Raw genomic sequence first — 56353 nt, 5'->3', positions numbered from 1 at the left:
CGGGATGCCCCGGTCACCCATCAGCCAGGTGACCTGGTGGGCCGACTCGGGGGAGAGGGTCCAGAAGTCCCACTGCATGTCGTGGTCGCGCAGGTTGTTGTCAGCCCTGCGTTTCTGGGACCGGATGAAGTGCTGGAACTTCATCGGGTCCTTCACGAAGAAGACCGGGGTGTTGTTCCCCACCATGTCGTAGTTGCCCTCGGTGGTGTAGAACTTCACCGCGAATCCGCGCGGGTCACGCCAGGTGTCCGGGCTCCCGCGCTCGCCGGCGACGGTGGAGAAGCGGATCACCAGGTCCGTACGGGTGCCCGGCTGGAAGAGGGCGGCCTTCGTGTAGGCGCTGACGTCTCCGGTGGTCTCGAAGAAGCCGAAGGCGCCGCTGCCCTTGGCGTGCGGCTGCCGCTCAGGAATCCGCTCCCGGTTGAACTGCGCCATCTGTTCGATCAGATAGGAGTCCTGCAGGAGGATCGGCCCACCGGCGCCGACGGTGAGCGAGTGCTCATCGCTTTCGACCGGCGCGCCGGCGTCGTTGGTTGTCGCCTTACCTGTGACGTCGCTCATGAGGTACGCATGCCTTTCGGTGGGTGGCGGATTCGGCGGCGTGCTCGCGTCGAGTCCATCTTGCGGCTTTTCATCCGATGTAGCCATATTTTCGTTTGTGCTCGTGCGCGTGGATCTTTCACCGGACAGGGACCGAGTGCCCGACTTGGCGCCGCCGATACGTGGCGAATGCTTCCGTTTTCCCGCTGCGTCTCAGTGGCCGCCGGGGCTGGTGAGGTTCTCGCGGATCTTGGCGATGGCGAATCCCCAGCCCTGCTGGATCGTCGGCTTGCCCGGCACGGCGATCTCCTCGGGGTTGGTGAGGACGTCCAGGAGGACGGGGCCCGGCGTCGCGAAGGCCTTGCCGACCCCCTCGGCGAGGTCCTCGGGCCGGGTCACCCGGATGCCGGTGATGCCGAGGGCCTCTGCGACCGCGGCGAAGTCCGGGTTGTCGAGTTCGGTGCCGAACTCCGCGAGACCGGCCTGTTCCTGCTCCAGCTTGACCATCCCGAGCCGCTGGTTGTCGAAGACGACGAGCTTCACCGGCAGCTGCCGGCTGCGGATGGTCATGAGGTCGCCCAGGAGCATCCCGAGACCGCCGTCGCCGCAGAAGGCGACGACCTGCCGCCCGGGGTCGAGGAGCTGCGCGCCGATCGCCTGCGGCATCGCGTTGGCCATCGACCCGAGGTTGTACGAGCCGAGCAGGCGGCGGGAGCCGCGCATCTCGACGAAGCGCGAGAGCCACACGGTGGCCATCCCCGTGTCCGAGGTGAACACGGCGTCGTCGGCCGCCAGCGCGTCCACCGCCGAGGCCAGCGCTTCCGGGCGTACCAGGTGATCCCGGTTGTCGAGGGCCGAGCGCATCTTGCCGACGAGACCGTGGTCGTGGCCGGGGGTGGCAAGGCGCTGCTGACCCTCCTGCCACTTGGTGAACTTCTCCCGCGCCTCGTCCAGGTGCTTGCGCTCGGGGCGCCGTTCGAGGCGCTCCAGCAGCCCGCGCACGGTGGGGCCGACGTCGGCGGCCAGGGCCACGTCGACCGGAACGCGCCGGCCGATGTGCTCGGCGATCCGGTCGACCTGCACGACCTTCTTGCCCTGGGGATACCAGTCCCGGTACGGGAAGTCGGTGCCGAGCAGCAGCAGGGTGTCGGCGTGGTCCATGGCGTGCGCGGCGGCCGGGTTGCCGATCAGCCCGGTCTGGCCGACCTGGTAGGGGTTGTCGCCCTCGAAGCCCTCCTTGGCCTTGAGCGTGAGCACCATGGGCGCCGCAAGCCGCTCCGCGAGGGCCAGGACGTCCTCGCGGGCACCGCGCGCCCCGCGGCCGACCAGCATGGTCACCTTGCCGCCGTCGGAGAGCGCGGCGGCCGCGTCGTCGAGGACCGGGTCGTCGGGCCGGTTGGCGGACTCCGCGACGGAGAGCCGGACCGGCCGGTCCGCCGGCAGCTCCAGGTCACCGATGTCGCCGGGCACCGTAAGGACGGCGACACCGCGGCGCCCGATCGCGTTGCGTACGGCTATCTCCAGGAGGCCCGGCATCTGCTCGGGGGAGGTGACGGTGGCGCGGAAGACGGCGACGTCACGGAAGAGAAGGTCGTTGTCGACCTCCTGGAAGTAGTCGGTGCCGACCTCCGAGAGGGGCACCTGACCTGCGATGGCCAGCACCGGGGTGCCGCTCTTGGCGGCGTCGTAGAGCCCGTTGAGCAGATGTACGGAGCCCGGGCCCACGGTGCCCATGCAGACCCCGAGGGTGTCGGTGAGCTGGGACTGGGCGCCGGCGGCGAAAGCGGCGGCCTCCTCGTGTCGGCAGCCCACCCATTCGACGGACTCGCTGGCGCGGATGGCGTCGGTGAAGGGGTTCAGGGCATCGCCCACCACACCGAAGACATGGCGCACCCCGAGTTCTTCCAGGGCGTCGATCGTCACGCGGGCAACTGTGCGGGACATCAGGTCTTCCTCTCGATACGGCAATCAGGGGGGGAGCAGGGGTGGGGTGCGGCGGTCAGTCCGGCTGTCGGACGGCGAAGCTGTCCGGATCCGCCGCCCGCCAGTCGGCGGCCCAGCTCGCGGGCGGTGCGGTGAGCAGTTCGCCGGGGTACAGCCACTCGTACAGCTCGGCGTAGGACCGGAAATCGCCGTGATCCTCGCGGCGGCGCAGGAGGTGCGGGCCGAGGCCCGACGCGTCACGGACGCCCATCGCGGCCATGATCTGCAGCGCGCTCTGCACGGTGGCCCGCTGATAGCGCGTGACGCGCGCGGCCTTGTCCACCACGTCGAGGGCGCGGGCTCGGCGCGGGTCCTGGGTGGTGACGCCGGTCGGACAGCGGTTGGTGTGGCAGCGCTGGGCCTGTATGCAGCCGACGGCGAACATCATCGCGCGGGCCGCGTTGGTGTAGTCGGCGCCCAGGAGGAGGCACTTGACGATGTCGGAGCCCGTCGCCACCTTGCCGCTGGCGCCGAGGCGGATCTTGTCCCGCAGGCCCGCGCCCGTCAGGGCGCTGTGCACGGTGAACAGCCCCTCCCGCAGCGGCATGCCGAGATGGTCGGCGAACTCCAGCGGCGCCGCTCCCGTGCCACCTTCCGCGCCGTCCACGACGATGAAGTCCGGGGTGACGCCTTCCTCGACCATGGCCTTGCACACGGCGAGGAACTGGTTCCGCGAACCGGGACACAGCTTGAAGCCCACCGGCTTGCCGCGCGTCAGCTCCCGCATCCGGGCGAGGAAGTGGACGAGTTCACGAGGGGTGGAGAAGACGCGGTGGTACGGCGGCGAGACCACGGTCCTGCCTTCGGGAACGCCCCGGACCGAGGCGATCTCGGCGTTGACCTTGCTGCCGGGCAGGACGCCGCCGATCCCCGGCTTCGCACCCTGCGACAGCTTCAGCGACACGCAGCGCACGGAGGGGTGGGCGGCCTTCTCGGCGAACTGCCGCGGGTCGAAGTTCCCGTCACGGGTGCGGCAGCCGAAGTAGCCGGTGCCTATCTCCCAGACGAGGTCACCGCCGGGCCGCAGGTGGTGGGAGGAGAGGCCGCCCTCGCCGGTGTCGTGGGCGAAACCACCGCGCGCGGCACCCGTGTTCAGTGCCACGACGGCGTTGGAGGAGAGCGAGCCGAAGCTCATCGCCGAGACGTTGAGGAGCGCCATGTCGTACGGCTGGGTGCAGTCGGGGCCGCCGATCCGGACGCGGGGCGGCTCGACGGGCACGGCCACCGGTGCCATGGACGGCACGAGGAACTCATAGCCGCGGGCGTCCATGTCGCGCTCGCTGCCGAACGGTTCCTCGGCGGCGACGCCCTTGGCCCGCTCGTAGACGATGCTGCGGGTGTCGCGGTCGTAGGGCCTGCCGTCGTAGTTGCGTTCCACGAAGTACTGCTGCAGCTCCGGGCGCAGTGTCTCCATGAGGAACCGCAGATGGCCGAGCACGGGGTAGTTGCGCAGCACGGAGTGCCGCCGCTGCACCAGGTCGTACACACCGGTCAGTGCCACGCCCAGGAGTGGCACCGCGGCGATCCACCACCAGGGGGACTCCAGGAGGGCGAGCAGCACACCGCCCACTGCGCAGACCATCAGCAGGCCCACTGTCACGAAACGCGTCATGCACGTCGTGTGACCTGATTTCAGCTGGTCACACGTTCCTCGTGATCCAAGAACGCTGCCGTGGCCGCCACGAATCGCTCGGCGTCGTCGAGCCAGGGATAGTGTCCGGCCGCCGGCTGCACCACGAAACTCGCGTCGCGGAACAGTGCCGCGAACTCGGCCACCGCCCGTGGTGGGCTGTTCATGTCGAACTCTCCGGTGAGCAGCAACACCGGCATCTCACGGCCCGCGAGCCCCGCACGCGTGGCCTCCGCGTCGAAGGCGCCCTCCGCCGCGAACCCGGCGGCGGCCTCCTTGTTGTCCGGCTGACTTGTGGCGTAGTGGTGCCGGGCGGCGGCGTCCCATCTGCCGTAGAAGAAGGGGCTGATGGCCTCCCAGTCGGTGCCGGTGCCCGCGGTGATCGCCTCCAGTGCGGCGAGCGCCGGGGCGAACCACGGCTCGTCCTTCCGTGACAGCGCGAGCTCACGTCGCATCGCGCCGGGGACGTCGATGCCGACGGCTCGGGTGCCGGGGCCGATCAGGGCGAGCCTGCGGACGTGGTGGGGGTGGCGGGCCACGTACTGCGTGGCGACGTTCGCGCCGCCGGAGTGGCCGAGCAGGTCCATCGTGTGAAGCCCGAGGTGACGGCGGAGGGCCTCGACGTCATCGACCAGACGGTCACAGCGGTAGGAGGAGGGGTCCTCGGGGATGGCGGACCGGCCGGTGCCGCGACTGTCCATGACGATGAGGCGCCGGTGCGCGGACAGGCCGCCGAGATCGCCGAGATAGCGGGAGTCCGCGGGGCCGCCGGGGACGCACACGAGGGGGACGCCATCGTGTACGCCTTCGCGGATGTCTCCGTGTACGCGGTAGGCGAGCTGGGTTCCGTCAGGTGCGGTGTAGGTGGGCATGGGTGGGATCCTGGCATGACATAACCAGGTTATACAACCCAGTTATGCTGATGTGCGTGCCGAGCTGTATAACCGAGGCATGGCAGGTGGAGAGGACGCGCATGAGGGCACCCATGGGGGCACGCACGAGGGCATTCGCGAGGGCTTTCGCGAGAGCGCCGGTGCGCTGACCGAGGAGCAGGCCGAGCGAATGCTCGCCGGGATGAACGAGGTCATCCGCGCGGGCGAGGAGATGCGAAAGCTCCGCGCCGAGATGATCAAACTGTTCGTCGATCTCGGCTGGACGCAGGACAAGATCGCGGAGCTGGCGGACATGAGTCAGCCCGCCGTGTCCAAACAGGTGGCGAAACACAAGGCGGGCGACCGGCCGCCGCCGATGGAGCTCCACCTCGACCAGCGGGATCCGCCATGGCTCGAAGGGCGCCTGTGGGGCCTTGCCGAGATGGTCTCGGAGGCCCTGGGTGAGGCCGCCCACTGCACACGTCACGTGAATGCCCTCGGCCGCGGGAGGAAGCGCTTCACGCCCCAGAGCGTCGACGAGCTGCGGCGGCTCCTCGAAGAGGACTTGAGGCGGCATCAGGCCCAACTGCCGCGCACCCACCGGGAAACGTACGACGCGATCGCTCGCCGGCTCGACATCCCCGAGGGCGTCACCGCGGGCGTCACCGTCACGGGATCAGCCTCTGTGCGCCGAGCTCTCGCCCACGCGATCCAACGCGACCAGCTCGGAAATTGACCCCTCTTCTCGGCTCTGAATTGCACTCCTCCGAAGGTCTTTCGGCTCCATAGAGTGGTGATCACAACGACGCGGAAGAGCGCCGCAGAACCGAGGGGAACACCACCATGAACAGCAAGAACGCCGACTTCGCCGCCGTCCTCACCCGCGCATCGGAGGCCGAGACCAGCGCCGACCCGAGCAGCGTCATGACCCTGCTGGCCGACACGGACGGACCGGGCGGCGGCTTCACCACCTACCGCTCCACCTTCACCGAAGGAGCCGTCGGCGCCCCCGCGCACTTCCACACCAAGGCCACGGAGCTCTTTTTCGTGATCAGCGGCTCCCTCCAGGTCCTGGTGGGGGAGGAGATCACCGTCCTGCAGGCGGGCGACTTCCTCGCCGTTCCCCCGCACACCCCGCACGCATTCGCCGCGGCCCCGGGCTGCGAGGCGGACGTCCTCTTCGTCTTCACCCCGGGCATGGCCCGCTTCGACTACCTGCGCCTGCTCGGCAGCGTGATGCGCGGCGAGACCGACCCGAAGAAGATCGCGGAGTCCTCGGAGCGCTACGACAACCACTACGTGGACAGCCCCGTCTGGCGCGAGGCGCTCGCCGCCGCTCGGGCATGATTCCAACGTGCATGAGGACGAGGAATCCCGCGGGTACGGGCGATACACGCTGACGGAGACGGAGCACGACCGCGCCTGGGGCGTGTGCGCCGCTGTGGACGGTCTCTTCGGGGAGCCCTTGCGCGGGACGTACGAACTGTTCGGCTGGATCCCCGAGGGCGTCGAGGTGCGGGGCTGGCTCGGCGCCAGGGTGTGGTTGGTGCCCGAGGACCGGACACTCGATCCCTGGCTGCTGGAGGACGCGGAGAGCCTGGGGACACCGCAGGGCACGGACAGCCTCGTACTGACGGGCCTGGACGACTACGAGGGCCCACCCGAGGGATACCGGGGCTCCGTCCGCGTGCACGACGGGTCCCGGTGGCTGGGTTCCTGCCGTGAGTTCGCCCTGGTCCTGCCCCCCGAGCAACCGGCGCCCCCACTCGTCCTGCGGGGACTCGCGCAGAGTGCGCAGCTGCGGGCGGCACTGGCGAAGGGCACCCGGCGGGCGCTCGATCTCGAAGAAGCTGCCCTGGAAATACGTGACGACCAGGGGGAGTTGCTTGCCGAGCGACTGCTGTGGACCGAGGTCAGAGCCTGGCGTCCCTCCTCCCTCGGCCCGGACCTGATCGACCTGGAACTCGACGCGGAGCACTTCACGGCCGAGCCCGAGTACGTCCGGCGCATCTGGGAGCAGTGGTACGCGGGGCCCCCGGAGACTCCGGGCACCTGGACCGCGCTGGACACCCGCCACCGAGGTGCCTGGCTCGACCTCGTCCGGGAGCGAGGCTGCCGACGCACCCACCCCGCCGGACCTACCGGTCACGCCTACGAACTGGACGGCGGACACATCACCGACGAACCGGGCCTCTACCTGGCGCTCGGCGAGGCGGTGAACGGTCCCGGCGGCTACTTCGGCGGCTGCCTCGCGGCCCTCGACGACTGCCTGCGCGGCGCCTTCGGGTACACGGCCCCCGCGACGCTGCTCTGGCGGAACGCCGAGACGGCCCGCGCACACCTGTCACGTTCCCTGACACCGGACGGCCGCCGCTACGACCTGTTCGCTGAGGTGCTCGATGTCTTGGCGAAGGGCGGCATGCGGGTCACGCTGGCGTAAGTGGCAGACGCGCGGGCCTGTACGCACACCTCAGGGCGTCCCCAAGGCATCCCGCAGTTTTCTCAGGACGGGCGCCAGCCTCCCGGGACTGACCGGCACCGCCCGCTGAAGATCCGCCAGGTCGTCCAGCGCCTCCACGATCTGGTGCGGCGAGGGGTCGTACGACAAGAAGACCCGCAGTTGCTCCTCGGCACGGTCCCAGTCGGGCAGCGCGCACCACAGCACCAGGAGATTGCTGCGCGGCAGGTCGGCGAAGTCGGGGGCACTGCGCACGTCGGCCTGGTAAATGTCCGTCGCGCGTTGCCACATGACTGCTTCGCCAGGCGCTCCGGAGAGCCGCATGGCCAGGGCCTTCTGGTAGGGGAACCAGCCGCAGCCGGGGCGGAGCTCCATGGCGCGGTCGAAGTCCGCGAGAGCTTCCGCGTACCGGCCCAGGGCTCGGTAGGTCTCGCCGCGCCAAGAGAGTGGCCAAGGATCCTCTGGCTCCAAGGCGAGGGCGTGGTCGAGGTCCGCGAGGGCGGATTCGAGGTGGCCGAGGGTGAGATGGACGTCCCCGCGGGCGCCATAGGCCCGCGCCGCCTGCGGGTCGATGGTGATCGCGTCGGTGAGGTCTGTCAGCGCCTTGTCGTGGTGACCCATGCGATGGTGGAGCAAGCCGCGGAACTCCAGGGCCCAGGTGTTGTGGCGATCGAGGCCCAAGGAGTGGTCAAGATCCGCGATGGCTTCTTCGTAGCGGCGCATGCGGAAGTAGACGGCGGCGCGGTTGATCCGGTGGGCCGGGGAGCGCGGAGCGAGCCGGACGGCATGGCTGTGGTCCGCCAGCGCAGCTTCGTACTGACACATTTCCCGGTGCGTGTATCCCCGGCCGGCATAGGCCCGGGGGAGATCCGGGTCCAGGGTCAGTGCTGCCGTGTAGTCGGCGAGCGCCTGGCTGTACAGGCCGTCGCGGCGGTACAACCAGCCACGCAGCATGTGGGCGAGGGTCCGTCCCGCCGTGTCTAGACCCGGCGTGGTCAGCAGGAAGGTCAGCGCCTCCGCGTCGCCGGAATCCTGTCCGGCGAAGTCCAGCAGGTGCTGCCCGGTGCGGACGAGGTCGCCGGTTTCGCCGGAGCCGTTGCTGTCCGTTCCCGCCTGGACGAGTAACTGGCCCCAGCGGCGCAGGGATTCGGTGGTGTGTCCGCACGCGAGGACAGCGTCGCGCAGCGCTTCGGACAGTGCGCCGCGTTCTTGCGCGCAGAGCCGGTGGTACGTCTCGTCGAGCCGGTGATCCCGCCAGGCGCTGTCGTTCCAGTAGCCGTCGGACGACAGCCTCTCCTCCTGTTCGCGGCGCCATGTGCGGAAGACCGAGGCGAGGTGCGCATGGCTGCGGCGCCATTGCACGGGGGAGCGGGAGCGCTGAAATCGCAGCATGGGGGTGCGGATCACGTCGTGGTAGCGGTGGCGTCCCGCCTGGCCGGTGAGGAAGGGGAGCCCGCGCAGCCATCCGAAACCGTCGGCGTCAGAGGCGGGCGCGAGCGCCCGGTAGATGTCCTCGTCGACGCGCAGGGGAAGCGCGCAGGCAAGGATCGTGTCCCGGCGGGCCTGATTCGTCTCCCACTTGAGGAAGCGCTCGACGGCCGTGTCGGACGGGTCGCCGACCGCGTCCACCTGCTGCGGGCGACTCCTGGCGAGAGCGTCGAGAAGCACCGGGAGCCGGCCGGACAGGCGCAGGACCACGTCCACCACGTGTGCGTCGGTCACACCGCGGGCGGTGAGCAGTGCACGCGCCTCGTCCTCGGAGAACGGCTTGAGCGCGACCTCGGTGACCAGGTCGAGGCTGTCGCCCCAGCACGCGGAGTTCAGGGGCCCCTGTCCCGCAAGCGCCGCCTGCACATTGACCGGCACCGCCCCGTACGCCTCGCTGACCAGCATGTCCCGCAGCCAGACATCCAGCAGTGGCGCCGTACGTTCATAGGTGTCGAAGAACAGCGCCACCCATGGTCGGCGTTTTGCTGCATCGCCCAGATCGGCGAGGAACTGCGGTGTCAGCGTCTTGAGCGGTGACAGCACCAGCTGTACGTCCTCGTGGCTGCGCAGTCGTGAACTGAGCGCCGTACGCGCCCGGTCGAGGCCGGAGGCGACGTGTTCCGGGCGGACCGCACCGCTGAACGCGCCGATCCCCGGCACGAGGCTGAGTCCGGCCACGCCGATCTGCGCCGCGAACGTGCTGGAGGGGGAAGGGTCTGCCTGGTGCGAGGGCTCCGGCCCGCCGGCTCCTTCGCAGATCAGTTGTTCCGTGAACGCGGCGTCGGCCTCGTGACACTTCTGCCGATAGGCGGACAGGAGCTTGTCGAACTGCTTCAACGGGCAGCCCTGTCGCCCCAGTTGCTCGCTGACCGCCGCCATGGTCTCGACCGCGCTGTGTACGTCGTCCCCGACAACGGCGGTCACGGCTCCCTCTTCGCGCGCCGTCGCCTCCCACTGTCTGATGAGCGTCGACTTGCCCACCCCGGCGAGACCGTGCACGTGGAAGAGGAACTGATAGGTGTCGGCACCGGTTCCTTGCGCCAGGTTCTCCCGGAACACCGCCAGCTCACGCAGCCGCCCGACGAAACCACCGCCGCGCCGTCGCCGGATCAGTTCCTGCCTCGACACAGGCCCCTCGGTCATCGCGGTCTCCTCCCCACCTGCCCTACAGCATGTCGGATCGTGTGCCGTCGCGGGCATCAACGGCCGGGCCGGGCAGAAGGAAAAGGGCAGGCGTACGCGGACGCCGGTGCGGGAGACTGGGGCCGTGCTGATCATGGATGCCGTGCTGGAGACCTACGAGGCCAGAGGCTTCACGCTGTGGCCCATCTCCGATCCCGCCGACGACCGGCTCCTGCGCCTGTCCGGTGATCTGTCGCCACGTCAGGTCGGCACGGCCATGGCGGTGCTGACGGGATACAACAACAGGCCGCGCAGGCGCAGCGAACGTCACACCACGGACAGCCTCGCGCAGGTGAACCGGCTGTTGACCGCCGAGTGCGTGGTCGCGCCCGGTGGACTGCGGGTCAGGGACACCGACAGCGGCGTCACGGTGCTGCCCGGTTGCTGCTTCGGGCTGGAGAACTGGCGTGACTGGCAGGTTCTGTTGGAGGGGGAAGACGAGCCGTGGCTGGGCCATGATCCCGGGCCGCGTGCCGAGCACGTGGGCGCGACCGTCCGGCTGTGGCCTGACGCGGCCCGTCAGGAGGGGCGGCCCATCGAGATCCCCCGGGACCAGTTGCGGGATCTCCTGAGATCTGTCCAGGACGACCTCACCGGTTTCCTGAAGTGCGTTGAACGGTGGGCTTCTTGCGGCTTCGCGCCTGTGGCGGGCGCCTTGGTCGCGACCCTCGACGAGGGCTTCGCCGTATCCGCTCAGCTGGATGATTCGCCGTAGACTTCGAAAACAGGTGCGAGTACCGCAGGTAACGCCGAGGTTCCTCTCTCTTCCCGAATGGAAGTCCCTCGAACTTCTTGTTTCCCGCGAGTCGGCTGTGCCAAGGTGAGCTTCCTCGCGCGCTGAGGCAAAGATCAGGATCGCCTTTCTCGTCCGGGTTTCTCGTTCGGGATTCGTGCCGCCGACCCAAAAGGTCTTCAGCCGGCCGTATTCAGGCGGTCCCGCGGTTTGTCGATCTGTTTTCCCGCCCCGGTGAGCCTTAGGTATGCACCAATCAGACGCACCATTGCGGTGGGTGTGTTTTCCGTGTGCCGTCTCTCGGCTCGGAAGGAAAAGGTTCTGTGCAATCCCCTCACCCCCCACGTCCGACCCACGCCCCTCATCCCGGTGTGACCCCCGAAGAATCAGACATGAATCTCGCCGCCCGACTGCGCGGCCGGTCGGAGGGTGAGTCCGACCAACCCGTCGCGCTGCTGCTCGCACGGCACTGGCAGGCCACGTACGACTACGCGGCCATCTGCCTGGCCGCCTGGTCGAGTTCGGCCTCCATGGTGGCCACCGCGTCCTTCCACCAGATGCTCGAACACCTGGCGAGCACCGAGCCGGGCGGCGCCCTGCGGCCGTACCTCCTGGTGACCGTCAGGGAGACGGTCAGGGGGTGGACCGTCGACGAGCGCATATCCACCCTCATGCCGGAACTCCGCAAACCGACCGGTGGGCGCGGCATGCGGGCGGCGACCGCCATGACACCCGAAAAGCGGCGACTCGCCGCGCGCTCCTTCTGGGACCTTCCCGCGGACGCCCAATGTCTGCTGTGGCACACGGCGGTAGAGGCCGAGCACATATCCATACCCGCAGGTATGTCGGGCTTGGGTCCCGATCCCGCGGCCGACGCACTCGCGCAGGCGCGTGAACAATTCCGGGCAGGCATCGTCCGCGGTCACCGCGAACTCGCACCGACCAAGGAATGCCCCCTTTACAACCGAATCCTCGATGTCACGATTCGGCGCGGCGGCACGTTGCTGCCCGATGCGCAGCACCACTTGTCGGAGTGCCGCCACTGTCGCGACGTGACCGACCAACTCGTCCATGTGGACAACGAGTTGGGGACTTTGCTTGCCGAAGCGGTACTTGGCTGGGGCGCACGTCGCTACTTGGAATCGCGCCCGGGGCGCGGAGGCGTGGTGAAGCGCGGCGCGGGAGCCCCCGCGCAGGGCGGCAGGCGCGCGGGCGGCGGCGGACGCCACCGTCCGTCGTCACCCAACCCCTCGGCGGGCGGCCCGCTCGCGCAGGCGCGGGCACACTCCAGGGCGCTGCGCACCGGAGCGGCCCTGGGATCAGCTGCCCTGCTCGCGACCGTGCTCGTCATCGCCCTCACGTCGGGCGACGGCGACGGCGACGGCGACGGCGGCGAGGCGATGCCCCCGACCGGCATGACCGGAAGTCATGACACCCAACCGAGCGCGGGGCCCGAGACGCCGCCCACCGGGGCTCCCACACCCACGTCAGCGGGATACCCCGACAGGTCAGACCAGGGCAGGCTCCGCAATGCCGCGGCGGATCTGTGCGTCGACATCCGGGGGAAGACGAAGCCCGGCGCCGAGACGAAGCTGGCGAAGTGCTCTTCCGCGGCGGACCAGCAGTGGTCGTACGACAAGAACGGGCTGCTGAGCACCCTCGCCCGCCCCGACCTCTGCCTCGACTCCCACCGGGACGACGGCGTGCTCGTCCTCGGCGCATGTGTCGCACCCTCGGCCGCGCACGCCGACGAGGTGCGCTACGACCTCACCGTGCTGGGGGAGTTGCTGCCCCGGTGGCACGAACGGCTGGCGGTCACGCCCGCCTCCGCGCGCAAGGGCGCGGAAGTCGTGGTCAAGGTGCGCGACGGCTCTCCGGAACAGCGATGGATGCTCGACTCGTCGTCGGCGGACCCGAAATCCCGCTCGATCAAGGGCGGGGGCGAGCCGTCCGCGAAGGGCGGGGAGGGTGAGGAGGGCGAGGACGGCGAGGACGGCGAGGACGGCGAGGACGGCAGGGACGGCGAAGAGGGTGCGGAAGGCTCGGAGGGCGAGAAGAAGGTCAAGGGTGTCCGGGGTTCCAAGGGTGGCGGTGACGCGTCTCGTAAGAGTCGGAGCGGGCGTGGGGGCGGGGGCCAAGCCTGCACCGAGCCGACCTGCGAGCCGTCCTCGCCCCGTGAGCAGAAGCCGGGGCCGCCGATGGACGCCAGGGAGAGGGGGCACGGGGCGAAGGGCAAGCACCGCGGGCACTCAACTGACGCGCCCCGGCGCGGAGATGACGCGGATCAGTACGCGGAAGCTGGTTGCTGCGCCGCCGCCGCGAGGCCGCCGGTCGGACCGGGGCTTCCTCGGGGAAGCCTTGGTGAGGGCTTTGATGAGCGACCCGAATCCCCGGTAGGGCGAGATGAATTGACGGGTGGCGCACCGGCTTGGCCTCGCTAGCCAGTTGGTGTCAGTGGGGGGTGGTCTCCTCAGCCATGGGCGGGGGTGCCGGTTCAGCGAGGCCGCCGGATGCTTAGGGTCGTGCCCATGACGAGGACCACTCCGCCACGGCCGCTTGATGTCGAGGCGCTGTTCCCTGAGCTCGCCGCATACCGGGGAACCACGACCCGACTGCACCCGAGGCCGGGAAACCCCGACGTGTCGGCCAGCTCCGTGGGCGGCCCCCTGCTGTGGCCGGCGGAAGAGCCGTGGCCGGTGTGCACCGAGGCCCACCGTCGAAGGAGTGGCCGACGGCCCGCGGACATCCGCCGACGGCGCAAGATCCTGGCAGACGCGTGGGCCCGCGCACCCCATTCGGGCCCCACGGCAGCGGAACGGGAGCTCCTGGACGAGCTGAACCGGCGGCACCGGATCCCTGACATCGCCGACACCGACCCCCTGCCGTTGGTCGCGCTCGCGCAGCTGTACCGGCGCGACATCCCCGACCTGCCGGCCGGACCGGACGGCAGCGACCTGCTCCAAGTCTTCTGCTGCCCCTTCGACGCGCACGGCCCGACCCGCTACGGCATGCTGCTCCACCTCCGCTGGCGCAGGTCGGATGAGGTCGGCGAGGTGCTGGCCGAGCCGCCCCAGCCGCAAGTCGTCGGGGCCGACGGATATGTGCCCGAGCCCTGCGTGCTGCATCCGGAACAGGTGGTCACGTACCCCTTCGCGGGCCTCCTGCCCGAGGACCTGGGCGACAGGATCTACGCCCGCGAGGAGGCACTCGACGAAGAGGCCGACGAGGAGACCGACGAGGAGACCGACGAGGAGTGGGACTCGCCGTGGGAAGCGGACGAGCGTGAACGTACCGGGGAGAAGGGCGAGGACGAGCGCGCCGCGGAGAACGGCGGCGACAAGAAGGTCTACTACCAGTACGACCTGTCCATCCCACCCGGCTGGCGCGGCGGCGGCTTCGCCTCCTGGCACACCACCGACGCTTCCCCCATGGACTGCCTGACCTGCACCACACCCATGCGCCTGCTCCTCACTGTCGCCAGCTCCGAGTGGGACGGCGGCAGCGGCAGCTGGAAACCAACGGAGGAAGCAGACCTGCCCCCGCACCCGTTCGGCACCCCCACCAAGGTCATCGTGGGCCGCGCCGGCCAGCTCAACGTCTTCGCATGCCCCGCCGACCCCGGCCACCCGCATCGCTGGAGCATTCAGTAGGACACGTTCCACGCCTCGGGCAGATCGCTGTCGCAGAAGACGCAGACGAAGTCGTCCTCGCGCACGATGTTGTGCTCCTGGCAGCCGGGGCAGCGCCGGAACACCACCTCGTGCGTGAAGCGGGAGGGGCGGTCGAGCCCCGTGTGGTCGAGGGCCCGGGCGACCGCCTGCCAAGAGCTGCCGTCGGGGCAGTACCCGGTCGACTGGTTACTGACGTCGCCGACGGCCCACCGCCCCGCCTCGCGGATGAAGCCGATCTCACCCGCGCTCAGGACCATCTCGCCGCCCGCGCAGGCCACATGTTCGCTCCGTCGTGGCGCGAGCCGAAGCACGCCGTCCAGACCGACCACGAAGGTGAACGGCTCGGCCAGCTCCTTCGCAGGCTGCGCGGCCACCCACCTCTCGAAGTCAGCCGCCGAGCCGATCCGGCAACCGCCCCCGCCGGGCCGGACCGCGGCCTTCAGTTCGGCCGGACCCACGTATCGGTACACGGGTCCCTGCGAGCTCACCCCAGTCACCCTCCCCTCCCAATCACTCAGTGGCCAGTCTCGTACAGGGTGTTGCCCCCCCCTCGCGGGCGAGTCAAGCGGTCGTGGCCGTAGCGGTGCGCTTGGCGCCGGTGACAGACTGCACTGATGATCGACGATCTTCCTGATGGCCTGACGGCTCGACACCTTGCCGAGGACGACCACTCACAGGTGCTCGCGGTGCTGGACGTGTGGTGGGGCGGCATGAAGGGACCGGCGGGTGCGTTGGAGCGTTCGTTGCTCCTGCCCAGGCTGTACTTCCAGCACTTCACCACCACCAGCTTCGTGGTCGAACGTGGCGGTGCGCAGGCGGAGTCAGCCGACGGGGGACAGGTCGCGGCTTTCTTGGTCGGCTTCTTGTCTCAGACTCAACCCGACGCCGCCTACGTGCACTTCGTCGGCGTCGACCCGCGACTGCACGGGCAAGGCGTGGGGCGAGCCCTGTACCGGGCCTTCTTCGCTCTCGCCCGGTCACACGGCCGCCGGTACGTGCACTGCATCACCAGCCCGCAGAACTCCGCGTCGCAGGCTTTCCATGGCAGGCTCGGTTTCTCGGTCTCGGCCTTGAAGCCGGATTACGACGGCCCCGGCCTCGACCGGGTGGCGTTCACGCTTGACCTTGCCGAGCAGCGGGACCACCCCGAGGTCGAGGTCACCGAGTGATCCTCGCCTGGCCTCGTGCGCACGCCTACTCGTACCAGTTGTCTTCCCCGTCCGTGAGCGACCGCTTCAGGTAGTCCGTCAGATCCCGGGCGACCCAGCGGCGGCTGTCGTCCTCGTGCTGCCAGACGAAGATGTCGGCGCGCGCCGGCTTCCGCACGAACGCGAACTGATCGCCTCCGCCGTTGTCACCGAAGAAGAGGAGCGCGTCGAAGGGCATGTAGAGGTCGGCGAAAGAACTGTCCGACCAGAAGCGCAGATTGTCCTCGACGATCCGTTCCAGAGGCCAGACGGTGTCCGTGCCGTAGTGCCCCACGATGCCGTCGGTCTCCTGCAGCAGGCTCACGAGGTCCGCGGGCAGTGAGCTCCCCAGCCGCCGTTCCGCGGCGGCCACACCCACCGCGTCGACTGGCACGCTGAACCTGGCCTCCGCGAACGCTCGCTCCGCGACTTCTTTCCACGGGAATCCGTGACTCACCGAACACCGAACTCCGAACGCCCGCAGCACATAGCCGTCAAGGAGCTGACCGAACACCTGCGGCGAAAGGACTTCAGGGCCCTCGCACACCGGCTCCTCGTTCGTGTCGAGGGCCGCGATGAAGTCCACGTCAGCCCAGCCGCCCCGGTACAGGACCACGAGGAGTTCGGCGTCCTGGGGGCCGGTGACGTGGATGCCGACGGAGTCCGGGTCCCGTACCTCTGAGCGGCTCGTCTCCAGCCGTTGCGGCCAGGCCGCTGCCTCGTCCCGCCACGTGACCGGCCCGACGACGAGGCCTGCGGCAGTCCACTGTCGGCGGCGGGCACTGATCTGCGCGGCTGCCTGGTCGAGATCGATGAGTCGCTTCACCCAGTGATCGTCCAGCACGGGGCACGGCCTCGTCCACCGCCTTTCGTTCCGCGGTTGGGCCCGCGTAAGGCGGGGCCAGGGAGGGGTTAGGGAGAGGGTGTTGGCGGGGAGGTGCCTGATGTTGTTGTGACGTGTCTGCCGTGCGAGGGGCGGGAGTTGAGTTGCCTGTGGGCGCTGAGTCGTTGGGTGCGCGGGAGCCGGAGCCGGAGCCGGAGCCGGAGCCGGAGCCGGAACCGGAGCCGGAGCCGGAGCCGGAGTCGGAGCCGGAGTCGGAGCCGGAGCCAGGGGAGCCCTCGCAGTGGTCGGGCTCGGGCGGGGCGCCGCCCGAGCCCGGGGTACCCGTCCCCGTCCCCGCCTCGGACAGCGCGACCGGCGCGGCGGCGAGTCCCGGTCGGCGCTTCGTCGACCGTTGCGTCGTCGTCAGCGGAGGAGCTCACGGGATCGGCGCGGCGACCGCCCGGCGTCTCGCGGCCGAGGGGGCCGGGGTGGTCATCGCCGACGTGGACGTCGAGGAGGGGGAACGCACCGCACGGGCCATCCGCGAGAGCGGTGGACGTGCGGTCTTCGAGGCGTGTGATGTGGCGGACGAGGAGTCCTGGGCGCGCGCCGTGACGGTCGCCCGCACCCGCTTCGGCCCGGTTTCCGGCCTGCTCAGCAACGCCTACGCGGTGCGCGGAGGCGCTGCCGACGCGATCGAACCGGCGGACTGGAACCTGCAGTTGTCGGTCATGCTGACCGGCGCGTTCCTCGGCGTACGGGCCTGTCTGGACGACCTGCGTGCCACGCACGGCGCGATCGTCTTCGTCTCGTCCGTGCACGCCGTCATGGGCCTGCCCGGCCGGCCCGCCTACGCGGCGGCGAAGGCGGGCCTGACCGGACTCGCGCGCCAGCTGGCGGTGGAGTACGCGCCCGTCGTACGGGTCAACGCTCTTCTGCCGGGCCCCATCCTGACCCGGGCCTGGGACTCGATCGGCGCGGACGACCGGGCGCGCAGCATCGAGCAGACGCCCGCGGGCCGCCTCGGCCGCCCGGACGAGGTCGCGGCGAGCGCCGCGTTCCTGCTGAGCGATGAGGCGTCCTTCGTCACCGGGGCCAGCCTCGTGGTGGACGGCGGCTGGAGCGTGTACAAGACGTCCGCCTGACCCAACGCCCGCGCCACCCCACCCCCTCTGACCGTCATCTGCCGTGCCGTACAGGCGCACAAGCGCACTAGCGCACAAGGAGGTTCATCCGATGAAGATCACCCGGGTCGAGACGTTCGCGGTGCCGCCGCGCTGGCTGCTCTGCCGCGTGGAGACCGACGAGGGAGTGGTCGGGTGGGGTGAACCGGTGGTCGAGGGACGCGCGGCAACCGTCCGTACGGCTGTCGGCGAGTTGGCCGAACTGCTCATCGGCAAGGACCCCTCGGGCATCGAGGACCACTGGCAGGTGATGACGAAGGGGTCGTTCTACCGGGGCGGCCCGGTCCTCTCCAGTGCGGTTGCCGGGCTCGACCAGGCGCTGTGGGACATCGCGGGCAAGCGGCTCGGCGTACCCGCGCACGTCCTTCTTGGCGGTCCGGTCCGCGAGCGCGTACGGGCCTACAGCTGGGTGGGCGGGGACAGCCCCGCCCACATCACCGAGCAGGTGACGGCACAGGTCGAGGCGGGCTTCACCGCGGTGAAGATGAACGCGAGCGGGCGCATGAACCGTCTTGCCACCGTCGCCGACATCGACGAGATCGTCACCCGTGCCGCCGCGGCCCGCGAAGTCCTCGGCCCTCGCAGGGACTTCGCGTTGGACTTCCACGGCCGTTTCCACGCCGCGAACGCCCGTCAGTTGCTGCCGCACCTGGCCCCGCTCGCGCCGATGTTCGTCGAGGAACCACTCCTGCCCGAGTACGGGCACCTGCTGCCCGCCCTGGTCAACTCCTCACCCGTGCCGATCGCCACCGGCGAGCGCCTGTACTCGCGGCAGGACGTGCTGCCCGCCCTCCAGGCGGGCGTCGCGGTCCTGCAGCCCGACCTGTCCCACGCGGGCGGCATCTCCGAGGTCCGCCGCATCGCCTCCCTCGCCGAGACCTTCGACACTCTCATCGCCCCGCACTGTCCGCTGGGCCCCGTGGCGCTGGCCGCCAGCCTCCAGATCGCGGTCAGCGTCCCCAACTTCCTCATCCAGGAACAGTCGATCGGCATTCACTACAACAAGGGTGCCGATGTCCTCTCCTATCTCGCCGACACCGAGGTGTTCCGCTTCCATCAGGGGCACATCCTGCGCCCGACCGGGCCTGGGCTCGGCATCGAGATCGACGAGGCGGCGGTGCGGGCGGCCGACGACAGCGAGGCCGACTGGCACAACCCTATGTGGCGGCACGAGGACGGCTCGTTCGCCGAGTGGTGAGCGCGGCAGGAGAGGGAGGGGTCAAGGCGGCCGGGCCCTGCGGGAGTTGAGCCGGTACCTTGGACGGCGTGGACGTGGTTCTGCACGAGGGCGACCGCATGCGCGGGTGGGAAGTCGCTTTCCCGCGTCACGCGGCGCCGCTCGACGGCGTGCTGCTCGCCGGCTTTCGTGACCGGTCGGCGGGCGGCCTGGACATGCGGGTCATCCCGCAGCCCATCGTGACGGTGGTCGTCGAACTCGGGGACAACGCCCTGGCCGTCGAGAACAGGGGCGGCAGCCGGGCGTTGAGGAGTCTCGCCGCCGGTCTCGCGCCGGGGGAGACCCGCATCCGCGCCGAGCGCGTGGACTGCGTGGAGGTACACATGTCTCCGGTGAGCGCCTACTCGCTGCTCGGCGTCCCGCCCGCCGAGCTGGACGGTCGGGTCTTCGGCCTGGAGGAGCTGTGGGGGCGCCATGAGCCGCGCCTGCGCGAGCAGTTGACGTGCGCCGCCGAGTGGGACGACCGCTTCGCCCTGATGCACGCGTTCCTGGCACGCCGCCACGCGTCGGCGCCGTCGATGGACGGGGAGGTCATCGCCAGCTGGGAGCGCATCGTGTCCAGCCGGGGCCAGGTGCGGGTCGCTGACCTGGCGGCCTCGTGCGGGTGGAGCCGCAAGCGCCTGTGGTCGAGGTTCACCGCCCAGGTCGGCCTGACGCCCAAGCGCGCCGCGATGCTCGTACGCTTCGACCGCGCCGTCCGCGGCCTCGCGGCGGGCCGTGACGCGGTCGAGGTCGCCGTGGCGTGTGGCTACGCCGACCAGTCCCACCTGCATCGCGACATCCTGGCGTTCGCCGGCTGCACACCGGGGGCGCTGGGACCGCCCGCGGACACCCGGCGGACGGGGGAACCTTCGTCAGGACGTGAGCCATGACCCCCACCGCGGAACCGTTGCCGGTGCTCACAGGGGCAGCGCGCGCTCGTTCACCACGTGCTTCATGACGAGCGTGGAGCTCAGGCGCTGCACGCCCGGCAAGGTGGCCAGCTTGTCGTCGTAGAGCCGCTGGAAGGCGGGCAGATCCCTGCTGACGATGCGTACGAGGTAGTCGGGATCCCCGAAGAGGCGCTCGGCCTGCAGGATCTCGGGGATCTCGGTGAGGGCGTGCTCGAAGGCGGAGACGGTGTCGCGGTCCTCCTGGCGCATGGTGACGAAGACCAGCGCCTCGAAGCTCAGACCGACGACGCCCGCGTCCAGGATCGCGCGGTATCCGCGGATGGCTCCGCTGCGTTCGAGTTCGCGCAGTCGGCGGTGGCAGGGGGAGAGGCTCAGCCGCACGCGGGCCGCCAGTTCCGTGACCGTCAGACGGCCGTCGTCCTGGAGCTCCGCAAGAATCTTCCTGTCCACATCATCCATGGGGAAGATTCTGCCACGGCACGCGTCTGACCTGGCAATACTTAGAAACACCTTTGGGCTCTTCGGAACTAATCTCCTACTCGGAACCTGTTTGAGAGGGAGAAGTACGTCGTGGCCGTCAGCTCCATCACCGCCTTCTGGGCGGTCTCAGTCCTGCTCATCCTCGTGCCGGGAGCGGACTGGGCCTATGCGATCAACGCCGGGCTACGCGATCGGTCCGTGGTCCCGGCCGTCGGCGGCCTGCTGCTCGGCTACCTCGCACTGACCGCCGTGGTCGCCGCCGGGGTGGCGGCGGTGGTGGCGAGTACGCCGTCCGTCCTCACCGCCCTGACCCTGCTGGGCGCCCTCTACTTGGTGTGGCTCGGTGCCACCACGTTGGCCCGGCCCGCCGTCGCCGGGACCGCGTCGGAGGAGGGGGACGGTGCGGCGGTCGGGGCCCGGGTGCTCAGGGGGGTGGGGATCAGCGGCCTCAACCCCAAGGCGCTGTTGCTCTTCCTGGCCCTGCTGCCGCAGTTCACCGCCCCGCACGGCAGCTGGCCGCTGGCGGCCCAGATCGGCACGCTCGGCCTGGTCCACACGGTCAGCTGCGCCGCGATCTATCTGAGCGTGGGCGTACTGGCCCGCACCATCCTGCGGGCGCGCCCCGCGGCCGCGCGTGCCGTCACCCGCGTCTCGGGCGCCGCCATGATCGTGATCGGCGTGCTCCTGATCGCGGAACGCCTGGCGGCCTGAGGCGCGCGTCAGGCCGCGCCCTGCTGAGTGGCCACGCCCTCGCCGACCCCACCGTCTTCTTCGCCCTCTTTGCCTCGCCACTCGTGCGCCAGCAGGGACCAGATCTCCATGTCGTGGCGGACGCCCTTGTAAAGCGACTGCTCGCGCAGCGTGCCGTCCAGGTGCATGCCCATGCGCTGGGCGACCGCCCGGCTGCGGGCGTTTCCGGCGCTGTTCCACCACTCGACGCGGCGCAAGCCGCGCTCGCCGAACGCGTACGAGATCAAGTGCCGGACCGCAGCGCTGATGAGGCCGTGACCTTCGCCCGCGGGCTCCGCCCACACGCCGATCTCGCAGGTGCCTGCCTTGGCGTCGAACTGCACGAACATCACGCCGCCGATCAGGACGCCGTCCCGCCAGATCCCATAGATCCGACCGGCGTCGGCGGCCTGCTTGTCCGCGTACTTCTGGAGGGTGGCGCGGGCGGATTCCAGGTCGGTGGAGCGCGAGGCCCAGGGGATCCACGGGTCGGTGTTGGCGCGGGCCCGGTCGATGTGGGCCAGGAACTCGGCGTCCTGCCAGGGCTCCAGCATGCGGAGCTCGGCATTCTCGGTCAGCGATATGGCGTACATGGCTGGTCCTATGCGGTTGTCCGGGCGGCCGCGCGCAGGCGTCGGGCCGACGCGACCAGGTACGTAACGAACGTTGGGTATGTACTCTAGCGGCTATGACGCCGCCGGCCCGTACCGACCATGACGCCCGCAGGACCGAGGTTTCCCAGGCGGTCTGGCGAGTGCTGGCCGCCCATGGCTTCGGCGGCCTCACCTTGCGTGCCGTCGCCGCGGAGATGGGGGCCACCACCGGCCTGCTCACGCACTATTTCCCCAGCAAGCGCGCGCTGCTGAGGCACGCCCTCGAGGTGCTCGACCGGCACTCGGCCGACCGCCCGCGCCCCGCGGCGGAGCGGGCCGGGGAGGCGTCCGGCATGGTGATGCTGCGGGCGACGCTGCTCGACATCCTCCCGCTGGACGCCGAAAGTGCCGCGAGCAACCGCATCTGGGTGGCCTCCTGGGACGTCGCGCTCGCCGACCCGGAGCTGGCCCAGGAGCACGCCGAGCGCTACCGCCGGGCGCGCGAACGGATGGCCGGGCACATCGCGCAAGCCCAGGAGTCGGGGGAACTGCCGCCAGGCGCAAGGCCCGAGGACACCGCCGCCGCGGCCCAGAGCTTCGTGCTGGGCCTGGTGGTCCAGGCACTGTTCGCTCCCCGGGAGTTTCCCGCGGAGCGGCAGATCGCCATGGTGGACGCATACTTGACGGGGATGTCCGGGTGACCTTTGGGCCCCGGCCCAAAGAGGCGCTGCGGGATGCGAGCGTGGTCGTCGCGGAGTTCCCGGGGCTCGCGGACCTGAGAGGCGAGCCGGTCCGCTTCGCCGTGCGGCACCACCTCCCACAGGTCACTCAACAGGGCACTCAACAGGGCACACCGCAGGGCACCTGGCTCATCGAGCTGGGCCTCCATCTACTGGGCGTCGCGCGTCCCGCCGACGTGCGCGCGCTTGCCGAAGGAATCCTTGACACCCTCGAACGAGGGTCGGGCGAACCGGACTTCACCCTCTACGACGACGGTTACGCGGAAGCGCAGATGACCGTCGGGTACGACGGCGACGAGCTGTACTTCACCGCCGGAGTCGCCTTCGACCCCGCGCGGGACTTCGTGGGCGGCTCCCCGAGCGATGAACCCCCTCTACCGCAACCCCTTCGGCACGGCGTATCTGGAGTTCCAGGAGGTGGCCCCGGCCGACCCAACCCTTCTGACGCGATGCGCCTACGCGCTGCTCGCGGCGCTGGACGCGGGTCCCGGCGGGGACAGGAACACGACGACGTCGGTGTCGGGACCCGGCAGAGGCTTCGGCTCGCGCCAGCCGAGGCGGCGGTAGAACGCGAGCGTCTCGTGGGCCTGATCCCACGTCAGCAACCAGGCCCGCCCGCCGGGAACGGCGGCGGGGGTGGTCAGCGCGGACAACAACTGCCGCCCCAGCCCCGTGCCACGAACAGCCGCTCGTACCCCCAGTTCGTCGATCTCGAAAGCTCCCACCAACAGCTCGTCCACACGATCGGCACCGAGCAGCCGCGTCACCTTGCCGTAGGCGCGGTCGGCGGGGAATGGGGCCTGCGTGATCCATCCGGTGACGAAGCCGTCGACCTCGCCGTCAGGTGACAGGGCGAGGGCGGCACGGAAACCCGGGCGTCGCGTGTCGGTCTCCAGACGCTCGCGGAACGCCTTCCCGGTGGCGGCGGGGTCCCTGTGCTCCCAAGGCGGGGCGGTGAAGACCTCGACGTAGGCGTCGGTGAGGCGGTCGGTGAGGGCGAGGACATCGGGGCCGAAGAGCTGCATGGTCGTCGAACGTAGTGGGTGCGGCAGGATGACGTCCCATGACGTGTGGGGGAGACGAACTCGGGGAGTGGTTGCGCCGCGTCGGGTGGGATGTCGTGGGGGACGGGCGCGGCGGCAATGTGCTGCCACCTCAGTCCGCGTGGCGGTGGGTCCATGCGGGCGAGACCCGGGGCATTGTTCCCGTCAAGGGAGAGGGCCCTGACGCGGGTATCGAGGTGGACGCGCAGTGGCATCGGCTCGCCGTCGACCTCGGCATCGTCGACGAGGACGGTGTCTTCCTGCTCGCTGTCGCGTCGGAGCGGATGTGCTGCGCGTCCCGGCGCTGGACGCGGGTACGGCTCAGCGCGAACTGGAGCCTTGCCGCGGTTGCGGGGCACGCGGTGGGGAGGAGCCCGGGGTTCGTTGCGCTCTCCTTGGACGGCAACGCCCTGCTCGGGGTGATCTCCGGGGAGTCCGGCCTCCAGTTCATTGCGATGAGCGGCGTACGAGAGCGGCAGGAGGCGGCTGCCGAGGCGCAGGCGCGGGAGACGCCGCACGAGCGGGCGGCGGCCTGGGCCTCGCTGTTCCGGGCGCCGGGGCCTTCGGCGGAAGTGCGGCAGGAGTGGGCGCATGGGCTGGCCCGCAACGCGGCCACCCCCGACGATCTGCTGGGCGACCTGCTCGGACTCTCACGTCATCTGCCGTGGCGTCGGCTGCCGACCTCGGTCGTCGAGGCGGCCCTCGTCCATCCGGACCTCAAAGTGCGGGAGTGGCTGGCCGAGGTGCATCCGGGCCTCACGGCCGACCAGCGCTCCCGGCTGATCCTGGGCGAGGAGGACTCCCGGCGTCGGTGGATCCTCACCATGATCGCGGCGGACCGGAACGACGAACTCGACGACACCGCGTACCAGGCACTCGCCGCCGACCCCTCCGCCCAGGTCCGCGAGGAGGCCGCGCGTCTCGCCGGACTTCCCGTACGCCTCCTGACCGCCTTGGCCGCCGATCCTGAGCCGGCCGTACGCGCCGCCGCCTGCCGTCAGGCATGGCCCCACCTCGACGAGTCGGCCCGGCGCAAGCTCCTGGGCGACCCCGACGGCACGGTCCGCGTCACGGCGTTGCTGTGTCACCACCAGGATCACCCTCTGTCCAGGGCGGTCTTCGAAGGCGAGGGGCTCCCGGCCCGCGCGTTGGAGAGCTGCTTGCTGGAGCGTAAGCTGGCCGAACGTCTGGTCCACCACGGCGATGTGGACCAGCGGGGCTCCCTCGCATGCAATCCGCGCCTGGACTCTGACCTGGTCGCTCTGCTCGCCCAGGACTCCGACGAGGGTGTGCGCGGTGTGGTGGCCACGCGCGCCGACCTCACCGAGGAGCAAAGGGCGGCCATCCCCATCACCTTCGATCCGGGCGGCCACCACCACGCGCTCGGCTGGGTCAGGGCGCTTCATCACGACCCCGCCGCCATGCGCCGCCTCGCCGCCTCCACCCACCCCCTCGTGCGCAGAAGCGTCGCCCGCGCCCGCCACCTCCCACCGGACGTCGTCGAGACCCTGGCCGAGGACGAGGATCGTGTCGTACGCCTCTTCCTCGCCGAATCCTGTGACGACGCGCCCGCCGACATGCTCCTGGGGGTATGGCAGTGGTGGACCGGCAGCCTCAGCGCTCCCGACCGCCCGCGTGGGCACCCCAACTTCCCTCGCGGGGACCTGCTGCGGCACGCCGACGACACGAACCCCCGCATGCGTCAACTGGCCCTGGACGACCCGGAGTCGACGCTTGAGCTGGTGGAGCGGTTCAGCCGCGATCCCAGCGAGGAAGTGCGCCGCCGAGCGGCCACCGACCCCCGCCTCACGGCGGTGTCGGCGATACGGCTGCTCGACGACCCGGAGGGTTCCGTACGGCACGCTGCCGCCCGGCACCCGGGGCTGCCCGCACAGGTGCTGGTGCGACTCCTCGGCGACAAGGACACCGCACAGGACGCGGCCCAGCATCCGGCCCTACCCGTTGACGTCATGCGGCAGATGATCGAACGCATCCGAGGGTGAGAGGCAGCGTCAGGGAGGGCGGTGTCGGCGCCCTCAGGTGCGTGTGCGGTGGGCCGCGATGCCGGTGAGGCCGGGTTCGATTCCGGGGTGCAGGACGAGTGCGTCGTCGTAGTCGCCGCGGTGCTCGTGGCGGTACGGGAGCGGCTCGGTGACCGGCAGCGCGCGGAGGCGCTCGCGCAGTTCGGCCGCGCGGTCGCCGTAGCCGGCTTCGTCCAGGCGGTCGGCTCCGTAGACGACGTACGGCGGGAGTGCGTCCATCCCCGTGTACCAGAAGGTGCCGTGCAGCACGGGGAACAGCACCTCGTCCAGTTGTCCGTGGATCCCGCGCGGCCCGAAGCCCGACTCCCGTGCGCCGACCGTGGTGATGACCATGGCGCGCTTGCCGGCGAGTCCGCCGTCGCCGTAGCGCAGGGTCCGCCCCGCGTGATCCTGGAGCCCGAAGGCGAAGCCCTGCACGAGCACCCGGTCGAACCAGCCCTTGAGGATGGCGGGCGGCCCGAACCACCACAGCGGGAACTGGAACACCAGCGCGTCGGCCCAGGCGATCTTCTCCTGCTCGGCGGCGATGTCGTCCGTCAGCTTGGCGGCGCCGTAGGCATGCTCCTGTGCGGCACCGACCAGCAGCCGGCCGACCGTCTCGCGGTGGAAATCAGCGGAGTCCACCACGGGTTTCCAGTCCATCGCGTAGAGATCGGACTCGCGGACCTCGTGCCCGAGGTCGCGCAGTTCCTGGATCCCGTCGGCGCGCAGGGAGCCGTTGAGGGACTGCGGTTCGGGGTGTGCGAATACCCAAAGAATCTTCATGCCATCGATCCTGCGCCGCGATCAGGTGGGAAACGAGTGGCCAGATGGCCAGGGAGTGCAAGGATCTGGCCACCGAGGATCTGGCCATGCGATCGGCCTGCGGTAGTCCCGGCGGGCTGCTTCAGCCGCTCGGGCGCGTGCTTTCCCGCACCACCAGTTCATATCCCGCGGTGAGCCGCGTGTGGGGTGCCATCGCGCCCGCGTCGATCCTGCGGAGCAGGGCGTCCACGGCCAGTTCCGCGATGCCTCGTTTGTCGGGGGCGACGGTGGTCAGGCTGGGCACGCCGTAGCGGGATTCCTCCACGTCGTCGAAGCCGACGACGGCCAGGTCGTGCGGGACCCGCAGCCCGTGCTCGTGGGCCACCCGCAGTGCGCCGGAGGCCAGCAGGTCGTTGAAGCAGAAGACGGCGTCCGGCGGGTCGTCCAGGGTGAGCAGCGCGCGCATCGCGTCGGCTCCCGAGGCGCGGGTGAACGACCGTGTGTCCGGGGCGAGTTGCGGGTCGTGCGGAACGCCCGCCGCGTGCAGTGCGGTCAGGTAGCCGTGCATGCGCTGGACCGTCGTCGCGTGGGAGGGACCAGAGGGCTGTCCGATGACGGCGACGCGGCGCCGGCCTAGGGACAGGAGGTGGTCGGTGGCCTCGCGTGCCGCAGCCGAGTTGTCGATCAGGACGTGGTCGGCGGGGATCTCGTACGACTGTTCGCCCAGGAGGACGAGGGGTACGCGGTGTTCGCGGGCGGCCAGGACCTGTTCGTCGAGGCGGAGCGGGCTGAGCAGGACGCCGTCGATGAGCGGGTCGCTGAGCCCGGAGGCGATCCGCAGCTCCTCGTCCGCGCTGCCGCCGGTGTCCTCGATGAGTACCGTGCAGCCGCGTTTCTTCGCGGCGGCGATGACCTGCGCGGCCAGTTCGGCGAAGTACGGCGCGACGAGTTCGGGCACGGCGAGGGCGATGATGCCGCTGCGGCCGGTGCGCAAGTGGCGTGCAGAGGCGTTGGGTTGGTAGTCGAGGTCGGCGATGGCGCGCAGGACGCGCTCGCGTGTCCGGTCGGCGACTCTGGTCTCGCCCCGGACGACGTTGGACACCGTCTTGATCGATACCCCGGCGCGCTCCGCGACGTCCTTCAGGCGAGTGCCTGCCACGGTGTTTCTCCCTCCCCCTGACCTCCCCCGACAGCAGCAGCGTACGTCATGGTCCAACGTTGTAACCCGGAGGAGTCGATGTACGTCGACGATGTACGAGACGTATGAGAACCACTACGTGAACAGGTAATGCGTGCCTAGGTGTTGACGCCGTATTGCCAGCTGAGTACAACGTTGTAAACGCAGCGGGCAGCCACGAAGTGCGGTTGCTGTCGGTGTGTATTCCAACGTTGTACTCGTAGCAGCCTTGTTCGCCTTGCCTGCCCACCTTGTTCGCCGTGGAAGGACGCATGCCCATGCGGGACCGCATACCGCCCCCGTCGCCGCCCGCCCCGTCCCGCCGCCGTCTGCTGCGCGGAGGGCTCGCGCTCGGTGCGACCGGCGCCGCCGCACTCACCGTCGGCGGTTGCGGCAGCACCCTCGCGCAGGGGTTCACCGGCGGCGCGCCCTCGCCGTCGCGGCTGAACTTCTGGAACCCGTTCACCGGCGGCGACGGCGAGCGGATGCTGGCGATGCAGGACGTCTACCGGGCCTCGCACCGCTCGGTGGACCTGAGGTCCGCGACGTTCCTGTGGGGCAACCCGTATTACACGAAGCTCACCCTGGCCACGCTGGGCGACCGGCCCCCGCAGGCCGCGGTCATCCATCTGTCGAAGCTGCCCACACTCGCCGAGGCCGGCCTGCTCAGCGAGCTGCACCCCGAGGATCTGGCCCGGCACGGTCTTACCGAGGACAAGTTCGACGCACGGCCGTGGCGCAAGTCCCAGTTCAACGGGAAGCCGCACGCCGTGCCGCTGGACACCCACCCCTTCGTGCTCTACTTCCGCACGGACATCGCCGAGAAGGCCGGACTGCTCGACGAACAGGGCCAGTTGGTGGATGTCGACGGGCCCGACGCGTTCATCGACGCACTGCGTGCGGCGAAGGAGGTCACCGGCGCCTGGGGCGGTTCGATCGCCTCGGTCAAGGAGGCCTCGATGCAGTTCCGTATCTTCTGGTCGCTCTACCGGCAGGTCGGCGGCGGGGATCTCGTCGCCGACCAGGGCAAGCGGGTGGTCATCGACACCGCCGCCGCGGCCGAGGCGCTCGCCTACATCCGCCGCCTCAGTCAGGAAAAGGTGATCCCCGCCAACGCCGACGGCAAGGGGGCCATCACCCTGCTGACCACCGGCAAGGCCGGATTCCTGATGGACGGAGTCTGGCAGGCCCTCGCGGTCCGGTCGGCGAAGGTGAAGTTCGACATGCGGCCCCTGCCGCGCATCTTCAAGGACGCGCCCTACGCCTGCGCCGCCGACTCGCACGCCCTGGTGCTGCCGAAGGCACCCTCCGCCAAGGCCCAACGCCTCGACCTCTCCCTGGGGTTCGCCGCGTCGATGCTGCACTCCAGCAAGTTGTGGGCGGAGGGCGGCCATGTGCCGGCCTGGCTGCCGACCCAGCGTTCACGCGCGTACAAGGAACTTGAGCCGCAGTCGCACTACGCCACCGCCGCCGACGGCGCGGTCTACGACCCGGTCGCCTGGTACGGCGGCGCGGGCGGCACCATGCAGACCGTCGTGGGCGACGTCGTGAACACCGTGTTCACCGGTGACGCAAGCCCCACGGCAGGCGCCGCGCGGCTGCGCCGCGAGCTGCAGACCCTGGCCTCGCGCCCCGCCCCTGTATGAGCGGGGCCGCTCCCGGCTGCCGCTCGACCCCTCTTGCTCCACCCGCCCCTGGATCCCGTACGCCTTGACCGAAAGGCCGAACCGTGGCCACGACCACCGCTCCCTCCCCGGCCTCCAGCAGAAGCGACCGCTGGGCAGGACCGGGGATGCTCCTGCCCTTCGCCCTCTTCTACCTGGTGTTTCTGGTGGGGCCGCTGATCTACACCGTGGTCGCCGGGTTCTTCGAGACGAGCCTGCTCAAGAGCGGCCTCGGCGACTTCGCGGGCCTCGCGAACTACAAGGCGGTCCTCGGGGACGCGGAGTTCTGGCGCACCCTGGGCAACACGCTCTGGTTCACGGTCCTGACGACCGTGCCGCTCGTGGTGCTCAGCCTGGTGTTCGCCCTGCTCGCCGACCGTTTCGTGCGCGGCCGCTGGTTCTTCCGCTTCGCCTTCTTCGCGCCGTTCGTGCTGCCGTCCGCGGTCGTCTCGCTCCTCTTCATGTTCATCTACGCCGACCAACTGGGTCTGGCCCAGGAGGTGGTGAAGTGGTTCGGCGTCGACACCCCGCCCTCCTGGCTCGGCGACCCGGACTGGGCGATGCTCTCCATCGCCGCGGCCACGGTGTGGTGGACCGTCGGCTTCAACTTCGTGCTCTATCTCGCCGGCCTGCAGGACGTACCCCGCGAGGTCCACGAGGCGGCGGCCATCGACGGGGCCGGGCCCTGGCAGCGCATCCGGCACGTGGTCGTGCCGATGCTCGGACGTACGACGACGCTGGTGACGGTGTTGCAGGTCATCGCCTCGCTGAAGGTCTTCGACCAGATCTACATGATGACCAACGGCGGCCCCGACGGCAGCACCCGCCCCTCACTGCAGCTCATCTACGACACCGGCTTCGTCGAGGGCCGCGTGGGCTACGCCTCGACCGTGTCGCTGCTGCTGTTCCTGGTGATCCTGTTCGTCTCGCTCGTCTGGTTCGCCCTCGTACGCCGCGCCGAGAAGGAGAGCTGACCATGACCGCGATCGCCACACGCCCCGAGACGGATCGCCGCGACACCACCGCCCCGCAGGGCCGGCGCCGCGACTCGGAGCGCCTCTTCAACCGGGTGGCGCTCGGCACGCTCATCGCCCTCGCGCTGCTGTGGCTGGTGCCGCTCGCGTGGGCGCTGGCCACCTCGGTACGCCCCGCACAGGAGGTCGTCACCCATCCCACCGGGTGGTTCACCGCGCATCCGACCCTGGACGCGTACGGAGAGATCTTCGACGCGGGCAAGCTGCCCTACTGGTACGCCAACAGCTTCATCACCTCGACCCTCACCACGGTCCTCACGGTGATCATGGCGTCGCTCGCGGCGTTCGCCCTGTCGCAGACCCGGTTCCGGCTGCGTCGCGTCGCGTTCGTGATGCTGCTCGCCGGGATCATGATTCCGAACCAGGTCCTGATGATCCCGCAGTTCCTCGCGCTCCAGTCGGCGGGCCTGCTGAACACCTACTGGGGTGTCGTGCTGCCCCAAGTCCCCAATGTGGTGGCCGTGTTCGTCTTCAAGCAGTTCTTCGACGGAATCCCACGGGAGCTGATCGACGCGGCGCGCGCGGACGGCGCGGGCTGGCTGCGCACCTACTGGCAGATCGTGATGCCGATCTCCCGCCCGGCCGTCTCCGCGGTCACGATCTTCGTGTTCGTCGGTGTCTGGAACAACTTCCTGTGGCCCCTGCTCGTGGTGACCGACCCCGAGATGATGACGCTGCCCGTCGGACTCACCTCCGTGCAGGACGTGTTCGGCGTGCCCTACGCCCAGCTCATGGCGTCCGCCGTGCTCGGCGCGATCCCGCTGCTCGCCGTCTTCGCGCTGTTCCAGCGCCGCATCGTCGAGGGCATCGCAGGCACCGGCCTCAAATAACCCTCGCTTTCCAAGAGCCCCCGCCCCATCGCACATCTGCTCATGCAACAGAGAGGCACCCGAACATGCCGCACACCGCACGGTTCGTCATCGACCCCGAGTTCAGCGTCGGCGACGTCGACCCGCGCCTGTACGGAACCTTCGTCGAGCACATGGGACGCTGCGTCTACACCGGCATCCACGACCCCGAGCACCCCACCGCCGACGCCGACGGATTCCGCGGTGACGTCGCCGACCTGGTCCGCGAACTGGGCACCGGCCTGGTGCGCTACCCCGGCGGCAACTTCGTCTCCGGCTACCACTGGGAGGACGGCGTCGGCCCGGTCGCCGACCGCCCGCGCCGCCTCGACCTGGCCTGGCGCTCCATCGAGACCAACCGCGTCGGCACCAACGAATTCCTCGGCTGGGCACGCCAGTTGGGTCTCGACCCCATGATGGCCGTGAACCTCGGGACGCGCGGCATCGACGCCGCCCGCGCCCTGGTCGAGTACTGCAACCACCCGGGCGGCACCGCCTGGTCGGACCTGCGCATCAAGCACGGCGTGAGTGACCCGCACGGCGTGAAGCTGTGGTGCCTGGGCAACGAGATGGACGGACCGTGGCAGACGGGCCACAAGTCGGCCACCGAGTACGGACGCCTTGCGGCCGAGGCCGGCAAGGCGATGCGCCAGGTCGACCCGTCCATCGAGCTCGTCGCGTGCGGCAGCTCCAACTCGCGGATGCCGACCTTCGGCACCTGGGAGCGCGAGGTCCTGGAGCAGACCTACGACGAGGTCGACTACCTCTCGCTGCACGCCTACTACGAGGAGTTCGACGGCGACCGCGCCAGCTTCCTCGCCTCGGGCGCGCACATGGACCAGTACATCCGCGACGTGGTCTCGACCGCCGACCATGTGCGGGCGGTGCGCGGCGCCAAGAAGCACATCAAACTCTCCTTCGACGAATGGAACGTCTGGTACGCGGCCCGTTTCGTCGGTGAGCGCAACCTGGAGACCGCCGAGACACCCCGCCTCATCGAGGACACGTACAGCCTGACGGATGCCGCCGTGGTCGGCTCGCTGCTCATCACGCTGCTGCGCAACGCCGACCGGGTGGCCATCGCCTGCCTGGCCCAGCTGGTCAACGTCATCGCGCCCATCCGCACCGAGCCCGGCGGCGCCAGCTGGCGCCAGACCATCTTCCACCCCTTCGCCCAGGCGGCCCGCTTCGCGACCGGGCGCGTCCTGCGCACCGAGGCCACCGGCCCGCGCATCGACACACCGCAGTACGGGGACGTGTCAGCGCTCGACACCGTGGTGACGCACGACGAGGAGACCGGCGCGCTCACCGTCCTGGCCGTCAACCGCGACCAGGAGCAGCCACTGCTCCTGGAGGCCGCGCTGCGCGGGGAAGCCGCCAAATACCGCGTCGTGGAGCACCTCGTCCTGGCCGACCAGGACCCGGACGCGGTCAACACCGAGGCGGAGCCGGACCGCGTGGTGCCGCGCCCCGCGTCCGGGACACACATCACCGCCGAGGGCGCTCTGACGGCCGAGCTGCCGCCGGTCTCCTGGAACGTCATCCGGCTCGCCCCCCGACAGAACTGACGACAGCCCGACGTCCGCTCCCCACCCCCGCAGAGTCAGGAGAGGCCCATGTCAGCGCACCACCCCGCACGACCACGTGTCCTCCGTCCCACCGCACTGATCCCCCTGCTGCTCGCCCTCGTGGCGGCGCTGTTCGTCACGCAGTCCGGGACGCCGGCCGACGCCGCGACCGGCACCTTGCTGCGCGACGGCACCGGTCTGTACCCGCGCGCCGTCAGGCTCGCCCACAACGGCGATGCCAACGGCCGCATTCTGGCCTCCGTGGTCACGTTCGACGGGAACAACGGACTGGGCGCCATCCACGAGAGCACGGACGGGGGCGCTTCGTTCCGTGAGGTCGGCACGGTGCGCGACCCCGAGGCCGCGGGAGGGCAGGGGCTGTGCTGCTCGACGCTGTACGAACTCCCGCGGCGCATCGGCAAACTGCCCGCGGGGACACTGCTGTGGGCAGCGTCGGTCGGGCAGGACGAGCCGAACCGGAGAATGGCCCTGCGGGTCTTCAAGAGCACGGACGTGGGCCGCAGTTGGAGCTACCTCTCCACGATCGCCACGGCGTCGAACGACAAGGGGCTGTGGGAGCCGGAGTTCTCCGTCGATGCCTCCGGTCAGCTCGTGGCGCACTACTCCGACGAGACCGACGCCGGGCACAGCCAGAAGCTGGTGGCCGCCCGTACCGCGAACGGGGTGACCTGGACGGGCCACCACGACACCGTCGCCAGCACCCTTGCCTCGGACCGGCCCGGCATGGCGGTGGTGCGCAAGATGGGCGACGGGGTCTACTTCATGTCGTTCGAGATCTGCGCGGCCGCGGGCCAGTTCCAGTGCGTCGTGCACTACCGGACCTCCTCCGACGGCTGGAACTGGGGCTCACCCACCTACCTGGGCATCCGCCCGGAGACCGCCGACGGCAAGTACTTCAAGCACGCGCCGAACCTGGCGTGGGCGCCGGAGGCGGGCAACCCCAAGGGCAGGCTCTTCCTCGTCGGCCAGGTCATGTACAACCGCGACGGCAGCAAGGCAGCCGCAAGCGGACGCACCGTCTGGGTCAACAGTGCGGGTGGCGCGGGGAGTTGGCGGGAGATCCCGGCGCCCGTGGCGGTCGAGTCGACGACCGTCGACTACTGCCCCAACTACAGCTCCAGCCTGCTGCCCTCGGCCGACGGCAACAGGCTCCTTGAGATCGCGACGGACTGGTCCGGCTCGGTCTGCAAGCCGTACTTCGCCACCGGTTCGGTGCCGGGCGCCTGAGCACGCAGGTGCCCCGCGTGTGCGCTGACCACGTCGCACACGCGGGGCACCCGTCAGTCGTTACGGGGTGATCGCGTTGCCGCCGAAGGTCACGACGAGTCGCCCGTCCGCCGCGTACGACCACTTGAGCGCTCCGGAGTACGAGGAGCAGCGCGAGCCGTTCGAGCCGGACCAGAACTGGTTCGAGCTGTCGGAGTTGCCGACGATCTTGTCGTTCGTCCCGCTGCCGCTGCGGCAGGACGTGTTGTTCCGGAACACCGAAGTGCCGCCGTCGAACGAGTAGTTGCGCTCGTCATTGTCGATGCTGACGTTGTCCGACACCGCCATCGACCCGAGGTTCCTGTTGTACGTGAACCCGTGCTTGCCGTTGTTGTAGGCGATGTTGCGCCGGATGGTGTGGTTGACCTTGATGTCCTCGCCGCCGAGCTTGTAGCCGTTGCGGTCGCCGTTTCCGGCCTGGGAGCCGTCGCTGAGGGTGCCGTTGCCGTGCGCGAGCGAGTCCTCGATGGTCACCGCGCCGATGGGACCGGTGTCCGACTTGGTGTAGAGGTCCCAGCCGTCGTCGATGTTGTTGTGGGCCACGGCGTAGCGGAAGACGTTCCCGGGTCCGGACGTGAGCTTCGCGGCGAAGCCGTCGGCGTCCTCCCCGTCGGAGTCGGCGTTGTCGTGCGACTCCGCGCTCAGGATGAGGTTGTTGGACGGCCACTGGCTGCTGGGGGTGCTGGAGAGCATGCGGGAGAGCTGCAGGCCGGTGTCACGGTTGTAGCGGGTCACCGTGCGCTCGAAGACGTTGTTGCTGCCGCCGACGAAGATGCCGTTGTCACCGGCCCGCTCGACGACGATGCCCTTGACGTGCCAGTACGACCCGTTGACCGCGAGGCCGCGGTTCGCCGTGTCCTCGCTCTGGGCCGAGAAGTTCAGGACCGGCGTCTCACCCGGGTAGGCGGCCAGCTCGGTGCGGTCGCTCGCGGTGCCGTTGTTGCCCTGCGGGATGGTGACCGTCTGGGAGTGGCGGTAGGTCCCGCCGCGCAGGTAGATCGTTCCGCCGGGGGTGATGCGGGTGATGGCGGAGGTGAGCGTGGTGGGATCCGCCTGCGTGCCGCTCGCGCCGTCGGTTCCGTTCGGCGCCACGTACAGCGCGGAGGCCGAGGGCGGGGGAGTGGTGTCGTCGCCCGCGTCGGCGTCGAGGTAGTCGATGTTGGGCAGCCCCGCGGAGGAGGTGGGGTTGAGCCGGACGGTGTTGGCGCCGGCCTTCACCGGCACCGTGAACGTCTTCGTCGCCCACGTCCCCCACGCGCCGGTGTTCTCGAACGACGCCGAGGCGGCCGTCGAGCCGTTCACCGTGATGTCCGCGGGCCGCGCCGCGGTCGTGCCGTTGGCGTAGCGGACCTTCAGGGTCGCGGTGCCGGCGGCGGGTGCGTTCACGGTGAACTGCACGTAGGCGCCGGTCGCGTTGGTGGCGTTGCAGAAGCCGCTGCCGGAGTAGCCGGACCAGTCGGAGTCGACGCTGCCGGTGCAGACCGCGGGGGAGTTCTCGGCCTCGTACAGGATGGGCGCGGCCTGTGCGGCTTGGCCGGACAGCGCGACGAGCGTGCCGGCGAGTAAGCCGACGCACGCGGTGATGGGTCTTGTTCGCATCGGGGGTCTCCAGGTTGATTGGCTCGTCTGACCAGATCAAGTGAGGATGCGGCGGTTCGGCATGATGAACCAGCCGGACGGCCGTCCCTTGCATCTGCCGGTGGAAAGCGCTTTCGTGGAAGCTATTGCCATGCCATGAGCGCGTCAATGGTCATGTACATGATTCTTAGTCATGGACTCGAACGGGTGGTCTTCGCGGCGGGATGCGAGGCGCGGCGCGAGGTGGGTGCGTGAGGTGTGCGGTCGGGCACGCGCCGTCCGACCGGTCGATGTGCAGCCACACGGGGGAGCGCGCAGCGAGCCTTCGCCGCCCGGGCCCCGGCAACCGCTACCGAGAGATCATGACCTACGACCCACTCGACGAGATGTTCCGGCGGATCGACTTGACGCAGGCCATGGAAGAGCGGTTCGGCAACAGCCGGGACTGGCCGCTGCGGCTGCGTGCCGCGCACGCCCAGCTCGAGCAACTGCGCAGACTGCTCGGCGACACCGACTACGGGACGTTCACGGAGGGCGCCGTCGAAGCGGTGCGGCGGCGCGCGGAAAGCCAGGGCCCGCAGGACCTCCACAGCCACTACCTCGGCCGGGAGCTCCACGAGCGGGAACAGACCCTCGGTGAGGACGTCGCACACGTCGCGTGGGGGATCGCCTGCGGGCTCACCGTCCTGCTCGACGACGAGCTGTACGAGGAGGTCATCACGACCGCGGCGATGGCGTGCCGGACGGGCGCCACCATCCTGGCCGAAACCGGCGCCTGACCCCTGCGGTGCCCCCGCGCGGGCGGGCGGGGGCACCGCACCGGCCACCCGGGATCGCGTGCCGGCAGCCCCTTCGGGGGGACCACCACAGGTTCGCCTGACGATCGGTCGCGGCTTGGCCGGACAATGAACGTATGACCAAGCCTGCACCCGCCACGAACGCAGAGCAGTTCCAGACGAACGCAGAACAGTCCCAGCCGAGCACAGAGCAGTTCCCGGCCTCCGCCCCACACCCCCGGCCCGACGCCTGCCACTGTCCGTGCGACGCGCACCCCGAGTTCCCCGGGACGTGCGGCGGTCGCGCCGAGCCAGGCTGCACCGGCGTGCTCAACTCGCCCACCGGCGAACCCCGGCACGTACCGATGTGCCGCAACTGCCACGACATCCGTATGGGCCTGGCCCCCCAACGTGACTCCTCCCTGGCAGCCGTCACAGACACCTGCACCTGCCACTGCCAGGCCAACCACCCCGACCGCCCCGGCATCTGCGAAGCGGCGTCGCAGAACGGGGTGCTGATCGACGGCAGGCCGGCCTGCCCCGCGTGCGAGGACGCCGGCCGCGGTTAGTGCGCGGGGGCCTGTGCAGCACCGCGGCACCCTTCCGAAGTGATCTGGCTCACGAACTGTCACAGCCGCCCATGGCGCGGTGTCTTGAGGCCGAACACCCGACATCGGAGGAAGCGCAATGACTGAGACCGGGAACACGCATGTGGTCGTGATCGGTGGCGGATACGCGGGCGTGATGGCCGCGAACCGCCTGACGCTGCGCGACGACGTGACCGTCACGCTGATCAACCCGCGCCCGGACTTCGTCCACCGGGTCCGTCTGCACCAGCTGGTGGGCGGCTCCGACGCCGCGGTCGTCGCCTACCGGGACGTGCTGGCCGAGGGGGCCCGGCTGGTGGTCGACACCGCCACCCGGATCGACGCGGCCGGGCGCAGCGTGGCGCTGACGTCCGGCGGCACGCTCGACTACGACTACTTGATCTACGCCGTGGGCAGTGGCAGCGCCCGGCCGAGCCTGCCCGGGGCAGTGGAGTTCGCCTATCCGATCTCCACCCTGGAGGAGGCGCAACGGCTGCGCCCGGTCCTCGACGCCGCCTCCGCGACGGCTCCCGTGAAGGTGGTCGGCGCGGGTCCCACCGGCATCGAGACCGCCGCCGAACTGGCGGAGCAGGGCCGCAGCGTGACCCTGGTCTGCGGCGGCGTGCTCGGCCCGTATCTGCACACCCGGGGCCGGCGCTCGGTCGCCAAGCGGCTGGCCAAGCTCGGTGTGACGGTCATCGACGGCTCCGACGCGAAGGTGACGGCGGTGACCCGCGACGCCGTGCGGCTCGCCGACGGCCGTGAGCTGCCGAGCGAGGTCACCGTCTGGACCGTCGGCTTCGGCGTCCCCGACCTGGCCGTACGCAGTGGGCTCGGCACCGATGCCGCGGGTCGGCTGCTCACGGACGAGACGCTGACGAGCGTGGACGACGCGCGCATCGTCGCGGCCGGGGACTCGGCGGCACCGTCCGGACTGCCGCTGCGCATGAGCTGCCTGAACGCGATGCCGCTGGGCGCACGGGCCGCCGACACCGTGCTCAGCCGCCTCGCGGGGGAGCAGCCGGAGAGCCTCCACCAGTCGTTCTACGCCCAGTGCGTCAGCCTGGGTCGCAGCGCCGGCATCTACCAGCTCGCCGACAGGTCCGACACGGCGGTCTGGCTGCACATCGGCGGCGGCCTGGGCGCCCGCATCAAGGAGTTGATCTGCAAGGGCATCCCCGACCACCTGACCGAAGAGGCGCACAAGCCCGGCTCGTTCCGCCTGCACCGTATTCGGGGCGGTCTTGCCAGGCGTCGTCAACTGCTGCTCGCCGACGGTGCCCTCCGCGCCGACCCTGCCCTCCGTGCCGACGCTGCCATCCGTACCGACCGAGCCGCCTGAACGGTGGGTGCTGCGAGGATCTTGCCGTGGAAGGACGAGGGGAAGGCACGAGAGATGAGCGACGAAGACGAAACCACTGACCCGGCGACCGAGGCGTTCCTCGCTCACCGCAACCTGCTCTTCACCGTCGTCTACGAGATGCTCGGATCGGCGGCCGACGCCGAGGACGTCCTCCAGGAAACGTGGCTGCGATGGATCAAGGCCGACCAGGAGCAAGTGCGCGACCAGCGTTCCTACTTGATCCGTATCGCCACCCGCCAGGCGCTCAACCGGCTGCGTACGATGAAGCGCCGCAGGGAGGCATACGTCGGCCCGTGGCTGCCCGAGCCGCTGCTCACCGCACCGGACGTGGCCGAGGACGTCGAGCTCGCCGAGAGCGTGTCGATGGCGCTGATGCTCGTCCTCGAGACGCTGTCACCGACCGAGCGCGCCGTCTTCGTGCTGCGCGAGGCCTTCGACGTCGGCTACGACGAGATAGCCGCAGCCGTCGACAAGAGCCCCGCCGCCGTCCGGCAGATCGCCCACCGCGCCCGCCGCCACGTCGATGCCCGCCGCCCCCGCCGGGCGGTCTCCCCGAACGAGGGCCGGGCGGTCCTGGAGTCGTTCCGGCGGGCGATCGAGAGCGGGGACCCGCAGGTCCTCCTTGAGGTGCTCGCCCCGGAGGTCGTCTTGATGAGCGACGGCGGCGGCCTCAAGCACGCCGCGCTGCGGCCGGTCACCGGAGCCGGGCAGGTGGCCCGCATGTTCGCCGGGGGCATGGGCAAACTCGCGGGCATGCCCACCACCGAACCGACCCTGGTCAACGGCAATCCGGCGCTTCTCGTCCGCCTGGACGGCGAGATCGACGGCGTGATGACGGTCGTCGTCGAGGGCTCCCGCATCGTCGGCCTCTACTACGTCCGCAACCCGGAGAAGCTGTCGCATGTCGTGGCGACGACCCCGCTCACCCGACGCTGAGGCAGACGTCAGCTCTTCGGCTGGGTGAAGCGAATGCTGTTGCCGAAGGGGTCGCGGAGGCCGCAGTCGATGCCGTACGGGCGGTCGGTGGGCTCCTCGGTGAACTCGACGCCCCGGGCGAGCAGCGTCTCGTACGTCTTGCGGCAGTCCTCGGTGCTGAAGATGAGCGAACCGCCCGTCGCGCCCTTCGTCACCAGCTCACGGACTTGCTGCGCCGTCTCCTCGGACATCGCCGGCGGGCCCGGCTTCTCCAGCAGGATCTGGCGTTCGGGGTTCCCGGGGATGCTGACGGTCAGCCAGCGCATGAAGCCCAGGTCGACGTCGGCGCTGACCTCGAGGCCGAGCTTGCCGACGTAGAACTCAAGGGCCTCGTCCTGGTCGAGTACGTAGATCTGCGAGTGCGTGATGGCGTTGAACATGGCCATCACGCTACTGGGATTGCCGGACGGAAACTTATCCAGAACTGCTCGGTGCTCGGAACTTGGTGCTCCGTGAACGGGCCTTGGCCGGTCAGGTGTTGGGGCGGGTCCAGGCCATCGTGAAGCACGTCGGCACGTTCACGGCCGTCGCCTCCTTGCGGTACTGCCGCGGCGACCGGCCGACGATGTCGCGGAAAGTGCGGCTGAAGGTTCCCGGGCTGCCGAAGCCGACCTGGAAGCAGATGTCCGTCACGCTGTGGTCGGTCTCCCGCAGCAGGAACATCGCGCGTTCGACCCGGCGCCGCTGCAGATAGCGGTGCGGGGTCTCGCCGAACGTGGCGCGGAAGGTGCGCGTGAAATGCGCCTGCGACACGTGGGCGATGCGGGCCAGGGCGGGGACGTCGAGCGGCTGCGCGTAGGAGCGGTCCATCGCGTCCCGGGCCCGCAGCATGCGGCGGTTGGTCTCTTCGGCGGCGCGGCTCACGGGCCCAGCAAAGCATGCCGGAGCAACCGGACGTGAAGGGAGGGAGCACTGGGGTGAGTGCTCCCTCCCTCCACGTCAGTTGCCCTCGAACGGGGCAGCCTGAAAGGCGTCAGTGGCGCGGACCCTGCTTCCGGTCACGCATGTTCTCGCCCTTCACGCCGCGCTCGCCCTTGGCGTCGTCGAACTCGATCTGCTCCTTGCGCACCGTGTCGGACACCTCCTGGGTCTCGGTGACCTTCTCGGTCTCCAGGCGCACCCGCTCGACCGGCACGGACTCCTTGCTGACCACCGCCTTCTCGGCGTGCAGGGTCACCTCGGTCTGCTCCTCGCCGATGTTGGCCCGCGTGCGGTCACCCTCGCGGATGGGCTCGCGTACGACGCGAACTTCCTCGTGGGAGACGGGGACGGAGGTCTTCACGTCTTCGCTGACGACCACCTTGCGCAGTCGGGCGCGGCCGACCTCGTGCTCTTCCGTGCCGACGCGGAGGTGCTCCTCCGAGCGGATCATCTCGTCGCGCTTGCTGTCGTCGCCCATGCCGGAGCGCGTGGCGAACTCACGTGCGCCTGCGTTGCGTCCCTCGCCGGCGCCCATGCCCATCCCGGCACCCGCACCGGCTCCGGCCATGCCCGCGGCACCCGCACGGCCACCGGCCGCCGGGGCGGAGCGGGGCGTGCCGGTGGGCCGGGTGAGCCCGTAGTGGGTGTAGAGCTCCTGCTCCTCGCCCGGCTCGAGGTGCTGGTCGGCGTCCACGCGCGGAGCGTCCTTGACGGCCTCCTTGGTGGCCGTCACGTGCAGCTCGTCCTGCTGGCGGCGGGCACCGGCGAGCGGCACGAAGCTCTGCTTCATGCCGAAGAGACCGGTCTTTACGGTCACCCACTCGGGACGCCCAGTTCGGTCGTCGAGATACACCTGCTCGACGCTGCCGATCTTCTCGCCGGTCCGGTCGTAGGCCGTAAGGCCCGCGAGCCCGTCGGCGCTGGTGAAGGCCTCGCCCTGAGTCATGGGTGATCACTCCCTCGCAGCGCGCGACGGGCAGAATCGAATCTCGCCACGGACGCCGCACGCGTTGCCTCCATCCCGCTCCGGACCGGTGGGTGCCGCAACCAGGAGAGTCACTGAGCGTGTGCGGAGAGCTCGATCGAGGCTCTTGAACGGGCTGTTTGGGGCGATCGAGGCGATTTAGCCCACTGCTCCGTGTACTAGCCCAATCGGGTGACCCATCCTGGGGGCGCGGACTCACTCCCTACGGCAGGGCCGCCCGTACCAAGACCTGCTCCGTCTCGGAGGGGAAGAAGTTCGTGATCCCCTGCATCAGACGCAGCGCCGTGTTCACGCGCCGGGGGAGGGGCCGCGGCAGTCCGGCGGGTGTGGCGAGGGCTGCCACGCACGGGGGCTGGGTCCGGGCCCGGTCCAGTTCACGCTGGGCGCGCTGATCCTCGCCGTTGCGGATGTGGACGAGAGCGCGCCGGACACTGCCCGATGCCTGTTCCGAGACGCTCAGGAGCGTGGTGATGCCGGACTCGGTCAGGCCGGCTGACGTGATGCCGGGCGTGGTGCCCGCGGGAGAGTGCTCGCGGGCGGCCAGTCGGAGGTGGGTGCTTGCCTGGTCCAGGATTTTGACGATCGCGCACAACCGTCCCGTGTCGAACGAGGCCATGGGATGACTCCTCTTCGATGCCGCGTGGGGGAACACGCACACGAGTAGTTCGTCCTTCAGGCGTATCACCGGTGCGTGCCGTGGCCGAACCCCCGCGGGGGGAGCGCACGCGGCGCGCAGGGAAGAACGAACGCGGGCGCGACGCCCCGGTTTTCCGCCCGGGGGCGCACAACGCGGACCCGCACCGGCCGCTCCCGCCGAGCCCCGTTCAGAGACGCCGTCGAGCGACCCCGTCCAGCAGCCTGCGGCGCTGCTCGGCCGAAACCGCGAGCTCGACGCCCACCAGGGCAAGGGCCGTCGCGCCGTCGAGCACCGCGCGGTCCGCGCCGGGGCTCTTGCCGTGGGCCGTGAACGCGGGGGTGTGCTGGTGGGCGCCCCCGGTGTCATAGCCGATCGTCGGGTGGATGGTGGGCACGAGCCGCGAGACGTTGCCCATGTCCGTCGAGGCCAGCGTCTCGCCTTGGCGCGAGGTGACCGTGCGCCCGAGACCCTGGGCCGCCCTGACGTAGGCCCCGGTCAGGTACGGGTCCTGCCTCAGCTCCGCGAAGTCCCGCCCGTGGAGGCTTAGTTCGAGGGTGGCGCCGGTGGCCAGCGCCCCTGCCTCGAAGCAGTGGCGCACCCGGTCGCGCACCTCGGAGAGCAGTTCCAGGGAGGGGGCCCTGATCTCGTAGCGCGCGGCGCTGCGGGCGGGGATCACGTTCACGGCCTGGCCGCCGTCCGTGACGATGCCGTGCACCAGCGTGCCGGGCGGCAGCTGCTGGCGCAGCAGTCCGATCGCGGTGTGCGCGAGGGCCATCGCGTCGAGAGCGTTGACGCCTTCCCAGGGCGCGATGGCCGCGTGCGAAGGCTTGCCCGTGTACGTGACGTCCCAGGCGCCGATGGCCAGCGAGGACGCGCCGACGGAGTCCTCCGGCGCGGCGTGCACCATCATGGCCGCGGCGACGTCGTCGAAGACCCCGGCCTCCAGGAGCAGCACCTTGCCGCCGATGTCCTCCTCGGCCGGGGTGCCGATCAGCTTGACGGTCAGGCCGAGCTCGTCCGCGACGGCGGCCAGTGCGACGGCGGCACCGACCGCCGCCGCGCCGTTGACGTTGTGCCCGCAGGCGTGGCCGATGCCGGGCAGGGCGTCGTACTCGGCGCAGAACCCGAGCACCAGCTCCCCGCTGCCGTAGCCGGCCACCAGTGCGGTGGGCAGTTCACCCACGCCCTGGGTCACGTCGAATCCGGCCTCCGCGAGCAGATCCGCGATCTTCGCGGCCGAGCGGTGCTCCTGTAGCGCGGTCTCCGGCTCGGCGTGCAGGCTGTGGCTGAGGCCGACGAGCCGGTCGCTCCAGCGGCGCACGGCGCAAGTCACCGCCTCGCGCGCCTCGTTGATGTTCTCCGCCCGGTGTTCGGTCACGTCTGTCATGCCATCCCTTCCTTCTCCGCCACGCGTTCGGACGGTCGTACGGCGGGGCTGTCCACCGCCCCCGGTGCGCGATAGCGCAGCGCGAGGAGCGAGCCGGCGACGGCGACGGCCGCACACGCGCCCCAGCCCCACAGGTATCCGGACATCCCGATGTGTCCGGTGTCGCGCACCACGTGCGCGGTGAAGAACGCGCCGATCACGGCGGCGCCGATGGCCGCGCCGAGAGACAGGGCCAGTTCGTTGAGGCCGACGGCGAGCGCGGTCTCGTGGTCCTCGACGACCTCCGCCGACAGCGTGCGCGTGATCGACTCGAAGAGCCCGGTGGCGAAGCCGACGACGAGAGCGGCGGCCAGATACTGCGTGAGCGTGTCGTGGAAGAGCGCCATCCCCACGAAGCCGAGCGCGATGAGACCGCCCCCGGCGACGAGTACCGCACGGTCACCCACACGGTCCGCGAGCCGCGGCGTCAGCGTGGACCCCCCGAACCCGGCGACGACCATGGCGAGGGAGACGGTGGCGATCGTCCGCGGACCCATGTCCATGCCGTAGCCCGTCTCGGCCGGGGAGGCGCCCAGGAAGAGGGCGTTGGCGCCGAGGAAGCCGATGGTGCCGAAGGCGGCACAGAAGGTGTGGCCGCTGACCACGGCGAGCCGCGGATTCCGCAGCATCCGCACGCTCACCAGCGGATGAGCGGACCGCCGCTCGACGGCCACCCACGCCGCGAGGAGGCTGATGGCCAGCGCACCGAGCCCGAGTGTCGAAGGGGCGGACCACCCCCAGGAGCCGCCCTGCGCGAGGACCAGGACGAGCGCGACGAGCCCGCCGGTCAGCAGGGCGGCCGCCCCGTAGTGGAAGCGCCCGCCGCGCGGCATGTCGCTGTCGGGCAGCGCGGCCCCGGCGAGCAGGGCAAGGGCGGCGACGGGCACGGCCGTCCACAGTCCGGCCGCCGCGTGCTGCTCGCTGAGCGTGCCCGCGACGAGGCCGCCCACCCCGATGGAGATCAGCAGCACGCCGACGAGAAGGGATATCCCGGTGCGATTGCGTTCGGGGGCCCGGGCGCGCAGGATCCCGACGAGCAGCGGGAAGAAGCCGACCAGCGCGCCTTGCAGCACCACTCCGACGGCGAGCGTGACCGCCGTCGGCCAGGCGGCCATCAGCAGCGAGCCGCCCGCGACCATGGCGAGCGCCACGCGGAGCAGCCTGCGATGTCCGTAGAGGTCGCCGAGGCGTGAGAGCAGGGGCGTCAGCACGGCGAACGCGAGCTGGGAGAGCAGGTAGATGTTGTTCTGGCCTACGCCGCCGATGTTCAGTTGGCGGCCGAGCTCGGGCAGCAGGGGGGTGAGGTAGCCCTGCACGATGCCGCTGAACACCACGACGACGGCCATGGCCGGGAGCATCCCTGGGCCTGAACCCGCTGCTCGCAGCCGTGGCCGCGATGTGTGCGTGGACAAAGACTCACCTCATCTGGTGGCCGGGAACCGGAAGTGGTGGCTACTGTGCGGGCCGGGGCGCGTGCGGCCGTGCAGATCGAAGGATTCGTACGTACGAAGCGCGTCCGATGCGAGAAACGGTCATGTGAGGGAGCGGGGGCGTGGTGGGGCAGGGGACGACGGCCAGCGAGCTCGATCTCGCCCTCGTGAACGCTCTCCAGCTGCGCCCGCGAGCCTCCTGGTCCGAGCTGGCGCCCCTCCTGGGTGTCACGGCGAGCACCCTGGCGCGTCGCTGGGAGAGGCTCTGCGGCGCCGGACTCGCCTGGGTGTACGCGGTGCCGGGCAGGGAGTTCACCCGCAGCCGCTGCACCGCCTTCGTGCTGCTGCGCTGCGCCCCGGGCGCGCGGTCGCGGCTGATCACCGAGCTCAGCGCGTTCCCCGAGGCCGCCACGATCGAGGTCACCGCGCCGGGCAGCGCCGACCTGTTCCTGGACGTGCTCGCCCCGGATCTCGCCTCGCTCGGCCGCTTCGTGACCGAGACACTGGACGCGCTGCCCGGCATCACCTCGGTCCGCTGCCTCTTCGCCACCTCGCTGTACGTCGAGGGAAGCCGCTGGCGGCTGCGTTCCCTGGACCCCGCCCAGCTCTCCGCGCTGGGCAACTCCGCCTCAGGGGCCGGCGATCAGATCCGGGTACTCGAACTGGACGCCGTCGACCGGACCTTGCTCGACGCCCTGGTACGCGACGGCCGCCTGGCCCTCGCCGAACTGGCCGACCGCACCGACACCAGTCCCGCCACCGTCCGCCGCAGGCTGCGCCGCCTGACGGACGCGGGCGTGCTCAACTTCCGCTGCGACCTCGCCGCCCCGCTGGCCGGACACCCGGTGCCGCTGACCCTGCTCGCCCAGGTCCCGGCGCGCGACATGGGCGCGGTCCACCGCACACTCGCCGCGCTCCCCGAATGCCGCCTGGTCGCGGGCGTGACGGGCCCCGCCAATGTCCTCGCCACGCTCTGGGTGCACGACATCGCGGACATCCAGCGCCGGGAGACGGCTCTGTGCGCGCGCCTGCCCTCGCTGACCGTCACCGACCGCATCGTCGGCCTGCGGACGGTCAAACGGATGGGCCACCTCCTGGACGACCAGGGCCGCCGCACGGGCATGGAACCGATCGCGCCCTGGTAGCGGGTGGCCACCGGACAGAGCCAGACCTCAGGCCCGGGCCACCGCTGCCGGTGCGCGGGCCATTTCCACCGTGAACTGGGCTCCGGCCAGCAGTGCCAGGTTGGACACCCAGAGCCACACCAGGAAGACGACCACTCCGGCCAGGGAGCCGTAGAGCTTGCCGTAGGTGCCGAACCCCGTGGCGTACAAGGTGAAGAGGCCCGAGGACAAGAGCCACAGGAGCGCGGCGAGCAGGCCGCCGGGCAGGCTGCGGCGCCATCCGCGCTCCGCGGGGGGCGCGTTGCGGAAGAGCACGAGGACCAGCAGGACCACCAGGCAGACCAGAGCGGGCCATTTCATGACGGTCCATACGGTTTGTCCCGCGTCGCCGACCCCGATGCGCTGCCCCACCGTCTGGACGAGTGGGCCGCTCACCACGAGCAGGAGCGCGCTGGCGGCCAGCAGCGCGAGCAGGGCGAGGGCGGTCATCAGGACCCGGTGCGCCTTGCGCCACACGGGCCGGGTGTCCTTTACGCCGTGCATCGCGTGCAGGGCCCGCCGGAAGACGGCCGCGTAGCTGGAGGCGGACCACAGGGCGCTGACCCCGCCGCCGATCACCACCGTCACGGCGGCCGCGTGGGCGTCGGCCATCTCGGTGAGCGCCTCGTTCAGGGCGCTGCCCGACTGCGCGGGCGCCCAGTCGGTGACCTCGGTGATGAGCTCCTGCGTGGTGTCGGGGCTGACCAGGCTGATCAGGCTGACCGTGACGAGGAGCGCGGGCAGCAGGGCGAGAATCGCGTAGTACGTCAGGGCCGCGGCCCAGTCCGAGACGTCGTCGTTCCACATCGCCACCGGGGTGCGCCGCAGCGCCTCACCCCGCCGCGCCCATGCCGAGGTGTCCCCGGTCGGCCCGGCGGGGGCGGCAAGCGCGCCCGACCCGCCCGGTATGGGGGTGTGCCCCGCGCCTTCGGGCGCAGCGGAACTGTCCATGGGGCTACTCCTCGTTGTCTCCTGCGGACGGCGCACTGCGCCGTCTTCCCGGTTCGACCCCTTGGACACGTGCTGCCCGGGTCCGTCACGCGGAAGCGGGCGGAAAGCAATCCTCCCCTTCCCGTCACCCGTGGCTCACGGCGGGTCCGCGGGTCCGCGGGGCCGCGCACGCCCGGCCGTTAGCGGAGGTAGCCATTCGGTGACATCACGGACAGGGCTGTGACGTGGGCGGGGGCAACGAGCACGGGGTGTCGCGGGTCGTATGTGGTGTGAGGGCAGGCAAGCTGACCTTCTCGAAACGGGGAGTTGACGATGACGAGTGTTCGCATGAACCGAGGACTGTGTGCGCTGGGTGCCGCGGTGGCCGTGGCGGGTGTGGTGGCCGGTACGAGTCCGGCGGCCGCCGCCGGTTCGCCCCGGTTTCTGGCTCCGTCCGAACTGCCGCCGCACGCGTCGTCGGCGTGGACCGCGGGGCCGGTGACGGCGGGGCAGCCCGACCCGCTGCCGATGTGTGTGGGGGAGGCGCTGCCCTCGATCTCCGTGCACCGCGCCTACCGCACGGAGTACGACACCGGCGCCCTCCAGGTGACGGTGGTCGAGCGCAGCGAGCAGCGCGCCAAGGACTTCGCGGCCCTGCTGCGCAAGAACCTCCAGGGCTGTTCGGACAAGGTGATGAAGGAGAACCCCGACGTCACCGCGACCCAGAAGTACTACGGAAAGCTGAACATCGAGGAGGGCGCCCATGTCTACGGCGTCCACACCGAGGCCACGACGGGCTCCTCCGACATCAACATGTTCTCGGTCGGCCGTGACGGCAACACGGTGACGGTCGTCCACTGGGGACAGATGGGCAATTTCGCCCACGCGCAGGTGGGCGACTTCAAGACCACGACCATCAAGGCCGTCGCGAAGCTCTACTGAGCGAGCAGGGGCGCCTCAGCGCCACCGACAGATGCCGTCCATCAGCTCCGCCGATGGGCGGCATTGCCGTGCAACTGGGCGGCGGGGGAGGTGGGTTGAGGGGCAAAGGGAGTGTGGGACGCGGTCGTGACCGGAGAAGTTCCGTGCGTGCTTTTCGCCCGGGTCGGGACCCCCTACTTCCAGCCAGACTAAGGTTAGGCTAACCTGCACGCCGTGAGATCAGGTGAACGCGCAGGTAGCGCAACACGTCCGCGCGGTCACGAACTGTCCGCCGAGCACATGACCGTGTCGTACGACGGCGTCGACGTCGTGCACGACGCGGCCCTCCAGCTCAAGCCCGGCGAAGTGACCGCCCTCGTCGGCCCGAACGGGAGCGGCAAGTCGACCCTGCTGCGCAGCGTCGCCCGGCTGCAGGGCGCCCGGCTCGGCACGCTGACCCTCGACTCCGGCACGACCGAGGCCGCCGACGGCTTCGACCTCACCGCGCGCCAGTTCGCCCGGCGCGTCGCGCTCCTGACCCAAGGACGTCCCACGCCCGGCGGCCTGACCGTCCGTGACGTCGTGGAGTTCGGCCGCTACCCCTACCGGGGGCGCTGGGGCCAGGCCGACGCCGGGGGCGCGGCCGTGGTGGAGCGCGTGCTCACCCTGACCGGCGTCGAAGGCCTCGCCGAGCGCGCCGTCGACCAGCTCTCCGGCGGACAGCTGCAGCGGGTCTGGCTCGCCAGCTGTCTCGCCCAGGAGACCGGCGTGCTCCTCCTCGACGAGCCCACCACCTACCTCGACCTGCGCTACCAGATCGAACTCCTCGACCTCATGCGTGACCTCGCGGACGACGGCGGCATCGCCGTCGGCGTCGTCCTGCACGACCTCGACCAGGCGGCAGCCGTCGCCGACCGGATCGCCCTGCTCGACGCCGGGCGCATCGTCGCCGACGGCGCCCCCGAGGACGTCCTGCGTCCCGAGCGCCTCACCGAGACGTACGGCATCCGCATCGAGGTCGACACAGACCCCCTCACCGGCCGGCTGCGCACCCGCGCGATAGGCCGCCACCACAGCAGAAGTGAAAGGCTCCACTCCTCATGAGACGCCCCCTCATCGCCGCGGCGGCCGCCGGCGCCGTAGCCCTCGTCCTGTCCGGCTGCGGTACCTCCGAGCCCGCCAAGACCAGCTCGGACAAGAAGGCCGAACCGATCACCGTCACCGACGCCAACGGCGCCGAGGTGAAGCTCGACGGACCGGCCAAGAAGGTCGTCGGCACCGAGTGGAACGTCGTCGAGTCCATGGTCACGCTTGGCGTGGACCCGGTCGGCGTCGCCGACGTCAAGGGCTACAAGGCGTGGGACTCCGCCGTCCCGCTCAAGAACGACCCCAAGGACATCGGCACCCGCGGTGAGCCGAGCATGGACACGCTCGCCGGTCTCACCCCGGACCTCATCGTCACCACGACCGACATGTCGGCCTCCGCGGTGAAGCAGATGAAGAAGGTCGGCCCCGTCCTTCAGGTCAAGGCCGCCGACGGTTCCGACCAGGTCGGCCAGATGATGGACACGCTCGACGTCATCGCCAAGGCCACCGGCACGACCGCCGAGGCCAAGAAGGCCAAGGAGTCGTACGAGGCGAAGGTCGCCGAAGGCAAGAAGGCGCTGAAGGAGGCCAAGCTCGACGGCTCGAAGATCGCCATGGCCGACGGCTACGCCGCCTCCAACCAGGTCTCCCTGCGCGGCTACACCAGCAACTCGCTGCTCGGCGCCGTCAACGAGGACCTCGGCCTGAAGAACGCCTGGAAGATCAAGGGCGACAAGGACTACGGCCTCGCCACCACCGACGTCGAGGGCCTCACCGAGCTCCCCGACGACGTCAAGTTCGTCTACATCGGCAACAAGGGCGACGACAGCTCCGACGTGTTCACCGACGAACTGGCCGACAACTCCGTCTGGAAGTCGCTGCCGTTCGTCAAGGACGACGAGGTCCACCGTCTGCCCGACGGCATCTGGATGTTCGGCGGACCGCAGGCGATGGAGGCGTACATCGACGCCCTCATCGACAGCCTGAAGAAGTAGGAGACCGTGGCCGTCACCGCAACACCCTCAGCCACACCCGAGCGCGCCGTCTCGTCGTCCCCGACGGGCGCGGTCGCGGTGACGGCCGGTCTGGTTCTTCTGGTCGCCGTTCTCGCCGTCGTCGACATCACGCAAGGCACCGCGTCCGTCGGTGCGGGCGAGGTGTGGAAGGCCTTCACCGGCCAGGCCGAGCAGGGCGACTCCTCCGTCGTCATCGCCTCACGCATGCCGCGCATGGTCGCCGGGATACTCATCGGCGTCGCGCTCGGCGCGGCGGGCGCCACCCTGCAGGCCGTCACCCGCAACGTGCTCGCCGCACCGGACACCCTCGCCGTCAACACCGGCGCCTACCTCGCGGTGACCATCCTGGTCGCCAGCGGTGCCACGGCTCCGCTGCTCGCCTCGTCGGGAGTGGCGTTCCTCGGCGGTCTCGCCGCGGCCGCCGTCGTCCTTGCGGTGTCGGGACGGGGCGCCGGGACCGTACGCCTCGTCCTGGCGGGCAGCGCGCTCGCCCTCGGACTCAACGCCATCACCGAGGCGTTGCTCCTGCTCTTCCCCGAACGGACCGAGGGCCTCTACCAGTGGGGTCAGGGAAGCATCAGCCAGAACGGCTTCGACGGCGTCGTGCAGATGGCGCCCGTCATCGTGGCCGCACTCGCCGGCCTCCTGCTGATCGCCCGCCGCATCGACGCCCTGGCCCTCGGCGACGACGCCGCGCACGGACTCGGGGTCCCGGTCCGCGGCACGCGCGTCGCGTCCGTCGTCCTCGCGTCGCTGCTCGCCGCCGCGACGGTGACCCTCGCGGGGCCGATCGCCTTCGTGGGACTGTGCGCCCCGGCCCTCGTGCGGCCGCTGGCCGGTCGTTTCCGCGCCCTGGTACGCCACCGCATCCGCATCCCTGTCGCGGGTCTGGTGGGCGCCGCCCTCGTGCTCGGCTCCGACGTGCTCCTGCGCGCGGTGACGTCCGCGCAGACCGCCGTCACCGTGCCCACGGGCGTCATCACGAGCGTCGTCGGCGCCGTGTTCCTCGTCGTCATGGCGATGCGCACCCGCGACGGCGCCAACGCCACCGCGCCGGACCGGCTGCGCATCCCGAGCCGCACGGCCTACGTCATCACCGTGATACTGCTGGTCGCCACCCTGGTCGGCGTCACGATCGCCGCGGTGCTCGTCGGCGACAGCACGTTCCTGCTCGGCGACGTCGTCAACTGGGTCCGTGGCCAGTCGGGCCAGGCCATCACCTTCGTCCTCGACACCCGCGTGCCCCGCGTGTACGCCGCGCTCCTCGCGGGCGCCGCGCTCGCGCTGTCCGGCACGCTCGTGCAGTCGGTGACCCGCAATCCGCTCGCGGAACCCGGCACCCTCGGCGTTTCCGGAGGGGCGGGCCTCGGCGCCATCATCCTCGTCACCTCGGCGCCGGGCTCCGGGTCGTGGGACATCGCGGGCGCCGCGTTCGCGGGTGCCGTGGTCAGCTCCCTGATCGTCTTCGGGCTCGCGGCGAGGGGCGGCTTCCAGAACAGCAGGCTCGTCCTCGTCGGCATGGGCGTGTCCTCGGGCTCCCTCGCGCTGATCAGCCTGGTCATCGTGCTCACCGACCGGTTCAGCGCGACCAAGGCCCTGATCTGGCTCTCGGGCTCCACCTACGGACGCACCGCCACCGACGTCCTGCCGGTCGCGGCCGTGCTCGTGGCCGCGACGGTCGTGGCGATCTCGCGCCGCAAGGAACTCGACCTCGTGTCCCTCGACGAGGACACCCCGCGGCTGTTGGGCCTCAACCTGGCCCGTGGACGCCTCGGCTTCCTCGTCCTGAGCGTGCTGCTCAGCGCCACCGCGGTGGCCGCGGCCGGCACGATCGGCTTCGTGGGACTCGTGGCGCCGCACGCGGCCCGTGCGCTGGTGGGCAGGCGCCATCTGCGGGTGGTCCCGGTGGCGATGATGCTGGGCGCGACGCTCGTCTGCCTCGCGGACCTGCTGGGCCGGACCGTGATCGCCCCGGCGCAGCTGGGCGCGGGGCTCATGACGGCGGCCGTCGGTACGCCGTACTTCGTGTACTTGCTGGTGCGCAGCCGCCGATGACGGACAGCGGCCCCGCCGCGACGGGGGGACGCGGCGGGGCCTAGGAGGCGGGTGCCCCGGAAAACGCGGGTCACGCATCCGGATTGCGCCTGGATTTCGCCGCGTTCGCCGACGATCAGCCGCCCAGCTCGTTGAAGCGCACGATCTCCTCGATCGTCTTCTGGAGTTCCAGCTCGTCCGGGTCGGAGACGATCGCGTGCCCCACCTTGCCGTACGGCCCCGGCGGCGTGTGGGGTGACGAGGAGTACGCGATGTCGTCGAAGGAGAAGCGGCGTTCGAAGTCCTCCCGCGTCAGCCTCCCGCCGGCAGGCCTGCGGAGAAGTATGTAGCCGTGCAGGCGCTCTGGTGGGACGTGCTCCAGGGGCTGGGTGAGCTCCTCCCCGAGCGCGAGACTGATCTCGGCGTCGAACAGGTCCACACCGAAGGTCAGTTGGTTGATCTGCGGGGACAGTGCGCCGGGGAGGCGGATGGCGCACTCGCCGAAGGTCAGACCCGCTTCCTCCACGAAGGCCTCGAGGTGGAAGACACAGTCGGGTGCGCCGAGGCTTCCCAATACGTCACCGGTGAGCGTCTCCATGCGCGTGAAGAGGGCCGAGTTCCGTCTCCTGTCCAGCAAGTGCGCGGCCAGGACGCCGCCTTGTGCCGCGCTGAGCGGCGACAGGTGATAGCGGGTCATGGACGACCATCGAAGAGAGCCGTTCTGCCAGATGCCGTCCATGTAGACCTCGGGGGCATCGACGAAGGACTCGGCGACGACCTCGACGTCCGACCGGCCGGAGAACAATTCCAGCGCCCGTGCGTACTCCTCCGCGGAACGGACGATGTTCGTGCGAAGGGAGCCCGCTCCGGTCGCCGGTTTGACGACGAAGACCTCGCCCAGATCACCGGCGAGCTCCGCGAAGGAGGTGTCGTGTGACACGTACCGGCAGCGAGCGCGCCGCACATGAGGCGGTAGCCGGCTCTTCTGCAGGAACTTGTCCCGGAAACCGAGCGTGGACGTCGAGTCCGCGTTCCCGGGAAGGCCGAGTTCCCTGCGCAGGTAGGCCGCCCCGAAGACACCCATCTCGTGGACGGTGAGAACACCCGCCAGGTCATCGATGCGCGCGGCGAGGACGGCGCGTGCTATCTCCTGGGCGTTCTCCATGTCGGCGACGAGCGTGCATCGTCGGTCCGCGGGCGGAATCGACGGTGCCTGCGCGAGGTAATGGGGGCTCAGGCCCCGGCGTCGCAGCGCCTGGTCGAGATCCGGTCTGTATCCGATGACAACCATGGTCGGCATTTACGTCTCCATGCGTGATGGCCTGGATGTGCGTCACACGTCTCGCGGTCTGTCGCTGTGATCGAGGTCAACTCGCGGGCATCGTTGCACGGTTGCTCGATTCTCCCAACGGGCCGCCGCGGCGAAACGGGCCACCACAGGGATCACCGCGACGGCGAGCGTGCCCGCGGCCACCGCCAGGAGCGGATAACCGCCGCCCGCCACGACCAGACCCGAGGCCATGCCGCCCGTCGCGCCCGCCAGGGACATGCCCACGTCGGCCAGCCCCTGCACCGAGGCACGGCTGTCGGCGGGGGCGGCGTCCGTGATCATGGCGGTGCCGCTGACCAGTGCGAGGTTCCAGCCCAGGCCGAGCAGGACCAGGGCACAGGACAGCAGCGGCACGCTGTCCGGCGGGGCGAGACCGGCGAGCACACCCGCGCTCAGCAGGACGGCCCCGGAGGCGGCCGCCACGGGCAGCCGTCCGAGCCGGTCGGCGAGCAGACCGCTGAGCGGTGAGGGCAGGAACATGGCGCCCACGTGCAGGGCGATGACGAACCCCGCGGCCTGTGTGCTGTGGCCGTGCCCGGTCATGTGCGGGGGAGTCATCGTCATCACGGCGATCATCACCAGCTGGGCGGTGATCATCACGGTGGCGCCGGTGATGACACCGGGGGAGAAGCGCTCCTGCGCCCCCGGTGCCGTTGCCGGTGCCGTGGCCGGTGCCACGGCAGCCGGCCGGTGGCGGGCCAGGTGCAAGGGGTCGGGGCGCAGCCACACCAGCAGCACAAGACCTGCTGCCGTGTAGGCGCATGCCGCAAGGAGGAAGGGGCCGGCCAGCCGCGGGATGCCGTAGGCGTGCGCGAGTGCACCGGTCGGGCCGACGAGGTTGGGTCCCGCGACCGCGCCCAGCGTGGTCGCCAGGAGCACCGTGCCGGTGGCGCGGCCCCGCCGCTCGGGCGGGGCGAGGTCGGCGCCCGCGTACCGGGCAAGGAGACCGGTGGCCGTGCCCGCTCCGTACACGAAGAGCGAGAACAGCAGCAGCCCCGCCCATGCGCCCGCGGCCGCCGCCACGACTCCGATGCTGCCGAGCGCGGCGACGGCGTGCCCGAGTGCCAGACCGGGGCGTCGGCCCAGGCGTTGTGAGACGCGCCCGATGACCGCGGCCCCCAGGGCGGCGCCCGCGGTGAACAAGGCGACCGGAAGCCCCGCGAGGCCGGTGGAACCGAGCAGATCCTCGGCGAGCAGCGCGCCGACGGTGATGCCGGCCGCCATGCCCGCGCCGCCCAGCGCCTGCGAGAGGACGAGTACGGCCAACACGCGGCGCAGCACGCGGGGTGAGGCCTCATCTCCGGTCCGCGTGACGGTGGCGGTCATGCCGTTCCCCGCACCGGCGTTCCGCGCTCCGGAGCGGTCGTCACGGTGTGCCGAGGGGGTGACGGCCGGGGGCGGGCGGCTGCTCGCCGACGTCGAGGTCCGCGATCTGCGCCAGGGACAGCTCCAGCTCTTCGTGCAGGAACCGTACGACCGTCCAGTGCGGCAGCGCGGCCTCGTCGAAGGGCCCGAACGCGGCGGTGTAGAGGGGGATCCACCGCAGGGCCTCCTCGGCGGCCGTCTCACGCCCCGGGTCCGCCTGGTAGGCGTCGTACGAGATGCTGCGATGGTGGATGAAGTGGCCGCCGGGCAGCCGCTGTTCGCACAGCTGCCGGTACTCGCGCGTCTGCAGGATGAGGTAGTGCCAGATCTCGTCGATGTCCTGCTCGACGGGCAGGAAGAGGCCGCCGAGCCGGTCGGGGTGGCGCGAGACCAAGTAGAGGTAGCGCAGACACTCGCGGACCTGGTGGGTGACGACGGAGGCGACCGGGGCGCCGGGCTTCGCGGCGAAGTGCGCCACCACCTCGTCGTGCAGGGCGCTGCCGAGCAACTCACGGGCGGTGGGGGCTGCTTCGGTGCCGTCTTCGGCGGAGGAGGAGGAAGAGGATGGGGAGGGTGCGGCGGCAGGTGTGGGCATGGCGTTGTCCTTGGCGGTGGCGCTGCGGGCGAGCGGGCGTGAGGGAGCGGGAGCGTCAGGCGGGGTCGGGCGTGGCCAGCCAGGCGTACTTGCCCGAGCGGCCGATCGGTACGTGGGTGCGGTGCTCGACGTGACAGGAGCGACCGGTCAGGGCGCTGACGGAGGCCGCCAGCTCGCTCTCCTCACCGGGAGTCAGGGGCGCGCCGTCGAACGTGGTGCACCACAGCCGGCACTGGTCCTCGCCGGTCAGCCGCAGTTGGTGCAGGAAGACGCGGGGGCAGGCGGCTGCGATGCGGGTGTTCAGGTCGGCCTGGGCTACGGGGCCGCCGGGCGCGGGAAGGAGTTCCTTCTCGCGGCCGCAGAAGGAGACGATCTGCTGCGGGTCGGTGCCGCCGTCGCGGGTGCGGACGCAGTCACCGGAGCGGTAGCGCACGAGCGGCATGTAGGGGTTGCGGATGCTGGTGACGATGAGGCTGTGGATGCCGCTGCCCTCCTCCACCGGGATCAACTCCACGCTCATGTCGTGCAGATAGGGCTGATAGCGGCCCTCGGCATCGCTGTAGAAGAGGTAACCGAGTTCCGTGCTGCCGAAGAGGTCGACCACGGGGCAGTCGAAGTGGGCGCGCAGGTAGGCGCGGACGTTCGACGGCGTGTACTCGTAGGCATGGACGATGCCGGCCGGCTGCGGAAAGCCGTCCCACAAATCCCACTCGGTCACTTTGCGGACCAGATGCGCCAGGTGATAGCCGGAGCAGTCCAGGAGGTACGAGCCCTCGGGGTGCGCGGCGCCGGCCTCCCGGATCTCGGCGAGCATCCGCTCGACCTCGGGACGCTCCCAATCGGCCGGGTCGAGCCGTCGGTTGAGGTACAGGGTGCGGTCGTCGAGCCAGCGTTCGCCCGAAGTCGCGCCCGGTTTGCGGGCGTTGACGCGCGCGACGTGTTCGGTGGCGAGGACGGTGGTCAGCGACACCCGCCGGGCTCCGGTGTGCCAGGAGGCACCGAGGTCGGGGTGCTCGCTCCACAGACGGTAGTAGGAGCGGAGCAGGAAGTACGGCGGCCGGATGATCTGCATGCGGGCGTGGTTGGTCCCGGTGGAGAGCACGAACTCGGCCTCGCCCGTCTCCAGGGCCCGGGCCAGCTCGGGAGTCATCCAGTTGTCGGGGAAGCCCCGGGCGATGTCCGGCTTCTCCAGGACGGGGAAGTCGCCGCGCTCGGCGTGCGCGCGGTAGAGGGGGATGTCGCGTACGCGGTCCAGGACGTCGGCGCTCGGCAGACGGTTCACGGCGGCTCCGGTGCAGGTGGGGGTGGGGGAGCGGGAGCGGGGTGCGGGGCCGCCGCCGAGAAGGGTGCGGCGGCGACTTCGCCCGCGTGGACGGCGCGACGAGCGCCGAGGCCGGAGCCCGGG

51 protein-coding genes (1 of these 51 only partly in view) are annotated in these 56353 nt (G+C 70.5%); 27 read left to right on the top strand and 24 right to left on the bottom strand.

Translation table 11 applies throughout. From position 1 onward, the window contains the following. From AB0I66_RS07880 to AB0I66_RS07865, 4 genes are all read right to left on the bottom strand, one after another. A protein-coding gene (locus AB0I66_RS07880) for a catalase (RefSeq protein ID WP_363206888.1) crosses the window boundary here: on the bottom strand, positions 1-561 show its 5' end (the start). It extends 963 nt beyond the left edge of the window; only the first 561 of its 1524 coding nucleotides appear in the window; it begins with the start codon at positions 559-561; its stop codon lies beyond the left edge, outside the window. A 192-nt stretch (positions 562-753) separates the two neighbouring features. Then, the gene (locus AB0I66_RS07875) at positions 754-2484 is read right to left on the bottom strand and encodes a thiamine pyrophosphate-dependent enzyme (protein WP_363206887.1); all 1731 of its coding nucleotides are present in this window, start codon (positions 2482-2484) and stop codon (positions 754-756) included. A 55-nt stretch (positions 2485-2539) separates the two neighbouring features. After that, complete coding sequence (locus AB0I66_RS07870) at positions 2540-4135, bottom strand: FMN-binding glutamate synthase family protein (protein WP_363206886.1); 1596 nt, start codon at positions 4133-4135, stop codon at positions 2540-2542. Positions 4136-4155: 20 nt separating this feature from the next. Next, a complete protein-coding gene (locus AB0I66_RS07865; RefSeq protein WP_363206885.1) occupies positions 4156-5025 on the bottom strand; it encodes an alpha/beta hydrolase in 870 nt (289 codons plus the stop codon). 79 nt (positions 5026-5104) lie between these two features. On the opposite strand from AB0I66_RS07865, the gene AB0I66_RS07860 reads away from it, so the two are divergent. The 3 genes from AB0I66_RS07860 to AB0I66_RS07850 all read left to right on the top strand — a co-directional run bounded on the left by AB0I66_RS07860 (position 5105) and on the right by AB0I66_RS07850 (position 7465). Continuing rightward, positions 5105-5761, top strand: a complete 657-nt coding sequence (locus AB0I66_RS07860) for a sigma-70 family RNA polymerase sigma factor (RefSeq protein ID WP_363206884.1) — start codon at positions 5105-5107, stop codon at positions 5759-5761. A 107-nt stretch (positions 5762-5868) separates the two neighbouring features. Beyond that, positions 5869-6372 carry a cupin domain-containing protein gene (locus tag AB0I66_RS07855; RefSeq protein ID WP_363206883.1) on the top strand — a complete coding sequence of 168 codons (504 nt, stop codon included), beginning with the start codon at positions 5869-5871 and terminating at the stop codon, positions 6370-6372. Positions 6373-6379: 7 nt separating this feature from the next. After that, entirely contained in the window at positions 6380-7465 is a 1086-nt protein-coding gene (locus AB0I66_RS07850) for a barstar family protein (RefSeq protein WP_363206882.1), read from the top strand. A 30-nt stretch (positions 7466-7495) separates the two neighbouring features. Here the strand turns inward: AB0I66_RS07850 and AB0I66_RS07845 are convergent, their stop codons facing one another. Beyond that, positions 7496-10114, bottom strand: coding sequence for a tetratricopeptide repeat protein (locus AB0I66_RS07845; RefSeq protein ID WP_363206881.1), 2619 nt, complete (start codon positions 10112-10114; stop codon positions 7496-7498). A gap of 124 nt (positions 10115-10238) precedes the next feature. On the opposite strand from AB0I66_RS07845, the gene AB0I66_RS07840 reads away from it, so the two are divergent. The 3 genes from AB0I66_RS07840 to AB0I66_RS07830 all read left to right on the top strand — a co-directional run bounded on the left by AB0I66_RS07840 (position 10239) and on the right by AB0I66_RS07830 (position 14536). Beyond that, positions 10239-10868 carry a hypothetical protein gene (locus AB0I66_RS07840; protein WP_363206880.1) on the top strand — a complete coding sequence of 210 codons (630 nt, stop codon included), beginning with the start codon at positions 10239-10241 and terminating at the stop codon, positions 10866-10868. A gap of 410 nt (positions 10869-11278) precedes the next feature. Continuing rightward, positions 11279-13327, top strand: a complete 2049-nt coding sequence (locus AB0I66_RS07835; protein ID WP_363206879.1) for an RICIN domain-containing protein — start codon at positions 11279-11281, stop codon at positions 13325-13327. Between the two features lie 87 nt (positions 13328-13414). Beyond that, complete coding sequence (locus AB0I66_RS07830) at positions 13415-14536, top strand: hypothetical protein (RefSeq protein ID WP_363206878.1); 1122 nt, start codon at positions 13415-13417, stop codon at positions 14534-14536. On the opposite strand, the gene AB0I66_RS07825 is transcribed toward AB0I66_RS07830, so the two are convergent. Continuing rightward, complete coding sequence (locus AB0I66_RS07825; RefSeq protein WP_363206877.1) at positions 14530-15045, bottom strand: hypothetical protein; 516 nt, start codon at positions 15043-15045, stop codon at positions 14530-14532. The two genes, AB0I66_RS07830 and AB0I66_RS07825, sit on opposite strands and share 7 nt — an antisense overlap. A gap of 126 nt (positions 15046-15171) precedes the next feature. On the opposite strand from AB0I66_RS07825, the gene AB0I66_RS07820 reads away from it, so the two are divergent. After that, positions 15172-15726 carry a GNAT family N-acetyltransferase gene (locus AB0I66_RS07820; RefSeq protein ID WP_363206876.1) on the top strand — a complete coding sequence of 185 codons (555 nt, stop codon included), beginning with the start codon at positions 15172-15174 and terminating at the stop codon, positions 15724-15726. Between the two features lie 25 nt (positions 15727-15751). Here the strand turns inward: AB0I66_RS07820 and AB0I66_RS07815 are convergent, their stop codons facing one another. Beyond that, on the bottom strand, positions 15752-16570 hold the full coding sequence (locus tag AB0I66_RS07815; RefSeq protein WP_363206875.1) for an SMI1/KNR4 family protein: 819 nt from the start codon (positions 16568-16570) through the stop codon (positions 15752-15754). Between the two features lie 167 nt (positions 16571-16737). Here AB0I66_RS07815 and AB0I66_RS07810 point away from each other — a divergent pair, with 167 nt between their 5' ends. The 3 genes from AB0I66_RS07810 to AB0I66_RS07800 all read left to right on the top strand — a co-directional run bounded on the left by AB0I66_RS07810 (position 16738) and on the right by AB0I66_RS07800 (position 19860). Further along, entirely contained in the window at positions 16738-17712 is a 975-nt protein-coding gene (locus AB0I66_RS07810; protein WP_363207834.1) for an SDR family NAD(P)-dependent oxidoreductase, read from the top strand. 91 nt (positions 17713-17803) lie between these two features. Beyond that, positions 17804-18949, top strand: coding sequence for a galactonate dehydratase (gene dgoD / locus AB0I66_RS07805; RefSeq protein WP_363206874.1), 1146 nt, complete (start codon positions 17804-17806; stop codon positions 18947-18949). 68 nt (positions 18950-19017) lie between these two features. Beyond that, positions 19018-19860 (top strand): helix-turn-helix domain-containing protein, encoded by an 843-nt coding sequence (locus AB0I66_RS07800; RefSeq protein WP_363206873.1) that lies wholly within the window; start codon positions 19018-19020, stop codon positions 19858-19860. A 27-nt stretch (positions 19861-19887) separates the two neighbouring features. Here AB0I66_RS07800 and AB0I66_RS07795 read toward each other — a convergent pair whose 3' ends face one another. Beyond that, positions 19888-20340, bottom strand: a complete 453-nt coding sequence (locus tag AB0I66_RS07795; RefSeq protein ID WP_363206872.1) for an Lrp/AsnC family transcriptional regulator — start codon at positions 20338-20340, stop codon at positions 19888-19890. Positions 20341-20451: 111 nt separating this feature from the next. Between AB0I66_RS07795 and AB0I66_RS07790 the strand changes: the two genes are divergently transcribed. Next, complete coding sequence (locus AB0I66_RS07790) at positions 20452-21072, top strand: LysE family transporter (RefSeq protein WP_363206871.1); 621 nt, start codon at positions 20452-20454, stop codon at positions 21070-21072. An 8-nt stretch (positions 21073-21080) separates the two neighbouring features. On the opposite strand, the gene AB0I66_RS07785 is transcribed toward AB0I66_RS07790, so the two are convergent. Beyond that, the gene (locus AB0I66_RS07785; protein ID WP_363206870.1) at positions 21081-21683 is read right to left on the bottom strand and encodes a GNAT family protein; all 603 of its coding nucleotides are present in this window, start codon (positions 21681-21683) and stop codon (positions 21081-21083) included. A 95-nt stretch (positions 21684-21778) separates the two neighbouring features. On the opposite strand from AB0I66_RS07785, the gene AB0I66_RS07780 reads away from it, so the two are divergent. After that, positions 21779-22384 carry a TetR family transcriptional regulator C-terminal domain-containing protein gene (locus AB0I66_RS07780; RefSeq protein WP_363206869.1) on the top strand — a complete coding sequence of 202 codons (606 nt, stop codon included), beginning with the start codon at positions 21779-21781 and terminating at the stop codon, positions 22382-22384. A gap of 494 nt (positions 22385-22878) precedes the next feature. On the opposite strand, the gene AB0I66_RS07775 is transcribed toward AB0I66_RS07780, so the two are convergent. Further along, on the bottom strand, positions 22879-23448 hold the full coding sequence (locus AB0I66_RS07775; protein WP_363206868.1) for a GNAT family N-acetyltransferase: 570 nt from the start codon (positions 23446-23448) through the stop codon (positions 22879-22881). 38 nt (positions 23449-23486) lie between these two features. Between AB0I66_RS07775 and AB0I66_RS07770 the strand changes: the two genes are divergently transcribed. Next, entirely contained in the window at positions 23487-25469 is a 1983-nt protein-coding gene (locus AB0I66_RS07770; protein ID WP_363206867.1) for a PE-PGRS family protein, read from the top strand. A gap of 33 nt (positions 25470-25502) precedes the next feature. On the opposite strand, the gene AB0I66_RS07765 is transcribed toward AB0I66_RS07770, so the two are convergent. Both AB0I66_RS07765 and AB0I66_RS07760 read right to left on the bottom strand, forming a co-directional pair. Further along, positions 25503-26273 carry an NAD(P)H-dependent oxidoreductase gene (locus tag AB0I66_RS07765; RefSeq protein ID WP_363206866.1) on the bottom strand — a complete coding sequence of 257 codons (771 nt, stop codon included), beginning with the start codon at positions 26271-26273 and terminating at the stop codon, positions 25503-25505. Positions 26274-26394: 121 nt separating this feature from the next. Continuing rightward, the gene (locus tag AB0I66_RS07760) at positions 26395-27411 is read right to left on the bottom strand and encodes a LacI family DNA-binding transcriptional regulator (RefSeq protein ID WP_363206865.1); all 1017 of its coding nucleotides are present in this window, start codon (positions 27409-27411) and stop codon (positions 26395-26397) included. 296 nt (positions 27412-27707) lie between these two features. On the opposite strand from AB0I66_RS07760, the gene AB0I66_RS07755 reads away from it, so the two are divergent. The 5 genes from AB0I66_RS07755 to AB0I66_RS07735 all read left to right on the top strand — a co-directional run bounded on the left by AB0I66_RS07755 (position 27708) and on the right by AB0I66_RS07735 (position 33791). Continuing rightward, positions 27708-29075, top strand: coding sequence for an extracellular solute-binding protein (locus AB0I66_RS07755; protein ID WP_363206864.1), 1368 nt, complete (start codon positions 27708-27710; stop codon positions 29073-29075). Positions 29076-29158: 83 nt separating this feature from the next. Then, a complete protein-coding gene (locus AB0I66_RS07750) occupies positions 29159-30067 on the top strand; it encodes a sugar ABC transporter permease (protein ID WP_363206863.1) in 909 nt (302 codons plus the stop codon). Positions 30068-30069: 2 nt separating this feature from the next. Further along, entirely contained in the window at positions 30070-30957 is an 888-nt protein-coding gene (locus tag AB0I66_RS07745) for a carbohydrate ABC transporter permease (RefSeq protein ID WP_363206862.1), read from the top strand. A 65-nt stretch (positions 30958-31022) separates the two neighbouring features. Then, positions 31023-32543: an alpha-N-arabinofuranosidase gene (locus AB0I66_RS07740; protein WP_363206861.1), complete on the top strand. Its 1521-nt coding sequence runs from the start codon at positions 31023-31025 to the stop codon at positions 32541-32543. A 48-nt stretch (positions 32544-32591) separates the two neighbouring features. After that, on the top strand, positions 32592-33791 hold the full coding sequence (locus AB0I66_RS07735; protein ID WP_363206860.1) for a sialidase family protein: 1200 nt from the start codon (positions 32592-32594) through the stop codon (positions 33789-33791). 60 nt (positions 33792-33851) lie between these two features. Here AB0I66_RS07735 and AB0I66_RS07730 read toward each other — a convergent pair whose 3' ends face one another. Then, the gene (locus AB0I66_RS07730; RefSeq protein WP_363206859.1) at positions 33852-35429 is read right to left on the bottom strand and encodes a carbohydrate-binding protein; all 1578 of its coding nucleotides are present in this window, start codon (positions 35427-35429) and stop codon (positions 33852-33854) included. Positions 35430-35770: 341 nt separating this feature from the next. On the opposite strand from AB0I66_RS07730, the gene AB0I66_RS07725 reads away from it, so the two are divergent. The 4 genes from AB0I66_RS07725 (at position 35771) to AB0I66_RS07710 (ending at position 39070) form a co-directional block, all read left to right on the top strand. Next, positions 35771-36187, top strand: a complete 417-nt coding sequence (locus AB0I66_RS07725) for a hypothetical protein (RefSeq protein ID WP_363206858.1) — start codon at positions 35771-35773, stop codon at positions 36185-36187. 134 nt (positions 36188-36321) lie between these two features. Continuing rightward, on the top strand, positions 36322-36753 hold the full coding sequence (locus tag AB0I66_RS07720; RefSeq protein ID WP_363206857.1) for a hypothetical protein: 432 nt from the start codon (positions 36322-36324) through the stop codon (positions 36751-36753). A gap of 118 nt (positions 36754-36871) precedes the next feature. Further along, positions 36872-38113 (top strand): FAD-dependent oxidoreductase, encoded by a 1242-nt coding sequence (locus AB0I66_RS07715; RefSeq protein WP_363206856.1) that lies wholly within the window; start codon positions 36872-36874, stop codon positions 38111-38113. Between the two features lie 54 nt (positions 38114-38167). Continuing rightward, positions 38168-39070 (top strand): RNA polymerase sigma-70 factor, encoded by a 903-nt coding sequence (locus AB0I66_RS07710; RefSeq protein ID WP_363206855.1) that lies wholly within the window; start codon positions 38168-38170, stop codon positions 39068-39070. 8 nt (positions 39071-39078) lie between these two features. Here AB0I66_RS07710 and AB0I66_RS07705 read toward each other — a convergent pair whose 3' ends face one another. The 6 genes from AB0I66_RS07705 to AB0I66_RS07680 all read right to left on the bottom strand — a co-directional run bounded on the left by AB0I66_RS07705 (position 39079) and on the right by AB0I66_RS07680 (position 44424). Next, positions 39079-39489: a VOC family protein gene (locus tag AB0I66_RS07705; protein WP_363206854.1), complete on the bottom strand. Its 411-nt coding sequence runs from the start codon at positions 39487-39489 to the stop codon at positions 39079-39081. Between the two features lie 91 nt (positions 39490-39580). Continuing rightward, positions 39581-39973: an AraC family transcriptional regulator gene (locus tag AB0I66_RS07700; protein ID WP_363206853.1), complete on the bottom strand. Its 393-nt coding sequence runs from the start codon at positions 39971-39973 to the stop codon at positions 39581-39583. Positions 39974-40082: 109 nt separating this feature from the next. Continuing rightward, positions 40083-40976: a PRC and DUF2382 domain-containing protein gene (locus AB0I66_RS07695; protein WP_363206852.1), complete on the bottom strand. Its 894-nt coding sequence runs from the start codon at positions 40974-40976 to the stop codon at positions 40083-40085. Positions 40977-41217: 241 nt separating this feature from the next. Further along, positions 41218-41631, bottom strand: a complete 414-nt coding sequence (locus tag AB0I66_RS07690; protein WP_363206851.1) for a hypothetical protein — start codon at positions 41629-41631, stop codon at positions 41218-41220. Positions 41632-41839: 208 nt separating this feature from the next. Continuing rightward, entirely contained in the window at positions 41840-43039 is a 1200-nt protein-coding gene (locus tag AB0I66_RS07685) for an amidohydrolase (protein WP_363206850.1), read from the bottom strand. Next, positions 43036-44424, bottom strand: coding sequence for an MFS transporter (locus tag AB0I66_RS07680; protein WP_363206849.1), 1389 nt, complete (start codon positions 44422-44424; stop codon positions 43036-43038). Before AB0I66_RS07680 ends, AB0I66_RS07685 begins: the two co-directional genes overlap by 4 nt. 206 nt (positions 44425-44630) lie before the next feature. On the opposite strand from AB0I66_RS07680, the gene AB0I66_RS07675 reads away from it, so the two are divergent. Next, positions 44631-45653 (top strand): Lrp/AsnC family transcriptional regulator, encoded by a 1023-nt coding sequence (locus AB0I66_RS07675; RefSeq protein WP_363206848.1) that lies wholly within the window; start codon positions 44631-44633, stop codon positions 45651-45653. Positions 45654-45680: 27 nt separating this feature from the next. Here AB0I66_RS07675 and AB0I66_RS07670 read toward each other — a convergent pair whose 3' ends face one another. After that, positions 45681-46622 carry a YihY/virulence factor BrkB family protein gene (locus AB0I66_RS07670; protein ID WP_363206847.1) on the bottom strand — a complete coding sequence of 314 codons (942 nt, stop codon included), beginning with the start codon at positions 46620-46622 and terminating at the stop codon, positions 45681-45683. A gap of 327 nt (positions 46623-46949) precedes the next feature. Here AB0I66_RS07670 and AB0I66_RS07665 point away from each other — a divergent pair, with 327 nt between their 5' ends. The 4 genes from AB0I66_RS07665 (at position 46950) to AB0I66_RS07650 (ending at position 51679) form a co-directional block, all read left to right on the top strand. Beyond that, the gene (locus AB0I66_RS07665; protein ID WP_363206846.1) at positions 46950-47543 is read left to right on the top strand and encodes a hypothetical protein; all 594 of its coding nucleotides are present in this window, start codon (positions 46950-46952) and stop codon (positions 47541-47543) included. 213 nt (positions 47544-47756) lie between these two features. After that, positions 47757-48626, top strand: coding sequence for an ABC transporter ATP-binding protein (locus AB0I66_RS07660; RefSeq protein ID WP_363206845.1), 870 nt, complete (start codon positions 47757-47759; stop codon positions 48624-48626). After that, on the top strand, positions 48623-49603 hold the full coding sequence (locus AB0I66_RS07655) for an iron-siderophore ABC transporter substrate-binding protein (RefSeq protein WP_363206844.1): 981 nt from the start codon (positions 48623-48625) through the stop codon (positions 49601-49603). The genes AB0I66_RS07660 and AB0I66_RS07655 overlap by 4 nt, the downstream gene beginning before the upstream one ends. Positions 49604-49609: 6 nt before the next feature. Further along, the gene (locus AB0I66_RS07650; protein ID WP_363206843.1) at positions 49610-51679 is read left to right on the top strand and encodes an iron ABC transporter permease; all 2070 of its coding nucleotides are present in this window, start codon (positions 49610-49612) and stop codon (positions 51677-51679) included. 115 nt (positions 51680-51794) lie between these two features. On the opposite strand, the gene AB0I66_RS07645 is transcribed toward AB0I66_RS07650, so the two are convergent. From AB0I66_RS07645 to AB0I66_RS07630, 4 genes are read right to left on the bottom strand one after another with little or no spacing between them, the layout of a single operon-like run. Next, the gene (locus tag AB0I66_RS07645; RefSeq protein ID WP_363206842.1) at positions 51795-52958 is read right to left on the bottom strand and encodes an ATP-grasp domain-containing protein; all 1164 of its coding nucleotides are present in this window, start codon (positions 52956-52958) and stop codon (positions 51795-51797) included. Between the two features lie 33 nt (positions 52959-52991). Further along, entirely contained in the window at positions 52992-54314 is a 1323-nt protein-coding gene (locus AB0I66_RS07640) for an MFS transporter (RefSeq protein WP_363206841.1), read from the bottom strand. A gap of 40 nt (positions 54315-54354) precedes the next feature. Then, complete coding sequence (locus AB0I66_RS07635; RefSeq protein ID WP_363206840.1) at positions 54355-54948, bottom strand: hypothetical protein; 594 nt, start codon at positions 54946-54948, stop codon at positions 54355-54357. Positions 54949-55003: 55 nt separating this feature from the next. Next, positions 55004-56230, bottom strand: a complete 1227-nt coding sequence (locus AB0I66_RS07630; RefSeq protein ID WP_363206839.1) for a hypothetical protein — start codon at positions 56228-56230, stop codon at positions 55004-55006. Positions 56231-56353: the final 123 nt, after the last annotated feature.

It is taken from the genome of Streptomyces sp. NPDC050439, assembly GCF_040655335.1.
Classification (GTDB): domain Bacteria; phylum Actinomycetota; class Actinomycetes; order Streptomycetales; family Streptomycetaceae; genus Streptomyces.
Note: the sequence above shows the minus strand (reverse complement) of the source record. Positions and strands in the feature narration are given on the sequence as shown.

Coding starts and splice junctions, on each gene's coding strand:
- AB0I66_RS07875 (WP_363206887.1), bottom strand. CDS start 2,484: ATGTCCCGCACAGTTGCCCGCGTGACGATCGACGCCCTGGAAGAACTC.
- AB0I66_RS07870 (WP_363206886.1), bottom strand. CDS start 4,135: ATGACGCGTTTCGTGACAGTGGGCCTGCTGATGGTCTGCGCAGTGGGC.
- AB0I66_RS07865 (WP_363206885.1), bottom strand. CDS start 5,025: ATGCCCACCTACACCGCACCTGACGGAACCCAGCTCGCCTACCGCGTA.
- AB0I66_RS07860 (WP_363206884.1), top strand. CDS start 5,105: ATGGCAGGTGGAGAGGACGCGCATGAGGGCACCCATGGGGGCACGCAC.
- AB0I66_RS07855 (WP_363206883.1), top strand. CDS start 5,869: ATGAACAGCAAGAACGCCGACTTCGCCGCCGTCCTCACCCGCGCATCG.
- AB0I66_RS07845 (WP_363206881.1), bottom strand. CDS start 10,114: ATGACCGAGGGGCCTGTGTCGAGGCAGGAACTGATCCGGCGACGGCGC.
- AB0I66_RS07835 (WP_363206879.1), top strand. CDS start 11,279: ATGAATCTCGCCGCCCGACTGCGCGGCCGGTCGGAGGGTGAGTCCGAC.
- AB0I66_RS07830 (WP_363206878.1), top strand. CDS start 13,415: ATGACGAGGACCACTCCGCCACGGCCGCTTGATGTCGAGGCGCTGTTC.
- AB0I66_RS07820 (WP_363206876.1), top strand. CDS start 15,172: ATGATCGACGATCTTCCTGATGGCCTGACGGCTCGACACCTTGCCGAG.
- dgoD (WP_363206874.1), top strand. CDS start 17,804: ATGAAGATCACCCGGGTCGAGACGTTCGCGGTGCCGCCGCGCTGGCTG.
- AB0I66_RS07795 (WP_363206872.1), bottom strand. CDS start 20,340: ATGGATGATGTGGACAGGAAGATTCTTGCGGAGCTCCAGGACGACGGC.
- AB0I66_RS07785 (WP_363206870.1), bottom strand. CDS start 21,683: ATGTACGCCATATCGCTGACCGAGAATGCCGAGCTCCGCATGCTGGAG.
- AB0I66_RS07780 (WP_363206869.1), top strand. CDS start 21,779: ATGACGCCGCCGGCCCGTACCGACCATGACGCCCGCAGGACCGAGGTT.
- AB0I66_RS07775 (WP_363206868.1), bottom strand. CDS start 23,448: ATGCAGCTCTTCGGCCCCGATGTCCTCGCCCTCACCGACCGCCTCACC.
- AB0I66_RS07770 (WP_363206867.1), top strand. CDS start 23,487: ATGACGTGTGGGGGAGACGAACTCGGGGAGTGGTTGCGCCGCGTCGGG.
- AB0I66_RS07765 (WP_363206866.1), bottom strand. CDS start 26,273: ATGAAGATTCTTTGGGTATTCGCACACCCCGAACCGCAGTCCCTCAAC.
- AB0I66_RS07755 (WP_363206864.1), top strand. CDS start 27,708: ATGCGGGACCGCATACCGCCCCCGTCGCCGCCCGCCCCGTCCCGCCGC.
- AB0I66_RS07745 (WP_363206862.1), top strand. CDS start 30,070: ATGACCGCGATCGCCACACGCCCCGAGACGGATCGCCGCGACACCACC.
- AB0I66_RS07740 (WP_363206861.1), top strand. CDS start 31,023: ATGCCGCACACCGCACGGTTCGTCATCGACCCCGAGTTCAGCGTCGGC.
- AB0I66_RS07735 (WP_363206860.1), top strand. CDS start 32,592: ATGTCAGCGCACCACCCCGCACGACCACGTGTCCTCCGTCCCACCGCA.
- AB0I66_RS07730 (WP_363206859.1), bottom strand. CDS start 35,429: ATGCGAACAAGACCCATCACCGCGTGCGTCGGCTTACTCGCCGGCACG.
- AB0I66_RS07725 (WP_363206858.1), top strand. CDS start 35,771: ATGACCTACGACCCACTCGACGAGATGTTCCGGCGGATCGACTTGACG.
- AB0I66_RS07720 (WP_363206857.1), top strand. CDS start 36,322: ATGACCAAGCCTGCACCCGCCACGAACGCAGAGCAGTTCCAGACGAAC.
- AB0I66_RS07715 (WP_363206856.1), top strand. CDS start 36,872: ATGACTGAGACCGGGAACACGCATGTGGTCGTGATCGGTGGCGGATAC.
- AB0I66_RS07710 (WP_363206855.1), top strand. CDS start 38,168: ATGAGCGACGAAGACGAAACCACTGACCCGGCGACCGAGGCGTTCCTC.
- AB0I66_RS07705 (WP_363206854.1), bottom strand. CDS start 39,489: ATGTTCAACGCCATCACGCACTCGCAGATCTACGTACTCGACCAGGAC.
- AB0I66_RS07695 (WP_363206852.1), bottom strand. CDS start 40,976: ATGACTCAGGGCGAGGCCTTCACCAGCGCCGACGGGCTCGCGGGCCTT.
- AB0I66_RS07690 (WP_363206851.1), bottom strand. CDS start 41,631: ATGGCCTCGTTCGACACGGGACGGTTGTGCGCGATCGTCAAAATCCTG.
- AB0I66_RS07685 (WP_363206850.1), bottom strand. CDS start 43,039: ATGACAGACGTGACCGAACACCGGGCGGAGAACATCAACGAGGCGCGC.
- AB0I66_RS07680 (WP_363206849.1), bottom strand. CDS start 44,424: ATGGCCGTCGTCGTGGTGTTCAGCGGCATCGTGCAGGGCTACCTCACC.
- AB0I66_RS07670 (WP_363206847.1), bottom strand. CDS start 46,622: ATGGACAGTTCCGCTGCGCCCGAAGGCGCGGGGCACACCCCCATACCG.
- AB0I66_RS07665 (WP_363206846.1), top strand. CDS start 46,950: ATGAACCGAGGACTGTGTGCGCTGGGTGCCGCGGTGGCCGTGGCGGGT.
- AB0I66_RS07655 (WP_363206844.1), top strand. CDS start 48,623: ATGAGACGCCCCCTCATCGCCGCGGCGGCCGCCGGCGCCGTAGCCCTC.
- AB0I66_RS07645 (WP_363206842.1), bottom strand. CDS start 52,958: ATGCCGACCATGGTTGTCATCGGATACAGACCGGATCTCGACCAGGCG.
- AB0I66_RS07640 (WP_363206841.1), bottom strand. CDS start 54,314: ATGACCGCCACCGTCACGCGGACCGGAGATGAGGCCTCACCCCGCGTG.
- AB0I66_RS07635 (WP_363206840.1), bottom strand. CDS start 54,948: ATGCCCACACCTGCCGCCGCACCCTCCCCATCCTCTTCCTCCTCCTCC.